62 protein-coding genes, 1 tRNA gene and 5 pseudogenes (2 of these 68 only partly in view) are annotated in these 55,705 nt (G+C 63.3%); 26 read left to right on the forward strand and 42 right to left on the reverse strand.

From position 1 onward, the window contains the following. From ssuD to AOT87_RS08350, 5 genes are all read right to left on the reverse strand, one after another. Positions 1–595: the 5' portion of an FMNH2-dependent alkanesulfonate monooxygenase gene (gene ssuD / locus AOT87_RS08330; RefSeq protein ID WP_023363445.1), read on the reverse strand. Its footprint begins 503 nt before the window's first position; only the first 595 of its 1,098 coding nucleotides appear in the window; it begins with the start codon at positions 593–595; its stop codon lies beyond the left edge, outside the window. After that, positions 519–1,358, reverse strand: a complete 840-nt coding sequence (locus AOT87_RS08335) for an ABC transporter ATP-binding protein (protein WP_063840604.1) — start codon at positions 1,356–1,358, stop codon at positions 519–521. The genes ssuD and AOT87_RS08335 overlap by 77 nt, the downstream gene beginning before the upstream one ends. 1 nt (position 1,359) lies before the next feature. Then, positions 1,360–2,160, reverse strand: coding sequence for an ABC transporter permease (locus tag AOT87_RS08340; protein WP_157859006.1), 801 nt, complete (start codon positions 2,158–2,160; stop codon positions 1,360–1,362). A gap of 20 nt (positions 2,161–2,180) precedes the next feature. After that, positions 2,181–3,149: an aliphatic sulfonate ABC transporter substrate-binding protein gene (locus AOT87_RS08345; protein ID WP_023363450.1), complete on the reverse strand. Its 969-nt coding sequence runs from the start codon at positions 3,147–3,149 to the stop codon at positions 2,181–2,183. 644 nt (positions 3,150–3,793) lie between these two features. Next, complete coding sequence (locus AOT87_RS08350) at positions 3,794–4,042, reverse strand: hypothetical protein (RefSeq protein WP_023363451.1); 249 nt, start codon at positions 4,040–4,042, stop codon at positions 3,794–3,796. 378 nt (positions 4,043–4,420) lie between these two features. Between AOT87_RS08350 and AOT87_RS29495 the strand changes: the two are divergent. After that, a pseudogene (locus AOT87_RS29495) lies at positions 4,421–4,768 on the forward strand (amidohydrolase family protein); the annotation flags it as partial. An 11-nt stretch (positions 4,769–4,779) separates the two neighbouring features. Continuing rightward, on the forward strand, positions 4,780–5,103 hold the full coding sequence (locus AOT87_RS29500; RefSeq protein ID WP_023363454.1) for an amidohydrolase family protein: 324 nt from the start codon (positions 4,780–4,782) through the stop codon (positions 5,101–5,103). A 155-nt stretch (positions 5,104–5,258) separates the two neighbouring features. Here the strand turns inward: AOT87_RS29500 and AOT87_RS08365 are convergent, their stop codons facing one another. Then, complete coding sequence (locus AOT87_RS08365) at positions 5,259–5,888, reverse strand: TetR/AcrR family transcriptional regulator (protein WP_023363456.1); 630 nt, start codon at positions 5,886–5,888, stop codon at positions 5,259–5,261. 91 nt (positions 5,889–5,979) lie between these two features. Here AOT87_RS08365 and AOT87_RS08370 point away from each other — a divergent pair, with 91 nt between their 5' ends. The 4 genes from AOT87_RS08370 (at position 5,980) to AOT87_RS08385 (ending at position 8,773) form a co-directional block, all read left to right on the forward strand. After that, positions 5,980–6,465 carry a peroxiredoxin family protein gene (locus AOT87_RS08370; RefSeq protein ID WP_033718792.1) on the forward strand — a complete coding sequence of 162 codons (486 nt, stop codon included), beginning with the start codon at positions 5,980–5,982 and terminating at the stop codon, positions 6,463–6,465. Between the two features lie 121 nt (positions 6,466–6,586). Beyond that, entirely contained in the window at positions 6,587–7,009 is a 423-nt protein-coding gene (locus AOT87_RS28800) for a pyridoxamine 5'-phosphate oxidase family protein (protein ID WP_023363460.1), read from the forward strand. 255 nt (positions 7,010–7,264) lie between these two features. Continuing rightward, the gene (locus AOT87_RS08380) at positions 7,265–7,846 is read left to right on the forward strand and encodes a peroxiredoxin-like family protein (RefSeq protein WP_023363462.1); all 582 of its coding nucleotides are present in this window, start codon (positions 7,265–7,267) and stop codon (positions 7,844–7,846) included. 60 nt (positions 7,847–7,906) lie between these two features. Next, positions 7,907–8,773, forward strand: a complete 867-nt coding sequence (locus AOT87_RS08385; RefSeq protein ID WP_023363464.1) for an enoyl-CoA hydratase/isomerase family protein — start codon at positions 7,907–7,909, stop codon at positions 8,771–8,773. A gap of 191 nt (positions 8,774–8,964) precedes the next feature. On the opposite strand, the gene AOT87_RS08395 is transcribed toward AOT87_RS08385, so the two are convergent. From AOT87_RS08395 to AOT87_RS08410, 4 genes and pseudogenes are all read right to left on the reverse strand, one after another. Further along, complete coding sequence (locus AOT87_RS08395) at positions 8,965–9,717, reverse strand: SDR family oxidoreductase (protein ID WP_023363468.1); 753 nt, start codon at positions 9,715–9,717, stop codon at positions 8,965–8,967. A gap of 261 nt (positions 9,718–9,978) precedes the next feature. Beyond that, a pseudogene (locus tag AOT87_RS08400) lies at positions 9,979–10,347 on the reverse strand (ATP-binding cassette domain-containing protein); the annotation flags it as partial. After that, positions 10,337–10,696, reverse strand: coding sequence for a hypothetical protein (locus AOT87_RS28660; protein ID WP_074323644.1), 360 nt, complete (start codon positions 10,694–10,696; stop codon positions 10,337–10,339). The pseudogene AOT87_RS08400 and the gene AOT87_RS28660, both read right to left, overlap by 11 nt. Next, positions 10,693–11,001 (reverse strand): annotated as a pseudogene (locus AOT87_RS08410) (alpha/beta hydrolase-fold protein); the annotation flags it as partial. The gene AOT87_RS28660 and the pseudogene AOT87_RS08410, both read right to left, overlap by 4 nt. 85 nt (positions 11,002–11,086) lie before the next feature. On the opposite strand from AOT87_RS08410, the pseudogene AOT87_RS08415 reads away from it, so the two are divergent. The 5 genes and pseudogenes from AOT87_RS08415 to AOT87_RS08435 all read left to right on the forward strand — a co-directional run. Continuing rightward, positions 11,087–11,671, forward strand: a pseudogene (locus AOT87_RS08415) (mammalian cell entry protein); the annotation flags it as partial. Beyond that, complete coding sequence (locus tag AOT87_RS08420) at positions 11,661–13,004, forward strand: MCE family protein (RefSeq protein ID WP_023363473.1); 1,344 nt, start codon at positions 11,661–11,663, stop codon at positions 13,002–13,004. The pseudogene AOT87_RS08415 and the gene AOT87_RS08420, both read left to right, overlap by 11 nt. A gap of 2 nt (positions 13,005–13,006) precedes the next feature. Next, complete coding sequence (locus AOT87_RS08425; RefSeq protein WP_079457956.1) at positions 13,007–14,164, forward strand: virulence factor Mce family protein; 1,158 nt, start codon at positions 13,007–13,009, stop codon at positions 14,162–14,164. A 2-nt stretch (positions 14,165–14,166) separates the two neighbouring features. Further along, the gene (locus tag AOT87_RS08430; protein WP_023363477.1) at positions 14,167–15,615 is read left to right on the forward strand and encodes an MlaD family protein; all 1,449 of its coding nucleotides are present in this window, start codon (positions 14,167–14,169) and stop codon (positions 15,613–15,615) included. A 232-nt stretch (positions 15,616–15,847) separates the two neighbouring features. Then, positions 15,848–16,852, forward strand: a complete 1,005-nt coding sequence (locus AOT87_RS08435) for a glutathione S-transferase C-terminal domain-containing protein (RefSeq protein ID WP_023363479.1) — start codon at positions 15,848–15,850, stop codon at positions 16,850–16,852. Between the two features lie 209 nt (positions 16,853–17,061). On the opposite strand, the pseudogene AOT87_RS08440 reads toward AOT87_RS08435, so the two are convergent. The 5 genes and pseudogenes from AOT87_RS08440 to AOT87_RS08460 form a co-directional block, all read right to left on the reverse strand. Further along, a pseudogene (locus AOT87_RS08440) lies at positions 17,062–17,456 on the reverse strand (sulfate ABC transporter substrate-binding protein); the annotation flags it as partial. Positions 17,457–17,521: 65 nt separating this feature from the next. Beyond that, entirely contained in the window at positions 17,522–18,508 is a 987-nt protein-coding gene (locus tag AOT87_RS08445; RefSeq protein ID WP_023363483.1) for a hypothetical protein, read from the reverse strand. After that, positions 18,505–19,023, reverse strand: a complete 519-nt coding sequence (locus AOT87_RS08450; protein WP_023363485.1) for a hypothetical protein — start codon at positions 19,021–19,023, stop codon at positions 18,505–18,507. The genes AOT87_RS08445 and AOT87_RS08450 overlap by 4 nt, the downstream gene beginning before the upstream one ends. 17 nt (positions 19,024–19,040) lie before the next feature. Continuing rightward, positions 19,041–19,706: a hypothetical protein gene (locus AOT87_RS29275; RefSeq protein WP_023363487.1), complete on the reverse strand. Its 666-nt coding sequence runs from the start codon at positions 19,704–19,706 to the stop codon at positions 19,041–19,043. A 151-nt stretch (positions 19,707–19,857) separates the two neighbouring features. After that, a complete protein-coding gene (locus AOT87_RS08460) occupies positions 19,858–20,214 on the reverse strand; it encodes a helix-turn-helix domain-containing protein (RefSeq protein WP_023363488.1) in 357 nt (118 codons plus the stop codon). A 131-nt stretch (positions 20,215–20,345) separates the two neighbouring features. Between AOT87_RS08460 and AOT87_RS08465 the strand changes: the two genes are divergently transcribed. From AOT87_RS08465 to AOT87_RS08480, 3 genes are all read left to right on the forward strand, one after another. Beyond that, positions 20,346–21,299, forward strand: coding sequence for a site-specific integrase (locus AOT87_RS08465; RefSeq protein WP_225332378.1), 954 nt, complete (start codon positions 20,346–20,348; stop codon positions 21,297–21,299). Further along, entirely contained in the window at positions 21,296–22,723 is a 1,428-nt protein-coding gene (locus tag AOT87_RS29280) for a hypothetical protein (RefSeq protein ID WP_023363492.1), read from the forward strand. The genes AOT87_RS08465 and AOT87_RS29280 overlap by 4 nt, the downstream gene beginning before the upstream one ends. 210 nt (positions 22,724–22,933) lie before the next feature. Continuing rightward, positions 22,934–23,006 (forward strand) — tRNA-Arg (locus tag AOT87_RS08480). A gap of 91 nt (positions 23,007–23,097) precedes the next feature. Here the strand turns inward: AOT87_RS08480 and AOT87_RS08485 are convergent. From AOT87_RS08485 to AOT87_RS08575, 20 genes are all read right to left on the reverse strand, one after another. Beyond that, positions 23,098–23,412, reverse strand: a complete 315-nt coding sequence (locus tag AOT87_RS08485) for a hypothetical protein (RefSeq protein ID WP_016886932.1) — start codon at positions 23,410–23,412, stop codon at positions 23,098–23,100. Positions 23,413–23,551: 139 nt separating this feature from the next. Then, positions 23,552–23,734, reverse strand: coding sequence for a hypothetical protein (locus AOT87_RS08490; RefSeq protein WP_005102468.1), 183 nt, complete (start codon positions 23,732–23,734; stop codon positions 23,552–23,554). Continuing rightward, positions 23,731–25,776 carry a hypothetical protein gene (locus AOT87_RS08495; protein WP_237085107.1) on the reverse strand — a complete coding sequence of 682 codons (2,046 nt, stop codon included), beginning with the start codon at positions 25,774–25,776 and terminating at the stop codon, positions 23,731–23,733. Before AOT87_RS08495 ends, AOT87_RS08490 begins: the two co-directional genes overlap by 4 nt. Positions 25,777–25,858: 82 nt before the next feature. Further along, positions 25,859–26,809, reverse strand: a complete 951-nt coding sequence (locus AOT87_RS08500) for an NlpC/P60 family protein (RefSeq protein ID WP_016886930.1) — start codon at positions 26,807–26,809, stop codon at positions 25,859–25,861. Positions 26,810–26,814: 5 nt separating this feature from the next. Continuing rightward, complete coding sequence (locus AOT87_RS08505; protein ID WP_052524979.1) at positions 26,815–27,177, reverse strand: hypothetical protein; 363 nt, start codon at positions 27,175–27,177, stop codon at positions 26,815–26,817. Positions 27,178–27,200: 23 nt separating this feature from the next. After that, the gene (locus tag AOT87_RS08510; RefSeq protein WP_016886928.1) at positions 27,201–27,536 is read right to left on the reverse strand and encodes a hypothetical protein; all 336 of its coding nucleotides are present in this window, start codon (positions 27,534–27,536) and stop codon (positions 27,201–27,203) included. Between the two features lie 232 nt (positions 27,537–27,768). Continuing rightward, positions 27,769–27,903, reverse strand: a complete 135-nt coding sequence (locus tag AOT87_RS29505) for a hypothetical protein (RefSeq protein ID WP_256364532.1) — start codon at positions 27,901–27,903, stop codon at positions 27,769–27,771. 370 nt (positions 27,904–28,273) lie between these two features. Then, the gene (locus tag AOT87_RS08515) at positions 28,274–28,609 is read right to left on the reverse strand and encodes a hypothetical protein (protein ID WP_237085108.1); all 336 of its coding nucleotides are present in this window, start codon (positions 28,607–28,609) and stop codon (positions 28,274–28,276) included. A 17-nt stretch (positions 28,610–28,626) separates the two neighbouring features. Beyond that, positions 28,627–28,812 (reverse strand): hypothetical protein, encoded by a 186-nt coding sequence (locus AOT87_RS08520; RefSeq protein WP_057969504.1) that lies wholly within the window; start codon positions 28,810–28,812, stop codon positions 28,627–28,629. Between the two features lie 80 nt (positions 28,813–28,892). Beyond that, positions 28,893–29,351 carry a tyrosine-type recombinase/integrase gene (locus AOT87_RS08525; protein WP_057969505.1) on the reverse strand — a complete coding sequence of 153 codons (459 nt, stop codon included), beginning with the start codon at positions 29,349–29,351 and terminating at the stop codon, positions 28,893–28,895. A gap of 36 nt (positions 29,352–29,387) precedes the next feature. Next, positions 29,388–29,711 (reverse strand): hypothetical protein, encoded by a 324-nt coding sequence (locus AOT87_RS08530; protein WP_052524971.1) that lies wholly within the window; start codon positions 29,709–29,711, stop codon positions 29,388–29,390. Next, on the reverse strand, positions 29,708–29,947 hold the full coding sequence (locus tag AOT87_RS08535) for a hypothetical protein (protein WP_016886917.1): 240 nt from the start codon (positions 29,945–29,947) through the stop codon (positions 29,708–29,710). The genes AOT87_RS08530 and AOT87_RS08535 overlap by 4 nt, the downstream gene beginning before the upstream one ends. Positions 29,948–29,979: 32 nt before the next feature. Beyond that, positions 29,980–30,201 carry a hypothetical protein gene (locus AOT87_RS08540; RefSeq protein WP_052524970.1) on the reverse strand — a complete coding sequence of 74 codons (222 nt, stop codon included), beginning with the start codon at positions 30,199–30,201 and terminating at the stop codon, positions 29,980–29,982. 73 nt (positions 30,202–30,274) lie between these two features. After that, on the reverse strand, positions 30,275–30,553 hold the full coding sequence (locus AOT87_RS28665; protein ID WP_052524969.1) for a hypothetical protein: 279 nt from the start codon (positions 30,551–30,553) through the stop codon (positions 30,275–30,277). A gap of 165 nt (positions 30,554–30,718) precedes the next feature. Next, positions 30,719–31,213 (reverse strand): hypothetical protein, encoded by a 495-nt coding sequence (locus tag AOT87_RS08550; RefSeq protein WP_057969506.1) that lies wholly within the window; start codon positions 31,211–31,213, stop codon positions 30,719–30,721. Further along, positions 31,206–31,493, reverse strand: a complete 288-nt coding sequence (locus AOT87_RS08555) for a hypothetical protein (RefSeq protein ID WP_237084565.1) — start codon at positions 31,491–31,493, stop codon at positions 31,206–31,208. The genes AOT87_RS08550 and AOT87_RS08555 overlap by 8 nt, the downstream gene beginning before the upstream one ends. Continuing rightward, entirely contained in the window at positions 31,490–32,659 is a 1,170-nt protein-coding gene (locus tag AOT87_RS28325; protein WP_057979864.1) for a hypothetical protein, read from the reverse strand. The genes AOT87_RS08555 and AOT87_RS28325 overlap by 4 nt, the downstream gene beginning before the upstream one ends. Positions 32,660–32,697: 38 nt before the next feature. Further along, positions 32,698–34,698 carry an ATP-binding protein gene (locus AOT87_RS08565; RefSeq protein WP_057969509.1) on the reverse strand — a complete coding sequence of 667 codons (2,001 nt, stop codon included), beginning with the start codon at positions 34,696–34,698 and terminating at the stop codon, positions 32,698–32,700. Positions 34,699–34,936: 238 nt separating this feature from the next. Beyond that, the gene (locus AOT87_RS08570) at positions 34,937–35,764 is read right to left on the reverse strand and encodes an ATP-grasp domain-containing protein (protein WP_237085109.1); all 828 of its coding nucleotides are present in this window, start codon (positions 35,762–35,764) and stop codon (positions 34,937–34,939) included. A gap of 48 nt (positions 35,765–35,812) precedes the next feature. Beyond that, the gene (locus AOT87_RS08575; protein ID WP_057969510.1) at positions 35,813–36,670 is read right to left on the reverse strand and encodes a hypothetical protein; all 858 of its coding nucleotides are present in this window, start codon (positions 36,668–36,670) and stop codon (positions 35,813–35,815) included. A 146-nt stretch (positions 36,671–36,816) separates the two neighbouring features. Between AOT87_RS08575 and AOT87_RS08580 the strand changes: the two genes are divergently transcribed. Both AOT87_RS08580 and AOT87_RS08585 read left to right on the forward strand, forming a co-directional pair. After that, a complete protein-coding gene (locus AOT87_RS08580) occupies positions 36,817–37,047 on the forward strand; it encodes a hypothetical protein (RefSeq protein WP_049234801.1) in 231 nt (76 codons plus the stop codon). Positions 37,048–37,166: 119 nt separating this feature from the next. Continuing rightward, positions 37,167–37,388, forward strand: a complete 222-nt coding sequence (locus AOT87_RS08585; RefSeq protein WP_057969511.1) for a hypothetical protein — start codon at positions 37,167–37,169, stop codon at positions 37,386–37,388. Between the two features lies 1 nt (position 37,389). Here the strand turns inward: AOT87_RS08585 and AOT87_RS08590 are convergent, their stop codons facing one another. Both AOT87_RS08590 and AOT87_RS08595 read right to left on the reverse strand, forming a co-directional pair. Continuing rightward, the gene (locus AOT87_RS08590; protein WP_131727998.1) at positions 37,390–37,887 is read right to left on the reverse strand and encodes a hypothetical protein; all 498 of its coding nucleotides are present in this window, start codon (positions 37,885–37,887) and stop codon (positions 37,390–37,392) included. 72 nt (positions 37,888–37,959) lie between these two features. Beyond that, the gene (locus tag AOT87_RS08595; protein ID WP_057969513.1) at positions 37,960–40,086 is read right to left on the reverse strand and encodes a helix-turn-helix domain-containing protein; all 2,127 of its coding nucleotides are present in this window, start codon (positions 40,084–40,086) and stop codon (positions 37,960–37,962) included. Between the two features lie 624 nt (positions 40,087–40,710). On the opposite strand from AOT87_RS08595, the gene AOT87_RS08600 reads away from it, so the two are divergent. Beyond that, positions 40,711–41,688, forward strand: a complete 978-nt coding sequence (locus tag AOT87_RS08600; protein WP_005102397.1) for a hypothetical protein — start codon at positions 40,711–40,713, stop codon at positions 41,686–41,688. A gap of 610 nt (positions 41,689–42,298) precedes the next feature. Here AOT87_RS08600 and AOT87_RS08610 read toward each other — a convergent pair. After that, positions 42,299–43,531, reverse strand: coding sequence for a PPE domain-containing protein (locus AOT87_RS08610; protein WP_057970185.1), 1,233 nt, complete (start codon positions 43,529–43,531; stop codon positions 42,299–42,301). Positions 43,532–43,636: 105 nt separating this feature from the next. Further along, complete coding sequence (locus AOT87_RS08615) at positions 43,637–45,175, reverse strand: hypothetical protein (RefSeq protein ID WP_234795450.1); 1,539 nt, start codon at positions 45,173–45,175, stop codon at positions 43,637–43,639. A gap of 78 nt (positions 45,176–45,253) precedes the next feature. On the opposite strand from AOT87_RS08615, the gene AOT87_RS08620 reads away from it, so the two are divergent. The 3 genes from AOT87_RS08620 (at position 45,254) to AOT87_RS08625 (ending at position 47,010) form a co-directional block, all read left to right on the forward strand. Next, positions 45,254–45,652, forward strand: coding sequence for a hypothetical protein (locus tag AOT87_RS08620; protein WP_005100780.1), 399 nt, complete (start codon positions 45,254–45,256; stop codon positions 45,650–45,652). A gap of 90 nt (positions 45,653–45,742) precedes the next feature. Next, positions 45,743–45,910, forward strand: coding sequence for a hypothetical protein (locus AOT87_RS29020; RefSeq protein ID WP_005102600.1), 168 nt, complete (start codon positions 45,743–45,745; stop codon positions 45,908–45,910). A gap of 2 nt (positions 45,911–45,912) precedes the next feature. Then, positions 45,913–47,010, forward strand: coding sequence for a hypothetical protein (locus AOT87_RS08625; RefSeq protein WP_057970186.1), 1,098 nt, complete (start codon positions 45,913–45,915; stop codon positions 47,008–47,010). Between the two features lie 122 nt (positions 47,011–47,132). Here the strand turns inward: AOT87_RS08625 and AOT87_RS08630 are convergent, their stop codons facing one another. After that, positions 47,133–49,304: a hypothetical protein gene (locus AOT87_RS08630; RefSeq protein ID WP_237085111.1), complete on the reverse strand. Its 2,172-nt coding sequence runs from the start codon at positions 49,302–49,304 to the stop codon at positions 47,133–47,135. A gap of 586 nt (positions 49,305–49,890) precedes the next feature. Here AOT87_RS08630 and AOT87_RS08635 point away from each other — a divergent pair. Further along, a complete protein-coding gene (locus tag AOT87_RS08635; protein WP_237085112.1) occupies positions 49,891–51,657 on the forward strand; it encodes a hypothetical protein in 1,767 nt (588 codons plus the stop codon). Between the two features lie 82 nt (positions 51,658–51,739). Here AOT87_RS08635 and AOT87_RS08640 read toward each other — a convergent pair whose 3' ends face one another. Further along, positions 51,740–51,937: a hypothetical protein gene (locus AOT87_RS08640; RefSeq protein WP_057970188.1), complete on the reverse strand. Its 198-nt coding sequence runs from the start codon at positions 51,935–51,937 to the stop codon at positions 51,740–51,742. Positions 51,938–51,939: 2 nt separating this feature from the next. Continuing rightward, positions 51,940–52,401 (reverse strand): hypothetical protein, encoded by a 462-nt coding sequence (locus AOT87_RS08645; protein ID WP_005100175.1) that lies wholly within the window; start codon positions 52,399–52,401, stop codon positions 51,940–51,942. A gap of 413 nt (positions 52,402–52,814) precedes the next feature. Here AOT87_RS08645 and AOT87_RS08650 point away from each other — a divergent pair, with 413 nt between their 5' ends. The 5 genes from AOT87_RS08650 to AOT87_RS08670 all read left to right on the forward strand — a co-directional run. Next, positions 52,815–53,300: a hypothetical protein gene (locus tag AOT87_RS08650; RefSeq protein ID WP_228842721.1), complete on the forward strand. Its 486-nt coding sequence runs from the start codon at positions 52,815–52,817 to the stop codon at positions 53,298–53,300. Next, positions 53,297–53,707: a hypothetical protein gene (locus tag AOT87_RS08655; protein WP_236739313.1), complete on the forward strand. Its 411-nt coding sequence runs from the start codon at positions 53,297–53,299 to the stop codon at positions 53,705–53,707. Before AOT87_RS08650 ends, AOT87_RS08655 begins: the two co-directional genes overlap by 4 nt. 2 nt (positions 53,708–53,709) lie before the next feature. Next, positions 53,710–54,315 carry a hypothetical protein gene (locus AOT87_RS08660; RefSeq protein ID WP_057970189.1) on the forward strand — a complete coding sequence of 202 codons (606 nt, stop codon included), beginning with the start codon at positions 53,710–53,712 and terminating at the stop codon, positions 54,313–54,315. A gap of 600 nt (positions 54,316–54,915) precedes the next feature. Beyond that, on the forward strand, positions 54,916–55,074 hold the full coding sequence (locus AOT87_RS29285; protein WP_228539344.1) for a hypothetical protein: 159 nt from the start codon (positions 54,916–54,918) through the stop codon (positions 55,072–55,074). Positions 55,075–55,170: 96 nt separating this feature from the next. Further along, positions 55,171–55,705: the start of a cytochrome P450 gene (locus AOT87_RS08670; RefSeq protein WP_057970190.1), read on the forward strand. The gene runs 710 nt beyond the window's last position; the window shows 535 of its 1,245 coding nt (coding positions 1–535); it begins with the start codon at positions 55,171–55,173; its stop codon lies off the right edge, out of view.

Raw genomic sequence — 55,705 nt, forward strand, 5'->3', positions numbered from 1 at the left:
GTGGTTCGCCCCACGTCAGCACGGTGTCGATCCATTTCGCGGCGAACGCTTGCCCAGCGCCAGAGGAGGCGCCGCACATCAGCGGAGGGTGCGGCTCCTGCAGGGGAAGGTAGTGAAGCTGCCCCCCTTCGATGCGGACATATCGGCCGTTCATGTCCACGGTCTTGCCCTGCAGCAGGTCGGTCCACGCCTGGATGTACTCGTCGGCCTGCTCATAGCGTTGGCCATGCGACAGGAAGACACCGTCGCCGGCCAGTTCGACCGGATCGCCTCCACAGACCACGTTGACGGTGAGCCGACCCCTGCTGTAGCGGTCGAAGGCCGAGGCCATTCGAGCCGTCATCGACGGGGTCGACTGCCCGGGCCTGACAGCGACGATGAATCGCAGGCTCGTGGTCTCGGGTGCCAGAAACGACGCGGTGATCCATGCGTCTTCACACACCGAGCCCGTCGGGACCAGCACTCCGACATAGCCCAGATCGTCTGCGGCCTGCGCGATTTGGGTGATGTAACGCAGGTTAGCCGCCCGCGCCCGGTGCATCGTCGACAGGTGTGGGCCGTCGGTGTGGGTGGGGATGTACCAGTAGATGTCCATTCCTGCCTCCTTGATGCAAAACAGTGAGGATCTGGGCGCGGAGGGCCTGAAGTGCTGGGTCCGCCACGTCCCGCGGGCGGGGCTGGGGGTGCGCCATGTCGGCGATGATCCGTCCGGGTGGACCAGCCATCACAATCACCCGGTCTGCCAGTAGCACGGCCTCGTCGACGTCGTGGGTCACCAGGATCGCGGTGAGCGCCTCGTCGAGGATGATCCGCTCGAGTTCGGTTTGCATTTGACTGCGCAGCAGGCTGTCCAGCGCGCCCAGCGGCTCGTCGAGCAGCAGGATCTCGGGAGTGGTGACCAAGGCGCGGGCCAAGGAGGCTCGCTGCGCCATGCCGCCGGAAAGCTGATTCGGCCACGCCTTGCCGAAACCGGCCAGCCCGACCAGGTCGAGCGCATGGACGACTTGCTTTTCGATTTGGGCGGCCGGTCTCCGGAACGGCAGCGCGTAGGCGACGTTGTCAGACAACGACATCCACGGCATCAGTCGGTGCTCCTGGAAGACCAGGCCCCGGTCCCGGCCGGGTCCCCGAACGAGTCGACCGAAGGCCCGGATTTCGCCAACGAACGTGGTGTCAAGGCCCGCGATCGCGCGCAGCAGCGACGTCTTGCCAGCTCCGCTGCCACCCACGATGCCGACAACCTCTTGACGGCGGACGTCGAAGTTGACCTCGCTCAGCACATCCAGGGGACGCTTGCCGACCGTGACCCGTTTCTCGCGAATTCGTACTTGCAGGGCCGGCACCTCCGCGCCATTCACGTCAGCCACGGTAGGAGCGGTCCCAGCGGGTGAGGTAGCGGCCGAAGCGGGCGAGAAGCCCATCGGTGGCCTTTCCGAGAATGCCGATTGCGAGCATTCCGGCGATCATGGCAGCGGGCCGTGCGAAGTTGCGCGAATCCCAGATGAGCCATCCCAACCCGTTAGCCGACGCGATGACCTCCGCCGCGACCAACAGTGTCCACGACAGCGCCATCGCAACGCGCGCCGATGCGACAATCGACGGAGCCGCCGACGGCAGCAACACCGTCCGCAGCACTGTCCAGCGCGACTTCTCGTAGAGCTGCGCGACCTCCACGAGATCTTGCGAGGCAGAACGAATCCCCGCAGCGGTCGCCAGGATCAGCGTGGTGGCGGACCCGATCGCCACCAAGGTCACCTTTGAGAGCTCTCCGATGCCAAACACGATGACCAGCACCGGAATCCACGCCACCGCCGGGACCGGAATCAACGTCAAGGCGGTGGGCTCCAGGATTTTGGCTGCCAACGGGCTGGTGCCGATCACCGCCCCTGCCAGAATGCCGACCGTGCTGCCGATGGCAAAGCCAATCGCTATGCGGCGCACACTGACCCACGCGTGCTCGATCAGCGTTCCATCCATCGCCAGCCTGACGAACGCTTCGAGTGAGTCGAGCGGTCCAGCAACGAGCGTGTGCGGCAGGACGCCGCTGACCACCGCGACGTGCCATGCCACGACCAGTCCGATCGGTACGGCCAGCGCAAGTACGCAGCTTGTCAGACGATCGAAGAACCGCCGGCGTCGACGGGGCGCATTTGTCGCCACGGGCGCAGTCACCATCATCGTCATCGCGGAGGTCCGACCAGGTCCTTGACATCGACCTTCTGCTGAATGAAGCCAGCATCGGCCAGGAAATCGGCCTTCGCCTGGATGTCGGCAATGACCTCCTGAGTCAGCGTGGCGGTGAAGTCGTGGCGCGGCCAGGCCAATTCGACCACCTCCGGATCGACCCGAACTTCAGTGGCCACAATCGATTTCGCTTCTGCCGGTGATGCGCGGATGAACTCCTTTGCTTTGCCGATGGCAGCGACCAAAGCGGAGTAAACGGCCAGTGCATCTTCGGCCAGCCCGGGCCGTGCAACCGCGATGGACTGGATCGCAGCATCGCCTGCCGGTAGCAGCCTGGCGGTCTTCTGGACAAGCTGCTGCTGCACGAACGGCGGCCACACCGCCCACGCATCCAGGTGACCTGATTCGAACGCCGCCTTCGCGTCCGGCGGGGCCATATCGATCACTTGAATTAACTTGGGATCGACGCCGGCATCCTTGGCGATCTTGATCAAGGCGTAATGCGACGACGTACCCGCTAACACACCGACGCGCGCTCCGCCCAAATCGGCAGCGCTCGCGATCTTGCTGTCGATCGGTACGAGGATGTCCTGGACCAGGCTCGCGCCCAGAGCCACAATCCTGCAATGAACTCCCGCCGCCGCGGCGATTAGAGCCGGCGGCTCGGCCATGAAGACCATGTCGACCCGGTTTGTCGCCAACGCTTCTGTGACGGCTGGCGCCGAGTCGAATTCCACGTAGTCGACTTTCGTGCCGGCGCCGACGGCGGATTCGAACAACCGTTGCTTGCGCGCGATATAGAACGGTGCGTAATCGACTGCGCTGGCGAAAGTCCCAATCCGGACTGTATCCGGGGCACCACCGCCCCCGCCACAGCCACCTACGAAGAGCACGAGTGCCACAACAAATCCAATGCGGCCGACCAACCGGGCTAGCCGGCCGCCGCGAACTCGGAGCGTCGACATTCTGCAGACTCCCTTGCTACCAATCTGTCGCACGATAGATATTCCTGGTTATGGATCCATTACGTAGCTGTAGCGCACTCGTATCGCTGAACCGGATCAACAAGCCCGGCTCCAAGGACTTCAACCCTCCGAGGCAGACGGGTCTGCGCAATCGGGTCTGCGCAATGAACTGCGCCTGCTGGCACCGCATTCCCGTCCCGCACAGCGCTCGATGACCTGATAGACGATCCGGCCACGCGGACGTCGCAGTGCGGTGGGTATCGATGTTCTCCTGCATCGTCAGAGTCCATGCGCCCACCCGACAACAAACCGTGGCGCCCGCACAATAAGTTTGCAGTTCCTGTTGCGAGCGGCCACCGTTATGATCACCGCGAGTCGAAACCCGGCCTCGTCCACCGCCCTGCACTGCCCTAGAAATCTGCGGGGTTCGCCACCACAAGCAACACAGACGCCCCTCCCGCAAGCTTGAACAATGTCTTACCGCGGGCCTACGGAGAAGCGGAAGTAGTCGGGCTGGTATCGACGTTCACCGAGTCGCCCCCAGACACGCCACCACGGCCAGCCCGGCCTGGCTTGCCGGGCGAACGACAGCAACAAAAGCGCCAACACCGAGGACAGCATCGGAATCCCGACCGCCGCCTCCTTCAGCTGAGCGCGAACGTCCGCCGTCCGCTGACCATCATCACAGTGGCTTCGAGTGGGATGCGGTGTGAACAGAACGCCTGTGCCAGTTCGATATCCGAATCGGACGTGCACATCGTGACGGTGACGCCGATGACACGGTGGATACTGGACTTCGCGGCAGCCGCGGTATGGTCTAGCGGCACAAGGAGATTGGTCTCGGAATCGGGATGCCGCGGCGTTGCCCCGTGCAGGGGGGAATAGGCGACCACGTTAAAGTCCTTCGCGCCGCGCTCCTGCAGCTGGCCGTCGCCGTTTGCGAACCCGGACGCTCTGTCGCCGTCTTCGACTGCCGAAAAGCCATGCTGTCTGCAAGATCGGCCTGTCGGCCGCGACCAAACATGCTTACGCCCGCTTGGACACCAGCCCCCTGTGCGACCTCATCCGCTGTTCGTTCAAAAATGTGCACGCCGCCAACTCGCCAGCGCCGACGGCACAATCAGCGCATCGCGCCCGACCGCTAAGGATTTTAGGAGCGCCAGTACTTTCGGCCCCAGCAGTCACCACCACGGCGGCGACACAGCCGTTGGGCGTGAGGACTTCAGACGGAATCGGCGCCGAAACGATGAAATTACACCCTTGGGTTCCGCGGTTTTGCGGCCTTGCCGCTGCAGGACCCGGCCGGGGCGGCGGTCGAGCTGGAACGCTGCGTGCGACAGCTCGGGTTGTCCGGGGCGCTGGTCAATGACTGCATCCACAGACCGGGCGGACACTGCCTGGATGCACCCGAGTACGACGAGGTTTGGGCCGCCTTGGAAGCGCTGGGCGTAGCGCTGTATCTGCACCCGGGCGCCCCGCCGGCCGATCGGTGGCATGCCCTGGACGGTCGGCGCGAACTGTATGGCCCGACGGGGAGTTGGGGCGCCGCGGTCAGCGGCCACGCCCTGCGGATACTCTTCGCCGGAGTTTTCCGACCGCCATCCCTTCGGCCACCCTGATCTTGGGCCACATGGGCGCGTTCTTGCCGTTGCAGCGCAGCAGGCTCGACTCGCGTGTCCGCACCATCCAACCCGGCACACCGCTCAAGCAACCACCATCGGCCTACATCGGCACCAACATCGTGTTCACCACCAGCGGGGTGTTCTCGCCGGCGACCCTGACCGGGGCGGTGCTGGAGGTGGGCGCCGATGCTGTCATGTTTTCCGTGGACTACCCGTATGAGTCCTCGCAAGAGGCCGTCGCCCGGCTGCAGCGAACAACGCTCAGTGCCGGTGACCGGGCAAAGATCGCCCACGCCAACGCCGAACGCATCCTCGCGATCTCAGCCCGTTGAGCCGCACCTATCCATCCAAGACGGTCGCGGCACAACAGCGTCGGGTTGGCCGTGGCGTCGCTGCCGATCCGAACCAGCCTCTCGGGTGGGGCCGCCCTGCCGGCGAGCTGACGTCGACTGAGTCGCAGGCTGCTGGCTGATCAGCGCCGTCGCGCCTATGGGTTGCGCCGGTAAGCACTGACGTGCCCGAGCGCCATGTTCAGGGCGAGTTCGACGGGGCGGGCGCTGCGCATGGTCTGCGCCATCAGCAGACCGCCTTGCAGCGCGCTCATCATTGTCAACGCGAGCTCGGCCGGGTCGGCCTCGGCGGCCAGTTCGCCGTTGTCGCGCATGGCCACAAAGCCCGCGGACAGATACGATTCCCATTCGGCAAAGCACTGCGCGAGCACGTGTCGCGCAGTCTCGGATCGCTCAGCGAGTTCACCGACCAGCGAGCCAAGGGGGCAGCCGCCGACACCCTGCCTCGCGCGGGTCATGGCAACGAGGTGATCACACCAGCGCTGCAGACCCTCCCACGACGAGACCTCGCGAAGGTCGGGCTCCTGGGCGGCGATCACGCGGCCGAGCTGGATGGTGATCACCTCGCGAATGAGCGCGTCCTTGTTGGCGAAGTAGTGATACAGCTGCGACTTGCTGGTGGCGGTGACGGCCATGACATCGTCCAGGCTGGTTCCGGCCACCCCGTGCTCCTGCACCAGCGACGCCGCCGCCGCGACGATGCGGGCTCTAGTCGCCGCGCCGCGAGCCGTCAGCCGCGAACCAGCAGGGCCCTCCGTTGACACCATGACCGCAGCCTACCGACACTGGACTTGCCAGTCCACTCCTATGTCATCATGATGGACCGAGTAGTCCACCCAACCCCTCGGAAGGATGCCGATGTCCCGACTCGATTATGGTCAGCTGTTTCCCCGGATCGAGGTTCCCGCCGTCGGCGGCGCCACGATCTCCCTGCCCGGCGATCTCGCCGGGTCCTACGGCGTCATCTTGATCTACCGCGGGTCGTGGTGCCCATACTGCAATGCCCAGCTGGCCGGGTTCTCCCGCGCGCTCGACACGCTCAGTGAACTCAACGTCAAGGTGATCGCCTTGTCGGTGGATGATGAGCAGACCTCGGCTGCGCTGGTCGCCAAGCACAAGCTGCGTTTCCCGGTTGGCCATAGCGCCGACGCCGACGCGATCGCTGCGGCGACGGGTGCCTACGTCAACGACCATCCCCGTTATCTGCAATCGACGGGCTTCGTGCTGGCACCTGATGGGACGGTGCGGCTCGCGGTGTACTCGAGCGGGGCCATCGGGCGGCTGGTTGCCGACGACGTCATCGGTTTCGTCCGGTACCTGTCCGAGCACCCCGACGCGCGATGAGCAACGCCGCACACCGCTGCAGGCCGCTGCCGTGCCGCCAGACCAGCCCGACGGAACACATGCAGCCGAGCCGCCTGGTGCCCGCCGCCTCTTCCCCGGCCAAGCGGCGCGGGCGGTGAGGATGTCGAGCCCGATCCCGGCCAGCATCCGGGTGCTTATTGACGGACCGAATTACGCGCACCTGTCCACAGTTTCGGCCGGCGGTCATCCCCGCAATTGGGTGGTGTGGGTCGCGCGCGAGGACGACAACGTCCTGATCTGCACCCATGCCAAGGCCCCGAAGGCCAAGGACATGCGCCGCGACCCTCGCGTCGGCCTGTCGATCACCGCGTTCGACAACCCCTACCGGATGGCCGCCCTGCAGGGCAGGGTCATCGCAGTCCGCGACGACGCCGCCTGCCACTACATGGACCCGATCTCAATCAAATACACCGGCGCCGCCTTCCCGAGCCGCGGCCCCGGACGCGTGTGCTTTGTCATCGCGATCGACAACGCCAACCAGCACACGCTGGACTTCACCCACAACCCAACGGAAGCCGGATGAGCACCGCAACCAAAGCAACACATCGGGGCAAGACACATCGAAGTGCGGTGTGGCCCTAGCGGAAAGGGGCCGGGTCCGAACGTGGTCGACGACGACGACGCGGGCGTGGACCCTCCGGCCCCCCAACGAACTCCCCGCCCGGCACACTACGAGCCGACGAGGCGAGTGAACGCCCGCCGGCACCGAATTGATCGTCGACGGTGGGCATCTGCTCGCCCGACCTGACCATCGGCCCATCAGTAGAAGGAGATCATCATGGCCCGCACGGCCCCAGCACGATCCAAGCGCGTCACTGTCGGCGAGCAGTTCCCCACCCTGCTGCTTAGGGGACTCAACGACGAACCCGTACAGATTCCCGACCCCACGGGCGCGCTAACGCACCTGCAGTTCCGGCGTTTCGCAGGCTGCCCGGTATGCAATCTGCACCTGCGCTCGATCAGCGGACGAATCGAGGAGATCAACACCGCAGGCATCCGCGAAGTGGTGGTGTTCCACTCCACCGCCGCCGAGCTGCGCAAATACCAAGACGATATGCCCTTTGCGGTGGTCGGCGACCCCGACAAGGATCTCTACCGCCGATTCGGGGTGGAAGCCTCGACAAAAGCCCTCAGACTCGCGGCCTGGCGCGCGCTGCCCGGCGGATACTGGCACGCCATCAAGACCGCGATCGCCAAACGCCGCTCACCACTGCCCGCCTCACCGACCAACGGCAACCTCGGACTGCCCGCCGATCTGCTCATCGGGCCCGATGGACGAATCCTCGCCGCCAAGTACGGCAGCCACGCCTACGACCAATGGACGGTGGACGAAATACTCGCCACCGCACGCCAACAGTGATCGCCATCAACAACGCCCACCGGGCGCGCAGGACTTCACCCACAACCCCAAGGAAACGCGATGAGCACCCAAGCCGACACTTCGCCACGCTTCAGCGTCACACGCACCACCCCTGCACTGTGGCGGGTCACGTTCGACAACCCGCCCATCAACCTCGTCGACCCGCTGATGGTCGTCGAACTTCACCAACTCCTCACCGAAATCGAACAAGACCACCACGTTGCCGTCATCGTGTTCGAAAGCGCCAACCCCGACTTCTTCCTTAACCACGTTGACGTCGCAGCCGACCCCTCACCACTCACGGCGCTGCCCACCGCGCCCTCGCCGTTTCATCACTGGACCAATCTGCTGATCCGGATCAGCAAATTGCCAGCCGTGACGATCAGCGCCATCCGCGGCCGAGCGCGTGCCGCCGGCAGCGAGCTAGCGCTGGCCACCGACATCCGCTTCGCCAGCCGCGAACGGGCGATCCTCGGACAATTCGAAGTCGGCTTCGCCGCCATCCCAGGCGGTGGTCCATCCAGCCGGCTACCCACGATAGTCGGCCGCGGACGGGCCCTGGAGATCCTCCTCGGCGGCCACGATTTCACCGGTGAGCTGGCCGAGCGCTACGGATACGTCAACAGGGCCATCCCCGATGCCGAATTCGACGCATTCGTCGACGCATTCGCACATCGGGTGTCACGCTTCGACCTGCTCGCCCTCGCCGACATCAAACGGTTCGTGAACAACGCGTCACTACCTGCCGACGCGACCCTGCTCTCCGAAATGGACACACTCATCGGGGCCTTTGCGCGCCCCGCCGCCGCATCGATCATCGCCCAAGCACTCAAAGACGGCTTCCAACAGCCCGGCCCACTCGAGCTCACACTCGGCGACTACATCAACGACGTCCGCGCCGCGCCGGGCACACTGCCAACCCGGTGACCTGTAAGCTCCCAGCGGAGATCGAGCATCGCGGCGGGCAGCTTGGGGCTGAGGGTGAAGTCGAAGTCTTCGAAGGTGTTGTGCTGTTCGAAGCGAGCGCGACCGACTCGCCGTGCCAGGGCCGCGGTCATAGGACTCGGGTGCAAAGGTTTAATCAATAGTGGAGTACGAAAAGGAGCCGTGACGAGGAGCTATGTGACGGCGAGGCCGCCGTCCACGGCGAGAACTTGACCGGTGACCCAGTCCGAACCGGGATCGGTCAGCTTGATGATCCAGGCTGCGACGTCGTCGGGGACGCCGCGCCGCCCCAGCGGAATGGTTGCCGTCTCCAGGGCTTTGACTTCCTTTATCGCGTCCTCGCTGAGTCCCATCCTTTCCTTTAGAAATGCCGTTTCGACAGGCCCCGATGCGATCGCATTCACCCGGATGCCTGTGGAGGCCAGTTCAAGCGCCCAGCAGCGCGTGAGATGCTCGACCGCGGCTTTACTTGCCGCATAGTGAGACAAGCCAGCAGCAGGTTTCGACCCGTATGTACTGGACACATTGATGATGCTGCCGTGTGATCGGGCCAGATGCGGAAGGGCCGCCTTAGCCATGAGAGTAGGGCCGATCACGTTGATTCGGAATGTGTTGAATATTGCTTCGATCGAAACGTCGGCGAGCGCGGCGAGGACGCCCGCTCCGGCGTTGTTCACGATGACGTCTAGGCGCCCCCACCGCGCCATCGCGAAATCGATGGTCCGATAAACGTCGTCAGCATCGCCAGCATCGGCGACGAGCCCCACGATGGCTCGGTCATCGCGTGCGATGTCGTCGAGTCTGTCCTGTCGGCGGCCGGTGATAAGAACGTTGGCCCCCTGGGCGGCGTATAGTTTAGCAGCGGCGAGACCGATGCCCGCGGCGCCACCCGTGATGATCACAGTCTTCTCGGAGAATTTCGGCATAATACTTTCCCATACTTTCGAAAGTGCAAGTCCAACAACAGACCAAGCGCTGACCCCATGGTCGCGACCCGCGCGGTCGACGAGGTGATGAATGATTCAGTGACCGCAACGTTCTCGCCAGGGGTCGGCACATGCCTAACCGACCATCGGTTCCTCCATTCCGCACCGTCGACGGATCACGCATTAAGTCGAGCGTCCATGGCTCGAGATATCTGATCGACATCGAGTTCCCCGGGTTGGGAAGGATCCTGGTGGTTCATGCTCCTCCATGACGATGTTGCGGAGCTCGCTTTCCTTCTTCTTGGTGTGCTCACGCAACGGGAACGCGGTGTTGTCATACAGGCTCATCGAACCGAACAGCGCGCCGTCCTGGAACATGACGCCGAACAGTGTGCGGATGTCGTAGAGCTCCTTGGCCGAGCACTCGATGATGTTGGTGCCGTCGACGATGATCTTGCCGCGCTCGGGGCGCAGCAGACCGATCAAAGACTTCAAGTACACCGATTTACCGGTACCCGAGCCCAGCAGGACGCTGACCTCACCGGCGGGGATCTCCATCGTGACGTCTTCCCAAATTCGCTGGGCCCCAAACGACTTCGTCAACCCCTCAACCGAAACATCAATACCCACCGGACATCCCTTCGTGCATGGCGCCTATCCTCAACCGCCTTACCACCAGTTGCCTTGTGTGCTCACCCGTGAGCCACATCGGCGATGCCGATGGTGTCGCCGATCCGGGGACGACCACCGGCATATGTGGCTCTTCCTGAGTCAGATCCACGTCGTCCTCCAGTTCCGGAACGATTGGTATGAACTGGCACAAGAACGTCGCCGCCAACGAACACGGATTATCGGTGTCGGCGCGTGCCGTAGACGGCGCCGCGCATGTGAGAATCGTGGCGAGCGCACCTGCGGTAGTGGCGGCCGGAGTTCGTCCGCGCCGGAGTACTTGGGCCGCCCGGTTGCGATCGATGGTCATCGGATGGTAGCGGTCATGTCGGGGGCCATGGCTGCCAGCTGGGGAGCCCAGCTGTTCCAGTCGTGTTGCCCACCCTGGGCAATGTCAAAGTGCCCGTTGCGTCCGCCTGCGCTGCGGTAGTGGTTATAAAAGGATCGATTCGAGCCCTGCGCCTGATCGCAATGGCCGATCATCGCCGCCGGATCACTGCATGTCAGAGTGGATGGGCTGTAGACCCACAACCGGGTGTCATTGTCGACAAGCAGCGGTACGTGCACGTCAGGGTCATGCCACTTCCAACGACCTAACTGCGCGGCCCCCCACATGGCCTGGTGTTGGACGTCTCGTCAGGTGATGACGGTGGAGGGGTTTCTCGTCACTTGTGCTGAGGATGTGGTGGGAGAGGGGGCGACCCTCAAACCCGCGTTGGACAAACTCAACGGCGTACTGGCGACGCTGGACAACCGAAAAGCTGAGATCCAGCAGTCGATCAAGGGACTGAACTCCTATGCGATGAGTTTCGGCGAGGTGTTGTCCGGGGGGCCCTTCTTCAAGGCCTACATCGCCAATCTCATTCCAGGCCAATTCATTCAGCCATTTGTCGACTCCGCATTCTCCGACCTCGGGTTGGACCCCAACGTCCTGCTGCCGTCGCAACGCACCGACCCGCAGACGGGTCAGCCGGGAACCCCGGCTCTTCCGGCGCCCTACCCGCGCACCGGGCAGGCTGGCGAACCGCGGATGACGCTGCCCGACGCGATCACCGGAAACCCCGGCGACCAGGCATGTGGTCCGCCCGCAATTGCGCTACCTGGTCCCGGCTGCTATCCCTACCGGGAGCCGTCACCCGCGCCTGCGCCTGGCGGTCCACCTCCCGGTCCACCGGCGAAGCAGGTACCCGATCCCAACGCATCAACGCCGCCGACGCCAAGCCCGGTGTTCGTACCCGCACCCGGCGAACCGACGGCCTCCAGTGAGGCGGGCAATGATCAATAACCGCAGAGTCAAGGCAGCGCTGACGGCGGCGCTGGTCGTCCTCGTCGTGGTCGGGGGATACGTTGTCGTGCAATTCATTCGAGCTTCGAATCGCACGCATGTCGTTGCCTATTTCGACAACAGCAACGGCATCTTCCCCGGTGACGATGTCCGCATCCGTGGTGTCAACGTCGGCAAGATCGACAAGATCGAGCCAGAACCCACCCGGGTGAAAATCAGCTTCTGGCTGGACAGCGAGTACGCGGTTCCCGCCGACGCCAAGGCCGTGATCGTATCGCCGACGTTGGTGACCGCACGTGCCGTCCAACTCACCCCGCCCTACACCGGCGGCGCCACCCTGCAGAACGACGCGGTCATCCCCCAGGAGCGCACCGCGGTTCCGGTGGAATGGGACGACGTCCGCGTTCAGCTTGAACGCCTCACCCAGGCGTTGCAGCCCACCGAGCCTGGCGGCAGCAGCACCTTGGGAGCGTTGGTTCACACCGCCGCGGACAATCTCCGCGGTCAGGGCCCAGCGATCCGGGACGCGGTCATCAAACTGTCCCAGGCACTTTCGGCGCTCGGCGATCACAGCGGCGACATCTTCACCAGCGTCAAGAACATCGCAACGCTGGTGACCGCGCTGAAGGACAGCGCCGGACTGCTCGAGACCCTCAACGGAAACCTCGCTTCGGTCACCGGACTGCTCGCGGACGAGCCCGGCGAGGTCGCCGGCGCCGTCAAAGACCTCAATGATGTGGTCGGCAAGGTCAGCAGTTTCGTTGCAGACAACCGCGAAGCGCTGGGCACCACCTCCGACAAACTCGCATCGGTTTCGACTGCTCTGAACGAGAGCCTGGACGACATCAAACAGCTCCTGCATATCCTGCCGACGACGGCGGCCAACGCCGCCAACCTCTATCAGCCCGCACAAGGCAGCCTCACCGGCATCGCCGCGGTCAACAACTTCGCCGACCCCATCAATTTCCTGTGCGGCGCCATTCAGGCGGCATCACGCCTGGGTGCCGAACAGTCGGCGAAGCTGTGCGTGCAGTACCTGGCGCCGATCGTGAAAAACCGCCAGTACAACTTCCCGCCGCTTGGCTTCAACCCGTTCGTCGGCGCCACGGCACGCCCGAACGAGATCTCCTACAGCGAGGACTGGATGCGCCCGGATTACGTTCCGCCGCAACCGGCTCCAGCTGCGCCGCCCGCCCCACCCGGCCCCCCGTTGGCCGCCGAACAGGCAGCACCCACAGATGCGGCGGCCATAGTCGGCGGGCCGGCGCCGCAGACCACCGACCCGGCAGCCGGGCTGGCGGGAATGATGCTGCCTGCGGGGACGGGGTCATGACGATGCGCAGCTGGCGACGGATACCGGCCGCTGTCCTGACGTGCATCCTGGCGGCCACCGCGGTCGCAGGCTGTGGGTGGCGAGGGCTGAATTCCCTGCCACTCCCCGGAACCGAAGGCGGTGGGCCCGGGGCTTACACCATCCAGGCGCAGATGCCTGATGTGAACAACATCCAGCCCAATTCACGCGTGCGCGTCGGTGACGTCACGGTGGGCACAGTCACCAAAATCGAGCGCCAGGATTGGCACGCGCTGGTGACCATGAAGCTCAACGGCGATGTCACGCTACCCGCCAATTCGACAGTGACACTGGGCCAGACGGCATTGCTGGGATCGCTGCACATCGAGCTGGCGCCGCCGACCGACGAAGCGCCTGAGGGCAGGCTTCATCAGGGCTCGCTGATACCGCTGTCATCGGGAAAGGCCTACCCATCGACCGAGCAGACACTGGCGACCGCCTCGTTGCTGCTCAATGGCGGAGGTATCGCCAAGGTACAGGACATCACCACCGCGCTGAGCACCGCGTTATCCGGGCGGGAGGGAGACCTCCGCAGCCTGATGGATCAGTTGAACACATTCGTCACCCGGGTCAACGATCAAACCGGCGACATCATCGCGGCCAGCGACAGTCTCAACCGCCTGCTGGGCCAATTCGCCGAGCAGAAGCCGGTTCTCGACAAGGGCCTTGACACAATCCCCGACGCCCTGGCGGTGGTCAATCGAGAACGGGAGAATCTCATCGACGCGGTCGACCAGTTGGGCAAATTCAGCGCGCTGGCTGCCGATTCGGTCAACAAGACCAAAGCACCGTTGGTCCAGGAACTCAAAGACCTTGGGCCGGTGCTGGAATCACTGGCCAACGCCGGCCCGGCGCTGACACATGCGTTGGACCTGATACCCACGTTCCCGTTCCCGAAATCCACCTTGACCAAGTGGTTCCGCGGCGACTACGCCAACGTGAGTCTGGTCGTCGACCTGACGCTGAGCCGGATCGACAGCTCCATCTTCACCGGAACCAGATGGGAATGCGATCTGACATGGCTGGAGATGCAGTGGGGCCGAACCATTGGCCAGCTGCCCAGTCCGTGCACCAACAGTGCGCCGCCCAACGGCGCCGGTAACCCCCTACTGGCGCCCTACCGCTACAACCAGGGACCGTAACCGTGTATCTCAGCAAGCTGGTCAGACGCCAACTGTCGGTCTTCTCCGTCGTCGCAGTCGTCGCCGGAGGCACGATGGCCATCGGATACCTCGACCTGCCCAAGGCGCTGTTCGGAATCGGCCACTACCAGGTGACGGTGAACCTGCCATCGTCTGGGGGGCTGTACAAAGACGGCAACGTCACCTACCGCGGGGTTGAAGTCGGCCGCGTTGAGGACGTTCGGCTCAACGGCGGCGGAGTCGACGCGGTGCTGTCATTGAAGTCTGACACCAAGATTCCCGCCAACGTCGACGCCAATGTGCACAGTCAGACAGCTGTCGGCGAGTTGTTCATCGAGCTCGTCCCCCGCTCCGGCGACGGCCCCAAGCTCAAGGACGGTGACGTCATACCTGCCGACCACGCAACGCTGCCCCCCGATATCAACACCCTGCTGGCTCAGACCAACGCCGGACTGCAAGCCATCCCCCACGGCGATCTCAAGACTGTGATCGACGAGTCCTACACGGCGATAGGAGGATTAGGGCCAGAACTGGCGCGCATCGTCAAGGGGGCAACTACCCTTGCCGCCGATGCGCGCGCAAACCTCGACTCGCTGACCACCGTGATCGATCAATCCAAGCCCGTGCTGGACAGTCAGATCAACTCCTCGGACTCGATCCGGGCCTGGGCGGCCAACGTCGCTGAGGTCACCCGCCAACTGCAAGAACAGGATCCCGCGCTGAAAGGCGTGCTGGACAGAGGGCCTGCCGCAACAACCGAAGCACGCCAGCTGATTGACCGGCTCAAACCCACGCTGCCCGTGGTCCTGGCCAACCTCGTCAACCTCGAACAGGTGGCAGTCACCTACCAACCCAGTCTCGAACAGATCCTTGTCCTGTTCCCCAAGGACATCGAAATGCTCCAGGCGGCCCAACTCGCCAACCGCGATACCAAGCAGGACTACAAGGGACTGTTCCTGTCGTTCAACCTCAACGCCAACCTCCCTCCGCCGTGCACCACCGGTTTCCTCCCCGCTCAACAGGTACGCTCGCCCAGCGAAGTGGACTATCCCGAACGGCCGGCGGGCGACATGTACTGCCGGGTGCCGCAAGACTCGGCGTTGGACGTGCGCGGTGCGCGTAACGCCCCATGCATCACACGCCCAGGCAAGCGTGCACCCACCGTCAAGTTGTGCGAGAGCGACGAGGACTATGTGCCTCTCAACGACGGCTACAACTGGAAGGGCGACCCGAATGCCACGCTGTCCGGCCAGTCGGTACCCCAGCAGCCGCCGGGGACGCCGCCACCAGCCGGTCCCCCCGCACCGCCACCCATCGCGGTCGCCCAGTATGACCCCGCAACCGGCACGTACACCGGGCCCGACGGTAAGCAGTACACGCAGACCGATCTCGCTCGGGACGGGCGGCCGCGCGCGTGGCAGGACTTGCTCATCCCACGCGGTGGTGACTGATCGATCCGACGTGGAGCGCAGCGCATGCGAGCTACACCAATGTTCTAGGTAAAAACGTGAGATGTGTTGATGGGCATTAATACCCAATCGGTCGAAGACGCTCTTTGGACGCCGGAGGTGGCTAACCGATTGCAGGTCGAAACCCTGACCGGCACCCCTCGTCTAAACCTACGGCCACATCAATCCCACACGATTCCAGATCGGGTAACCCCTTGAAAAGGACGAGTAAACCATGAGCTATGTCGCCGCGGCCGGCGAATTCAATCGCGACACCAACTACATCAGCAGCCGCATCACCGCTGACGGCCGCGACGGCTATCCCGTCGAACCAGGCCGCTACCGCCTGATCGTCGCGCGGGCCTGTCCGTGGGCCAACCGCACGATCATTGTGCGACGACTGCTCGGCCTGGAAAAGGTTCTGTCTATTGGCTTTTGCGGACCAACGCACGATACACGCAGCTGGACCTTCGACCTCGACCCAGGTGGCCTCGACCCAGTGCTGAAGATCCATTTCTTACGCGACGCATACAACAAGCGCATACCGGACTATCCGAAGGGAGTCACGGTGCCCGCGATCGTGGACGCGCCGACGGGCGCAGTGGTCACCAACGACTTCGCCCAAATGACCGTGGACTTCTCGACGCAGTGGACCCATTTCCATCGCGAGGGCGCCCCCCAGCTCTATCCCGAGCGACGGCGCGACGAGATCGACGACGTCGCTCAGCGCATCTACACCGAGGTCAACGACGGCGTCTACCAATGCGGGTTCGCGAGCTCACAGGATGCATACGACAGAGCCTACGACCGATTATTCAGCGCACTCGATTGGCTTTCTGAGCGCCTACAGACCCAACGCTATCTCGTAGGCGACACCATCACCGAGGCAGACATCCGGCTGTTCACCACACTGGCCCGATTTGACTCCGTATATCACGGCCACTTCAAATGCAATCGGTCGAAACTCACAGAGATGCCGACGCTGTGGGCCTACGCGCGGGATCTGTTCCAGACACCGGGCTTTGGCGACACCATCGACTTCGTGCAGACCAAGCAGCACTACTACATCGTGCACACGGATATCAATCCGACACAAGTCGTGCCGAAGGGTCCTGACCTGTCAAACTGGCTCACGCCGCACGGCCGGGAAGAGTTAGGCGGTAGGCCGTTTGGAGACGGCACACCACCTGAGTCGACTCCCGAGGGGGAACACATGCCCGACGGGCCCGAAGCCCGATAGTGTCAGACGGTCTCGACACACCAGACAGCACGGCGTACCTGCTCCAGCTCACAGACCTCGTCCTCGCACATACAGTCCTCGCGGCCGCGCATTCGAGCTGTCTGAGTCGCGGTCATAGCGCTTCACTGCCACCACACACTCCTCGGGCGTGGTATGCCAGCCACCGTAAAGCGTTAAATCCCAGAGCCCACCCGCGAATGGGATGCTCTTGATCCGAATGGGATGCTCTTGATGTTGTCGGCGTTCCAGTCCTTGGCTACCTCATCGGCCCTGACCAGTCGGGTGACACCGGGCTCCACCGAGAAGTTGACGATGTCGGCGGGCTTGCGGTCGACAACGGCGCGCGGCTGATCACCCGAGGCGCCGTAGTAGAACGTGGTCACGGCCACTCCCCTGCCCTCCGGCGTGGCGGCGAAGGCGTGGATGGTCTTGCTCCAGCCGGGCTTCGGCGCGGCGTGGGCACCACGCGTAGCGTCGTCTCACCGGTCGGCCGCTTGTCGCCACCGGCGACATCACCTGGCGGCCCCCCGCCGTATCCCGCGAGCAGGGTTGCGGTAACGGCCAATGCGGCTGCGCTGCCCCATGACTTGCTGATGTGCCTCATGAACCGCTCGATGTGGTTTAACGGCAGCGGCCGCCCGCCGCGTCGCGTGCCCGACAGCAGCAAGGTTATTCGGGGTAGGGCAGTGATTCGGCGGCACGTTCGATCTGCAGCAGGCTGCGGCTGGTTGTCATGCGAGTCGATTCCTCACTGCTGAGCGCGCGCACGGTTTCGATCTGCACCTGCACGACCACTCCCTCCTCGGCGGCCAGCCGCGCGGCGGCGGCGAGGGTGTCGGGGTCGCTGACGTTGACCGCCAGAGGGGTTTTGGTGCCTGACGGGGTGAGGTATAGGCTGCCGAGGCTGCGGCGGAAACCGTCGATGGTGCCGATCGCCCATCCGCGTTCGCTGTCGTAGTTGTAGTTTTTCAGTTCGCTGCCAAGCAGCGCGGCTCCGGCCTGGGTGAAGGCGACTTCGGTAGATCCGAGGCCGCGCTGGCGTATCTGTCCGGCGATGTCCCATCCAGCTGTTCTCATTGCGGATGTGGAGCGCAGCAGGCCTCGTCGCGCTTTGATCGGTAGGTCACGCACGTCGCTGCCGACTCCGGCGGCACTGGAGCTAGCGTTGGTGAACAGCCGGGCGATTGTGCGCAGCGCCTCCGAATCGGGGCTTGAGGCGAATTGGCTTGTGCCGCCGAGTGGTACATGCTTCGCATCTCCGTCAAGTGGGGCGTCGGCGCGCAGCACAACCCGCACCGAGCCGGGACCGAGCCCGTGTATGAGAAGGTTTCGATTCAGCGCGTTCAGTTGAAGTCTCTCTCGAACGATCGCTTTGGTGGCGTCGTTGACTCCGGCGACGAAGGTTGCGAGTTTGTCCGCGCGGGTGGCATGGCCCCGCACCCCGGCGCCCTCCAAGTGCAGGTCGAGCTCGACTTGTTCAGGCGCGGTTTCTTCGGCCCAGACGCGTTCTGCGGCCGGATCACCTTGTACCGTGCCCGAATACAGCTGGCCGAGTGCGAAATCCGCGGTGTCGGGGAAATGCTCGTATTCATAGCGGATGGCGGCTCGAAGCAGGTCGTCGTCGCTGAGGCCGGAGAGGTGGCCGAGACCGGTCATTGATCGATCACCTCCACGAAGCCCTTTGTCGCACTGTCGATTATCTCACCATCGGGGCCGATCACCCGTGACCACCACCGGCGTTGCCGCTCAACGGCATATGGGTTGTCGCGGTTCACCACCAGGGCGTCGGTGAGCCCGCCCATGCAATGCAGCTTGTCTGTCTGCACAACCAGGTCACTGTGCCCGAGGGTGCCGGTGACCGAGCCGAGAGTCCACAGCGGCAGTGCGGCATCACCGTGTACCTGCTCCAACGCGTGAGCTGGCACCAGACAGGCGAAATCGCCGTCGCCGGGCGTGTCGTCTTTATAGGTGCAGAAGCCGCCGCTGAGCCAAATCGTGATCTCGTGACGATAGAACAACTGTCTGACAAGGGTGATGTGAATCCGGATCGCATCCAGAATCAAGCCACGCCGCTCGCGCGTGTGATCGGCAGCGTCATCGACGAATCGAGAGCGTACCTCGTCCAACGTCGCCCGATGGATGCCCGGCGGTAGTGTTCCGTGCTCGCCCATGCAGCGCGGAAGCATGTCTACCCCCCGTCGACGTCGATCCGCTCCTTCGTCCTGGTGCGAATGTACGCAGGCCAGGGGTCCCCGGCCGCGGCGGCCTCGTCCAGTTCGGCGTCGGTCATCTCCTCCGGCGGCTTGCCGTGCCAGGACGGAGGCATCGCGCTGGTGTTGCTCAAAATGTCCAGCGTCTCGTCGATGCAGCGCATCGCATCCTGTGCGGCGGCCACGAGTTGGCCCGTCGCGGGCTGAGCAACGTCGACCGCGCTCAACGCGGCCCCAAGCCGTTGCCGCGCATCGACGAGGTTGGTCAGGTCGCTGCGGGTCGCCACCGCGCCGGTGTCGTCGGCGATGAATGCCCGAATCAGCTCGTCGATCGCCTTGCACTGGCGGGTGTTCATGCGCTGGGCCTCAGACGGCGGCTCATACCCCACCGCACCCGGCGCCCTCACCCCAGCCGCCGCGAACGCGGTATTCTCCGACACGTCGGCCAGGTAGGCGATCGCCCGAATCGACGCATCCGAGGGCCGGGTGGCATACGTGCCCTGCCGCAGCCGGTTCAGCGTCGCGTGCGAAATGTCATGCCCGCCGTGTTGCGCCAGCTCGGCTAGCCTGCGCCCGGACGCCCCACCGTAACGTTGCGCGGCGACGTCGATCAAATCGATCAGCGATCTGCTGGTCTTACCCATAGTCAGCCCACCGCCCATTAGCTCGGTCTGTTGACGCGTCTGTATGTTCGCGCGACACCTAGTGTTCTGCCACTTGTAACGTGAGTCAAGCGCAACACACCGCATCGGCGGGCCTGCAATCGAACTACAACCCTGTAACCTGCCTCACGTGTCAGACGCCACTCGCCTTTCGGGTGGTCGCTCGGTGCTTGGAGCGGGGGCGGCTTTGCACGTCGTCACGTTCGGGCCACAGCCGTCGGCCCAGGGCCTGTTCCAGGCGGGCCAGGGAGCCGATGTCGCAGAGCACGGTGCCGGCCAGGATCCGTCCGATGGTGGTGTGGGCCACTCCGCTGGTCGCCGCGAGTGCTCGCTGGCCGGTGGCGGTCTCGGTCATGGCTGCGCGCAATGCACGCGCGAGCTGCTGCGCGGCAGGTGCCGACGGTGGCGCGTCGGGGTCCAGGTCGGCGTCCGGCCAGAACCCCCGCAAGACGTATGCGCTCGGTGGGCGGTCACCATTGCTGCGCGACACAGGCCCACGATATCCCGCCCCACCGTCGCCGCAGGCCGACGTGTCGGACCCCTCTGCTCCAATGGTGCATACACGCACCACTTGGGAAGGGGTCACCATGATGATCCAGCTGTCATCAACGGCGGCGCCGCATGCTGAGGCCCGGGGTGCAGCTGCTGCTGCCGCTGCAGTGGGGGCCGGCCATGGCTGACGGGAGCCTGGCCGCGGCGGTGCAGGCGGTGACCGGTGCGTGGATCGCCGATGGGGTGCTGGCCGCGCAGACGCTGGACAAGTTCGGTCTGCTGATCCGCCGATTCAGCCGATTCGCCGCAGTGCACGACGTCACCACCCTCGCCGCAGTCGATCACGCGCTGGTCGCGAAATTCGTTGCGGCCAAAGGCCGTACCCGCCACGGTGTCGTATCGGACGCGGCGGTGGCGACCATGCACAACCGCCGTGCGGCGCTGCGCGCGTTCTTTCGCACCGCGCGCCGGCTGCGGCTGACGCTGGACGACCCGACTATCGACATCGCCGTCCCCGCCCGACAGTCGTCCTGCCAGCGCCCACTGTCCGAGGATGAGGCCGCGCTGGTGCGGTTGTTTTCCGAACGCACCGCCCCGACTCGGCACGCCGCGACCGCGGCGTTGCTACTCGCCGGCGCGCACACCTCCGAGCTGGGACACATCACCGCCGCCGATCTGGATCCACAGGCCGCAACCGTGTGGATGCACGGCTCGAGCAAGTATCGCCCCCGCACACTGACGCTGGACCGCTGGTCGATGCGAGTGCTTTCCGAGCGCGCCGCCCACCTCACCCGCCCGCTACCCAGCCCCAAACCCTCGCCGGTGTTGTGCACCGGCGCCGGCGGAAGCGACGCACATAAGCAGGCCCGGGTGTGCGTGACCGTGCGCGAAATCCTCTCCCGCGCCGAGCTATCCGACGACTCCGGGGTGCGGCCGGCATCGCTGACCGCCTTCGCGGCGCGCCGCGAGTTCGACCGCACCGGCCGCATCGAAGACGCCGCGCGTCTCATCGGCTCACCCTCGCTGGACACCACCGCCGCCCTCATCGGCTACCACTGGCATGACCGGGCGGGCCCGTTATGAACCCCAAAGACCGGTCCCGTAAAAAGGCCGGCGCCTACGGCGCCGAACGCATCAAGCAACGCGAGCTGCGCCGGGTCGAAACGCCAATGGATCTCACGCTGCTGGAGATCGACACCATCGAGGCGATCGCCTCCCACGAGGTCATCTATCAACTCGCCGCGGTCCTGCCCGTCCACGAGCCGGGAACCCCGGGCCGGCGTCCGCACTACCCCCCATGGGTGCACGTGCTGCACAAGGCCCTAGCCGGGGTGCTGGGCTCGCACAGCAAGGCCGCCCGCGCGATGGCCCACCCCACCTACTGGCGCACCATCCGCCACCGGGCCGCCAAACATCAGCCACCAAGGGCGCCGCGGCGCCCACCACAGCGCTGGCACCACAACTACGCCCAACGGCTACTCGACGAGTACACCGACAAGCTGCTTGACACGTTTCGCCTGCTCGCGCGGCGGCTCGCGCGCGAACTCGGTTGTCTCGACCCAGACGCTGGGGTGTCCCACACCAGCCCGGCGCGCGGGCAGTACGTCGTCGGCGATGGCACCGTTGTCGCCGCACCAGTGCGCAAGGCCACCGCCGACCACTGGGCCGAACAAGGCGGACGCCACGTGCACGCCGGCATCGAAGCCCAAAACGGCGACAGCGACACCGAATTCCGCTACGGCACCAAGTTCGCCATGCTCAGTACCCGCCCCGACACCATCCGCAACAACAGGGTCATCCTCGACGTCGACGCCGTGCCAGCGGGCAAGGGCTACGGCGGTGAAGCTCGTGTCGCTCTCGACATGATCGACCGCGTCGTCGCCGACGCCGACGTACGGTGTGACGGCGTCTGCTACGACGGAGCGTTCCGCGGCAAGCACATCGACCGCGCCATGAAGCTCGGGTTGACCGTGCTCTCACCGATGCACGACAGCACCCGCGTACCCACCGCATTCGCCCGACTCGAGTGCTCGTGCGGCGACGTTCATGACCTGTGGACCGAAGATGGACGGATCTGCGAACGCCAGATCCTCGACGCCGGCGACAGACACATGCAGCCCTGCCCGGTGGCCAAGATCTACCCGCGCGGCAACGCCGACGACAGCCACCGCTGGTACATCGAGTTCGCCACCCCATCCTGCGGCACGGTGCATCGTACGCGTATCGACACCACCGACGCCGACCGCAGCTGCGGCTACAACCGCGCCGAGCACCTACGCCAGCACGTCAAGACCGACGACCGCGGCAGCGTCTACGACCGTTGCTATGGCTGGCGCGAAGACAGCGAAAGCCTCAACAACACCCTCGACCGCACCCTCTATGGCGGGCGGATGATCGCTTTTGCTGCGGTTCGCCAGTTGACCGTGATGCTCGGATTCGCTTTGGGCCGAAACGCAATAGCGGCTTACCTGCACCGCCGACGACACCCCGAAGAGCGAACCGCCTAACGCCGCCACCACGACAGCGAGGCTCACTCAGGCCGGCCACGGACGCCAGCGCGTCGCGTGGCTATCGTCGCGCCCGCTACACTCACACCCGCTACTCCCCGACGACCAGCTAATTCGCCGGGAACAACACCAGGACGCCACGAACACCGCCGAAAACCACCCCGCGCTCCCACCGGCTAGGTTTTAGTCAGGTATCCAAAGACGTCCCACGCCCTCGTAGCTCAGGGGATAGAGCACGGCTCTCCTAAAGCCGGTGTCGCAGGTTCGAATCCTGCCGAGGGCACAAGACTTTTCAGGACACCAAAAGAACCACCCCGCAGCGCGGCAGCGCATACGGGGCGGTACCTGTGGAGAGGCGCTGGCGCGCCGGGTGTCTAGATGGCTGCGATGGCCGCGGAACCGGCTGTGCCGAGCGCCTCGAAGGCGACGTTCTCGGTGGTGGTCTCCGCTGCCCGTTCGCCGAGCTGCTCGATGCCGGCGCCAAGCATGGCGATGAATTCCGCTGTGGTGGCCGCGTTCTGCGCGGTGGCTTGCACAGAGTCGGCGTCATTGCCCGGCGGCGTGCAGGCCGCGGCGATTGCCGTTGCGGATGACGACGCAGCGGTGAATCCGGTGGTTTCGGCGACCAGGCCGCCGACCTGGCCGACCACGTCGGCGAAGCTGCTCACTCCGGTGATTGCACTGGTCATGGTTGGTATCTCCTGCTGTCGGCGAATAGATGCTTGCTGTCATTCTGGCACGGTGAAACCGGCATGACTACCGGCAACACATGGCTTCTGGAGCAAGTGGTCTTACTTTCTGTGCTGAAAACGTGTATGCCACAGACATTCAATTGGCTCGAATTCGCGGTGCTTCCAGGCTCAACGGCTTACCGGACTCACCATCTTCGGTCATGAAATAGATCGAGGACATGATGTTTGCTGCTAGCTCCGCACCGGTGCGTTCAACCACTGGGCCACTCAAACGCACCAGCGGCCGGCCACCGATGACGTGGACGTTGACCTGCGTCATCGCTGCACCTGCGCAGGCACAGGTACGCGCAGCGCATTGCGCAGTATGTACCGGGCGCTGTCGATATCTCCGACTTCCTTGTCGGCGATCGCCGCCGCCAGCAAGAAATGCACCCAGACTTCTGACCGTTCGGGGTTCCCGAACTCCCCTGACCAGCGCTGCTGCCAGACGTGATCCTCGAGCCAGGTAGCGGTTGCCCGTGGAGCACCCCACAGCCTGAGCAGGTACTCGATTACCGCGTCGACGTCTTCGGTATCGATTGCGTCGACCTCTGTGCGCGCTTGCGAACCGGGAATAACGTTCACCTCGGCCAGCTCTTGAGCGCCCAATACCAGCACGTCAGGCTGCTGCGACGCGGACGGGTCCGAGCTGACTACCGAGTCGAATGGTGCCACCAGACCCAGCGCGACCGCATCGAGCAATGGGCGCCACGGTTGATCGCAACCCAGCCAGCGCTGCACGAAAGAGTCGGGAACCACGGTGATCAGTGGAGTCAGATTCGGCTGCGCTTTGATGCCTCGGGACAGGAAGCCCAAACCGTCGCTGGTGACGAACACAGCTTGTGAGGCGCTGATCCCGACGGCGATGTTCGTCAGCACACCGGCTCGCTGATGCATGCGGATCAAACCCGCGGTGATGGATGCGGCGACGTGCTGTAGGTCTGTCGCATGCGCCAGTCCGCGGGCCTCGGTGCCGAAGTCGCGCAGCTCGTCGTCGGGGGCGCTCAAGTCGGGCCGGAATGCCTTCCCTTTGGACCGCTCGGCGACCGCCGCGGCCCAAGACCCGCCCGCACCTGCGGATGGTGCAGCACCGGCGGGCGGCATCCCGACCATGGGCATCATCGGCGTGCCCGGTCCGGCGGCGGCCGCGACCGGGGTATGTCCATTCGGTGTGAGCGTCGAGCTGGCGGCTCCGGCATCACCCGATGAGGCGTGCGTCTGCGCGGATGGAGTCAGCGTGTCGGGCCCCGTAGCCGCTTCCCCAGATGAGGCCGTGGTGGTAGGAGATACCGCGGCCGGAGCCGCGGTCGTCGCGGGAGTGGTCGGCGGGTTGTGCGGCTTGCCGTCGGGCCCGGTCTCTGACTCCGGGGCGCTCGGCGCCAAGTGGCGGCCAGTTTCGTTGGCCGCGCTCTTGGCTCCGAGACCGGCTGGGCCACCTAGGTGCGCACCCGATCCCGATTCTGTCCCTGGCAGGTCGGCGCGGCGGGCGTTGGACAGCGAAGCGCCCTGGCCAGCCAGCCCAGCGTTTGTCGTGAGCTTCTTGAGAGCGTCCTCGGTGATCGGGACTCCCTGACCCTTGCCCTTCATCAGTTCCTGGATCGCCTGCTGCGCCGACTGCACTGCGGGCTGCGCCATCTGGCCGATGTTGGGCATCTGCATGTTCGGCGGCTTCATCATCTGGCCGGCCACGTTCTGCAGCATTGACCCCAGAGCACCGTCGGGCATACCGGGAACGCTGGGATTCGAGCTCGATGTTGGCGCCATCGTCGACGGAATCTCCGGCGCCGCGCCTTTCTGCACACCGGCCACCAGTTGATCCTGGGTCGACTTGTGGTTCTTACCCAGGGTGTTGGCCTGATCCTTGGCTTGCTGCAGCAGCTCGTCGTACTTCTGCTGGAACTCGGCCTGGTTCTTGGGCGAGGTGGGCCCACCCGAGCTTGCGTAGGAGGCAATCAGCTCCTCTACTGCGGCTTCGAAGTTGACCACCGTGCCGTTGAGCTGCACCTTGGTGTTCAAGATGTCCTGGGCCATGACGCTGACGCCTTGGCCCATGTTCAGCTGCTTGAGCGCACGGTCGAAGTTCGCGCGCTGGTCCTCGGTGAAGTCTTCCAGCAGTGCTGTGGGCGTCTCACCGGTGGCGTTGGCCTCGATGAGCGCGAACATCGTGGAGGCTGTGTCCGAGGTACCCACCGACTTGGCCGACTCCTGAAACAGCTCGAGCACCTTCTGCGCCGTCATGGACTCCGAGGTGACCGGGTAGTTGGACCCGATAATCTCCGCTGCGTGCGGAGTGGTTACCGGTGGCATGTCAGGCGTTGTCACGAGAAGGTCCTTTCGCTGGTGCGGTGGCGACGATGATCACCGGAAGACAACGTGATAGCCCGCGCAGGCGCGAGAACACGGATCATGCTGCGTTGACGACTCGGACGAACTGAGATCCGGGCGTGACGTTGGAGAACATGACGTTGGTGCCTGACTGTTGCGCCTCGACGACCATGCCGTCGCCGACATAGACCTGTACGTGCTTGCTCGGGTCGGTAGGAAACGCAAGGTCGCCAACTTCCGGCTCGCTTACCAGCTGACCAGCCGCGTACTGGTTCCCGGAACCGTGAGGAATGCTCACACCGGACGCCTGCGCGATCAGATACTTGGCCAGCCCCTGGCAGTCGTATCCGATCTTGTTGTAGTCCCCGGCTGCGTCGGCGGCACCACCGTCATGAATGCCCTGTGTGGGGCCGTTGTCGTCACCCCCACCCCACGCATACGGGATCCCAGCGGCCACCACCTGCTTGGCGTTGTCGATGATGCGCTGCTGGAACTCATTCTTGCCGACGCTGGTCGGTCCGGCCTTGCCTGCGCCTCCTGGCACCGATAGACCCTTGCCCGCACCCGAACCAACCGCGCTGTCTCCGTTGCCGTTGAGCACATTCGAGATCGCGTTTTTGAGCGTGGGATCGGACAGCGATGACGGAAGTCCCTGCCCAGCTGAGGCAGCAGGAACCTGCGGCATCTGGGGCATGCCCTGCCCCATCTGACCAGCGGAGCCGAGTAGTCCAGAAGCCATCTGCCCCAGCGCCGGCAGCACACTGGCACCCATGCCGGAGATCTCGGAGGACCCGTTCTTGTCGATCGCGGTCTTACCCGCCGAATCCTTCTTGGTCTTCCCGATTCCGTCGCCGACCTTATGCACGCCGCGCTTGGTCTGTTCGGAAGTGTCGTCGACGGCGGTGGACAGGCGGGGATCAACCATTCCCGGCATCGGTTTGCCGTCAAGGCCTGTCGGCAACCCTTGCTGTGCTTGATCGCTCGCTGACTGAATGAGTCCGTCGTCGGTGCTAATCGATGGTGTGGTCACGGCCGCTAGGCCTCCTTCACCTTCGCAGCGCCGTGGCTGTCGATCGCAGAAAGCCCAGAAACGAGGGACTCAAGATCGCTGATCACGTTGCCCAGCGAGGTATTGGCGGCGCCGATCTGTTCGTCGGCCTTCGAAACCGTCGTTCCCACCGTGCTGAGTGTGTCGTTGTAGACGGGGGCGATGAGTGTGCCGGTCGTGGTCCCAGAGGAAGTCACGCCCTTACTCGCTTCGGCATGGAGTGCCTCTGTGGCCCTCTTTCCCTCGGCGCTCTTGGCGTCGATCTCGCTGCGGATCGAAGCCAGCTTGTCGAGCATCTGGCGGAATCTGTCGGTGTCCTTGATCGAGACCGAGGCGTTGGTGGGTGTCATGGGTGGTGTTCCTCTCCTGCGGCCTAGGCCTTGGCGATGTCTTTGGCTGCTGCGGCGTCTGCGCCGGTGATCTTGGTGAACTTTTCGGTCATGGTTTTCGCGCATCCGTCCGCGGAGCCACAGACAGCGGTAATTGCCGACGACGCCGCGGTATGCCAGGAACCCAACGCATCGAGCAGCGCGTGATAGATCGGCGCCGGCTCTCCGTTGGTGGTCAGCGATTTAGCCTCTTCACGAGCCTTGGTGACGATGGCCTCAAGCTTGGGACCGAACGTACGCAGATTAGCCACCTCCTGCTCGATCGCCTCAACCTTCTTCGGAAAAGCGTCGCGGTCCGCGATGGTGATGTTGTCGCTCACTTCTCTCCTTAAGCCGGGCGTATCACTTCGATGCACTATTTGTTGCCTGCCCTACCTAACATGCCGGTTGATGAGCAACATGTGCCCGCAGTTTAGGGCCAATTAGCGCATCAACCAGGGCCCGAACACGATGAAGCGCAGATTTGCCACTCCGGGGATCAACAACTGTTCGGAGGAGATCGGCCTGTAGCCAGCCAATGTCACGTCCCCGCTAGCCCGGAAGCCGGCAGGATCACCAGCCGATGCAGACACGCTCATCGGTTTCCGGCGACTCTGCGCTTCCCTGTTCCGGCGCGCGGTGGCGACCGGTGTACTCCTCGACTTCAGGGGCAGCTTCTACGTCCAGCGGTGCATTCAGGTCAAACATGGGGCCTCCTGGGGAGTTGTCGGCGCAACTGGAGCAGCGTGCGCCGCGGAGCAGCTACATGGCGTGCCGGACACGTCTATCGACGAGGCGACCGCGCACCCTCGTTGTACGAAGGCAGGCACAGGGCTTCGGACTTCACGAGATACACAAGCCCCAACGGACATTCAGCGAACGCGGTGTTCGTGAAAAAGGTCATCCGACACAGGCAGTGGCGACAGGAGCACTCCGACAACGCCTGAGCACACGAGCGATCAGCGTCGAACCAAATGCTGACCAATGCCCCAGCCTCGTAGGCTGGAACCGACTCGGTGGCGCGGGGTTCCCGGGCGGGTCGCATCGCGCCACCGAGTCGGAGATCACAGAAGGCGATCTACTCGCATTCATTTTCTCCAATCGGTTGAATCAATGCCTCTCGCACCGCTCGTTCGATTCGCCTGTGCTGCAAGACATCCTCGGCGTCCCCGCTGTTGAACAGAGTTGTTCGGCATATCACGACATGCCACCCCGGAATCCACAGGTAATGAGCTGATTTAGCTCGCATCATCACCGCGGCCAGCACTGGACGATTCGACAGGTAGTCAGCGCCCTTGGGCCATAACTTCCACGTCGAGAGATCGACCTTGGCTGATACATAGATCAGTATCAGTACAGCCGCGGCGGCAACAGCCAATCCCCCGATCAACACGGGGATGACCAGCAATCCCATCCAAAAGTCGTGTGACATCACTGGCCCACCAGAGTCAGCAGATGCCGTGCCTTGCGCCCTTGGCGGTAATCGAAGTAGAGCACAGGTTCGGAGATCAATTCGCAGACGAATTTCCGCGGGGCCTGCCCACGGAGCGCTGCATGATGCTCGAAACGGTCTCCCCTGCCGATATAGCTGGCGAAGACCTTCTGAGTCCCACTCACAGCCCCTCCCAATTTCTCTATTTTAGAGAATAGCAACCAGCCGTCGGAGTTACAAGCAGATCTGGGATTCCGCGGCTAGATCATCCCAACCGGACGTGACGGAGCCTGTGCAGCGGTGGTGGTACAGGTACGCCAGCAGCGGACAGTGCCGCCCGGAAGGACCGACTGAATTCCACAGTCGACCAAGGCTCTCCGGTTGAGTTGAGGAACAAGAGGCTGTCCGGCTCCGGTTCGCACCCAGCCAAATGCTCTCGAATCTGCTCAACAAGCACCTCGGGCAGCTGAATCTCGGCACTTGGATGCTTGGACGGCTCGAAACCAGTTCCAGACGCATCCACGACAACGCGCCACCGCACACACAGAGTCATCCCCGCTGCGCCATCGATGATGTCCTCGCGCGAAAGTGCCAGCACCTCGCCAACGCGCAGCTGGCAGCACGCGATGAGAAGGACCGGCAAGCGCATGCCCTCCGGCAGGTGATTGGCAATCTCGACGACCTCTTGGAATCTGAGGTTCCCTCCGCGGGCGCTGTCAATCACCGGCCAAGCCTATCCCGCCGCCAGTGGCGCCCACGTCTATCGAAGCAATGACGCACTGATGCCATGCTCCCGATCCAAATGTCGCTGATGGAGCAGTGTGAGCTCCCCGGAAGCTTGAACGACCAGCAGTTCACCGCATTCGCCGCAGAGAGTGGCGCTTGGACCGCTCCCGTCGAACCCTTCTCCGAACTTGCCTACGAGGACGCTCCGATACCCAGACCGGACGCCACGCAGCACCGGGTTGCCACTCCAGTCCGCACCCCACACCGCGACAACGCCGGCGGGAACGGGCTCATCCAAGTCGGCGATCTCCGCGTCTGTGAGCCGCTGCCCTGGCTGAAATTTATCGGGAGGCATCATGCGTCTTTCGGTGCCTCGGCTAGGACGACGATCTCGTCGTCGGCATAGTCCCAGTCACCTGTCGTGCCGCCTTCGAGCGCACTGAAGAACCATCGGCCACCCTGGCGCCAACCCAGATACGTCGAGGCCTCATCGAGAGTGTTCCAACAGTCCCAGTCGTCGTCGTTGAAGGCGATTACATACTGGGCGCCGGCTACCGCGGCGCAAGGTTCGATGATCGAATTCGGTATCTGCACAGAGAAACTCCTGAGTCGTCTTGGCTTTCAGATCACTCCGACGCTGATCTCTCGGTTATGCGCACCGGCAGCGTGATCGCCGAGTACGCAACCGCTGCGGCGGATAAGTAGCTTGCTATCGTCCAATACCCAAGAGGGTGCGATGTAGGTGTTAAGGCCCACATGATGAACGCCGCGGCGGCAAGAATCTGCAGCAGTGCTAGCGCCCACTTGGTCAGAAATCCGCCCCACTTGATCTCGATGTTCAGGTCCATTTGTACTTCTCCATTCTCGGGTTGTGTGTTCAATGATGTTGAGACGCTTCCGATATGAGTTTTTGCGCCGCGCTCATGGCTCCAGCTCCTCTGTTCTGAACACCAAGAGTGAGAGGTCACTGATTGCCTTCTCGAACAACTGAATACGCGTGGCAGGACCGCAGGGTGGCTCAGTATCAGCGGCCAGCTTGTCGAGTACGGCCCGTATCGGCTTCAACGCCTCACAGGCAGCGGCCTCCATTGCCTCAGGTGTCCAGATCCCGTGATCGCCAGGTACGTAGGCGATTCCATCTAGTGGGTCTTTCGCATCCCATGCCCGTTGCGCGGCGCGGACGACCGGATCAGTAGTCATCGCTCAGTTTCCTCATTGAAATAGTTGGTTCAGAGCTTCGGGAGGCCGCGGGTCCAGTCACGCCGGCCTCGATCCGCTTGGCAAGCTCCACCTCTTGCTCCGCCGTCAGCAAGTCAGGCAAGTCCTCGAGGATCTCTATCTGCTTCACCAGGTGCATGGCCGCACTCACTTCTTCCGGGGTCTCTTGATCAGCGCCGGGCGCGCATGTGGAGGAACTGATTCCGAGCGCTTCCGCGCACGCTCAAACTCTCGCCGCAACCACCCCTTTTCCGGCTTCTGTTGTTCGGACTCCAGGTTCTGCATGACCTCCTCAGCGGAGTAGAGCACGGAAATGGGTTGCGCCGAGCCGAGAAGATCGGCCCTGTCCGAATCGTCGAAGGTGGGAGAATCGGCGTCAGCATCGTTGATTCCGGTCGGATTCGACATCGCGTTCACCGGCATCAATTCCGTGCTCGGATAGATGAGAACAACGAGCTCATCCCATGCCTGCGGAGACAGCAGGTGCCACTGACGCGATGCGCACCACCGCGCATGCCACGCCTTTACCGGCTCCAATGCTTCACCCGCAGCGGCAATCTCACTGGTTGAAGGCTCAATATCGGCAGCACCACGCTTGCCCCATGCCCGCCGCACGGCTGAAATCGCAGGATCGCTAGTCATTGTTCAAATTCCCTTCCGGATACCGAACTTGCGCGATGCGCGACACAACTGCATGCGGACCGTAGATGACGTATCCCTCCCGGACTCCTCCGGTTGCGGGATCGTCTACGCGGCAGTAGAACTTGAGCAGTTCCTGTCCGAATCGATCTTGATGTGGTTCAGCGTCACGAAGTACCTCTGTGGTGAACATGCGAGATTCGTCTTCGCCCTGGGGCCGCGCCCAATGCTCGAAGAAGTCTCCAGCCCGAAGCTGATCTGCGCGGATCTCCGAAGTGCTCATCGCTGCCACTGACCTGACACGCACGGGGTCTCCCCCAACGGCACGGCGATTTCATCCTCGTGGCCTTCGCCGTGCGCATCACGGCGCTGATCATCGTCATCGTCATCGTCATCGTCATCGTCATCGTCATCGTCATCGTCATCGTCATCGTCATCGTCATCGTCATCGTCATCGTCATCGTCATCGTCATCGTCATCGTCATCGTCATCGTCATCGTCATCGTCATCGTCATCGTCATCGTCATCGTCCTGCTCTCCGAACGACAACGTGACGCTGAAGGTCGGACGCGGCTTGTTCTCCGGGCGCTTGCCGTACTCCTCGACCGCCTCGAAGTCAGGAATAGTCCGAATGTGCTCGATCACCGTGCCGGCGATCTGCTCACCGTCATGCAGCGCCGCGACGTGCAGGCGGCACACGCGCATCTTCTGCGCGTTGTGGTCCACAGGCACCGAGACCACGTCGGCAGGATCGACGAGCACCACAAGCATCTGCTCAGAGAACTTCTCCGCATAACTGAATGTGCCCACGTGCAGGCCGACCGAGCACGCTGAGTGGCGGTCGCTATCCACCAGGTTGCGGTCCATCCACACCGTCGCACCGACCGGATACGGGATATTTCCGGTGACAATCTCCGTTGATCCATCCTGGCGCTGGACGGTTACCGACTCGCGTCCGCTGTGGGCTGATAGGCCGTCGGCGCGAACCGACTTGTACCCCACGATCAACCCGTCCGTGGTGATGGTGAATCCCCCGGCCTTGAGCCACCCGAACAGTTGTGAGCGCGACGCCTCGGAAGGGTTACGCTCCAAGCGGGTTAGGAACTTGCCAAGCGGGGCCAGGTCCGCGTTCTCACGCGTAAGCCGCAACACCGTGGTGAAGACGGTCTCCTCTACAGGATCGCCGTGGACGATGCGGTAAGACGGCTCACCGGGGCCTCGATCCGTATCTTCCGAGTCCCCGTCCACAACCGAGAATGCTTCAGCCACAACGGCCTTCACCGCGTCACGTGCATCGGCTGTCAACTGCCGGACCGCCGTGAAGTCCTTACCGTGCTCGTCTACCAGATACCTGCGCACAGGCTCGTAGGCGAGGTCAGAGACCGCCACGACGATGGTGGACTCCCCTTCGCTGACGACGATTGACTGACTGTCGATGAGTGCGTACATGGGTTGATTCCTGTTCTGTTGATGTGGTTTTCGTGCCGCTACGCGGCTGCTGCTTCGGCCTTCTGGGGGAGCCGGGGCGGGGTGTGTGCTATGTACTCGGCGTATTCCGGTCCGGGTTCGCGGCGTCCGTAGTAGCTCTGAAAATGGGCAAGCAGCGGGTATGCGCGCATCAGATCGCGGCGTAGTTCACCCAGTTCGGCACGCAACGCTCCCGCCGAAGCGCTCCCCCAGACCGAGAGCATGACGGCTCGCTGAACAGCGGTGGTCTGGCGCATGTCGCTGACCAATGCGTCGATGCGTGTGAGAATTTCGGGCGTCGTCCGACCCGCTGGCATCAATTCCAGCGCCGTGGGGACCACACCGAAAAACTGTGACTCGTCTGCGTGTGCCACTAGAACGTCAAGCGCAACGGCCAGAAGCTGCTCGCGTGTCCACCCGGAGGTCTCGGCGCGAAAACGCCGATCCATCCATTTCTCGCGGGTCATCGCCTCTGGCACGGCGGCGATCAGTGGCCTGGTCTGACGTTTTCCCAAGTAGACCCCCAGTGACGCGGGTCCGCTTTCGAGATGCCGGGGCCGATCTCCATGGACGTACCAGACCGGTAGCCCCGATGCCTTGATCTCGTCCGCGGTCATGTCAACGGCCTCCGGATTCGCGCCGTCGCAACCGATCAATGCACACTGATAGGCATTTGAGGCCACTCGCTCCGTCTTGGTCTTCGCTATCTCTTCGTTCCACTCCGTGAAGGTGTAGTGCGAGACACCTTCGGTTGCCGCTCCGACGGACCAAGTCTGTGAGACCGTGCGCTTTTCGGCGTCGATAATCGGAAGTTCGACGGCTCCTTGGCCTTTCGGTACTGGAATGATCCGCCGAGCGCCCGGCTGTACGTCTTCCAGGAACCTTGCAAATCCCCGCAACACGCGACCGGCTGGAACCTCGGTGACAACCACGGTGTCGCCCATGACTTCACAGCCGCGCGCCGCGCTGAAAGAGTCGGCCTCGCAGCGACCGCCGACGCGGTCCCATCGTGCACGCCCAGATTGGCTGAACACCAGCTTCCAAGCGCCAATGCCAGCGGGCACCTGCACACGGAACTTGATCGGAAGGTGCTCGGGCTTAGCGACCTTCCCTAGAGTCTGAGCGCGCAGAGTCACCGCAGCAGCGATGTCCTTTTCCGCCAGCTCATTGAGACGCGTTTCCAGTGCCTCATAGGCTGATTGGTACCCAGCCAGGGCAGTGTCCACAGCGGCGAGCGTGCGAGCTGTCGCGACCACATTCTCTCGGCTGGGAGTGTGATCGAACGACCCCACGGGAAGCTCAATCACGCACGAAATCAGTTTTGTAGTTTCAAGGACACGTCTGGTGACCTCGGGCACCGAGGCGAACAAGGTGCCGCCGCTGCGAACCATCACGGCACCTTTGCTGTCACCGATCTGCCGGCAAGAGACAGGACCGATCCAGCTCGGGCCTCCCTCAAGACTGGGCACCTTCTTGCCGTCCACGAGGACGGCTCCCGCCGCGTGTGCGGAGGCAACCTGCTGCACCACACTCGCCCATTCCTGAACTTGTCCTTCCACTTCCACAGGCACAGTGATGCAGGTTCCGTCCGGGGAATCGCTGTCCACGCCAGCCGCGAGAACCTGGTGGGACAGGTCACGGGCAGCGCGCACGAGCGTGCGTTTTCCGCCCTTGACGGTGTCCACCAAGAACGACTCCGTCAGCGCCCATGCGGATTTCGCGCCGACCCCGAGTCCACCGATCAGGTCATTGCTATGCCGTTTAGTAGAGGCAGCGAAAGCCAAGAAGGTGGCTTCGACTTCATCGGTGGACATCCCGGTACCGCTGTCGGTCACCGTCAGGTGAGGATCAACCAGTGTCGGCGTAGTCACGCGCACTGGTTCGGCAGAACCCGCCACACGACTGGCGTCCACTGCGTTCGACACATACTCACGCACTACAGCGAGTCGGCGGTCGGCGTACAGATTGACCAGCATTTCCATCATGCGTCGCGCGCCCTCTGGGTCGACCCGGCTGGTCATTGTTGGCAAGCTGTCACTATCTCCAACGCTGATCAGTGTCGAAGCCGGAGCTGATGGCCGCATGTCATTCTCCTGTCGTTTGTATTCTCTATTTTAGAGAATAGCGGGAGGGTCTGACAAGCGGTTGGAATCCACCGGCTGAGGCCATTCAAGGTGGTAGGGCGCCCGGGAAAGTCGCATGGGCCGACGGTGCCACGGGACAATGGCGCTGTCGCCTGCCAGTAGGCGACACGCCGAATTATCGCGCGATCAGTCCCACCGACAGGCGCTTCAGGAGCGGGCTCGGCTGCCAACGCCACTTGGCGGGCACGTCGCGTTGACTAGCGACGATCGTTTCGACGACGGCAGACATGTCGTCGGGGTCGTACCAGTCGGCAGACCACGGCGCGTTGGCTTCGACGACTCGCCAACCGGCTGGACCGACCACAGGGGCAACGCACCAGCCGACATCGACAACGACCGCAGGCGGTACCGACAGGTAGTGCGGTACGAGCTGTACCAGCCACGCTGCGGCCTCGGCTGAACGACACGGATCATCCAATGCCGGCCACTGCTCGCGCGGCACGTCGGGGAAGTAGGCGGCACGCGCGACCACCTGTCCGCCCAGAAGCCAGCAGCGGACCTCGTAGTCGAAGTGCGCCGGGGTCTGGAGTTGAACCGGCTCATCTGGCGGTAGTCGGTACAACGCCGCGAGCAGCTCGCCGACTTCGCGCATACGCGCGCTGAAACTGTCGTGCTTGGTCTCGGGCAGCTTGGCGAAGACAGGGTCCATGCGCTCCCCGCTTGCTTCCCTGATCAGGTCCGCCGCGGTGCTGGTCCGGATGTCACGTCCCGCCAACAGCTGATAAACGTGGTCAAGCCACGCCGGGCCGGCGGACGACAGAAGCAGATGAGGGTGGCGGGCGATGGCAGCGGCAGCCCACGCCCCCGGGCACCAAAACACGACGTCATGGTCACCGGCCACCGACGTGTCCAGACCGTGGTCCAGGCGCACATCGGCGTACGGGCGGAGATCGTCAGCACGCCAGCGTTGATGGGTGATAACGGTCAGGCGGGGACGTGACAACTAGCCGACCTCACTTTCACAGCTATGCACAGGGACCCGCCACTGCGTTCACGGGCGGCGACCGGTACGCGTAGAAGCCATGGGCGGCATGGCGTCCCCGTTGTCATCGGGGTATTGGCCGGCCGCCATCTCGTTGGCGACTTCGTCGACGTAGCGCTCATAGAACTCGCCGGTGAACACAACGAATGCACTCGAGGGGCAATGTTCAACAGAGACTCCGATCGGCTGCGCATCGCGCGCAGGTGTCATCCGATCGGCCAAGTCCTTGGGCGTCCACTCGGTTCCGTCACTCGGGAATCGCATATCCGCGAAGAAGCTTCGCGCAGCTCGGGCAGGGCTCATCCGCATGTCCACCGGCCCATCAGACGGTGTCTGTCCAAAGATGCCTAGCTCGTGACGTACCCGGCTGATCTCATCGTGCGGTAGCGCCATCGAAGCCGGAACTGCCGTGTTGGCAAGATTGCGCATCTCGGTCTGCCGCATGGAAACCGCCAAGGCAGCGACGATTCCAGAACGATGGGTCCGTGTACGCAGTCCTTCGGCGATGATGGTCTTGCCGTTGGCCACCTGGCGGGCGGTGAGGCTTGAAACCAACTCTGCAGACACCCGCGGCACGCAGGGTGTGATTACGATATTCGAGATGGTGGCGGGCGTCGCGAACGGGATTTCCAGTTGCCCTGGTGTGGGCTGTTGACGCTCAATGCCCGCCCTCTCGTGTTCCATCCAAACCAACAACACAGACACGAGGGGCGCGAGGGCGATCGCCAACGCAGCTATGGCCTTCTTGGGTATGGAATCCCAGAGACGCCGCTGCTTTGTCCCTCCATCTACAACAGCCTCAACGGGCTCTGTCGGGTCGGCTCCGGCCTGCTCATTGATCGGTTGTTCACTCGGGCTTGTGCTCATCTGTAGGTTCCTTCGAGATGCGGTTCAGCGGCGGGCGCCGGTCACCGGACCGTACGAGCGAGCGTCACGACGAATCGAAGGTGGCGCGAACCGGCAGCGTCGCGCCGCAGCGCTGTGATCTGAACTGCAGCTGCCACTGTGCGGCCATGCAGCTGACAGTGAAGTACACCGACGTCTACGACGGCGCAGAGTATCCGCGAACCGAAACTTTCGATGTCCCTGCCCCAGTTGGAGATATCGAGGACTGGGCCTACGACCATCTCTACTCGAGATCCGGGGACGGGCGCGGACACGGCGAGGCAGGGTACTTCGCCGAGATCATCGCATGTGCCGAGCGCCCCGAACTCGAAAAGCGCCAGTTTTCGTGGGGCGTCTGATGCGGACAGAAGTCACCGCTGGTTCCATCCCTATCCTCGACTGCTATCCGGCTGAGGCTGAACAACTTCACGCTGCTGCGGATCGGGCCGAGCGTCCGGCGTACGAGAACGGATGAGCAATGAGCCTGTACCCCAACGATGTTCACCCGGACTTTCCGGTGGCCACTGTGTACTCCAGGACCGGGGATCCGGTCGACTATCTCGGGCACTGGCAGACCGTTGTGTCCTACGCCGCGCAGGGATACCGCGTCACGGTCCACGCCGGCGACGGGCCCTACTCGAAAGATGAGCTGCAAGCGGCCGCAGACCGCGAGCTGGCAGACGCAGAGGTTCGCAGATAACTCATCCGGGCATGCCTTTTCGATCGCCACTGATGGTGTACACACCGACATCATTCGCATGATCCAGCCGATTGACCTGAGCTGTCGCCCAATCCGTCAACGGGCCAATGAAATCCCTCCGGAATATTTCACACAGGTACTCATCGTCTCCCGTGAATAGCCGATACTTACTTGCCCATGTCGAGTACCGGTCGTTCATGAGGTTTTTCTTGGTGCCTCCCGCTGAGTCTCCAGTGTTCAACTTGACGATGCCAACGTGGAGAAAAGGTGTTCCGCCGCCGTCATGCTGCACAGAGATCTCCCACGCGTGACCGTTGGGCGGGTCCGGGAGCGCCCCACGCAGGGTCGAAACGGGTGGTAACGGGTGGCCGTAGGTGTCTTCAAGCACGGCGGAAGGAGGCATCGCTTTGCTCGCGCGGAGGCGCAATCGGTGAAAGGCCAGCAGTGTCAGCACGCCTGCAGGGAAGCCAACGCAGAAGCCAAACAGCGCAGTGAGCATGCCCGCGGTCTCAGGCATCCAGCCCAGTCGAGGAAGGGAACGCGGGCGACACGCCGATCTATGCCGCCTAACCTATGCAACGCTCAAATCGTCCACCAACATGAACTCCTGCCACGGCTTGAGCTCCGGATAATTCCCAGCTGACAGCTGACCTCTGGTCACCTCGATCAGATCGCGCGGCTGCAAGCCCCGCACCTGGCGCAAACGGCGGGCCGCGATGACCGTGCGCGCGGACAGCAAGGCGCCGCCACGGTTGGTCGGGACATCGACCTTGACCGGGACACCATAGGAGTTCCACCGCCACTTCTTTCGCGAGGCGTATGCACCCAGCAGCGCGCCGGAACGCACCCAGCGCAACACTGTCCGTTCGCTCAGGCCCAGTTCATCGGCGGCTTCGTTGACGGTCATCTGGCTGAACGAGCGATGGTACTTCAACGGCGGGTACGGCTCGGCGATCTTCTTGAACCGCACCAGTCCAGGGCCTTCAATCTCACTCACGTGCAGGCGATGAACTTGCCCGAACCGCACCGTCAACAGCGCCTTGTCGGCCACCAGCCGGCGGACCTCCGAAACCGGTCGCTTCAGGCGCGCCGCAGCTTGCTCGAAACTCAGGTACTCACCTACCACGCTATGCCGCTCCCGCACGTCCTTCGGTTTGAGCTTGGGACACATTCGAGCGACTTTCGCCGAGAACACCGCGGCGGCATACAGGTCCATGGTCCGGATACGCAGCTCGCGTCCGTAACGCTGCGCTGGGATAAGCCCTTCGCGCACCAGGTTCTCGATTACGACGGGTCTGCAGCCACCCAGCTCCGCTGCGCTGCTCCTGGTGTGCAGGGCGTCGTGCAGATCGACCTCCGGAGAGGTGTATCGCAACCAGTGCAGGAACGATGCGAAGTGTCCACTGGTGAGTGTGGCGCCGCGGGCCACGGTCTCAGATGCCTGGGCTCGCCGGCGATCGCGCCTTGCCGATAGCTCGTCACGTTCACCATGAGCCTGGAGGTCGGCGACACGGATCCACAGGGCCTCATCGCGAATCACCCCGACGATCTTCTTGGCCGCAATCCAGCGTCGCACGGTGCGTACGGTTACCCCCATCCGATTCGCCGCGTCCGCGATCGGGATCAGTTGCGGGCTTTCGGGTTTGACCGCTGGCATCCACGGCTGGTTCTTGCGCAGCGCTTTGTTGTGGCGCGTTAGCATCAGGTGGACCATGTCGTCATACCGCACCCGTGCCACTCCCCCGAGGATCTGCACAGGAATGCCGGCACTCATGATCGCTTTGCGGGCACCCGACGGGGTGAGATGCAAGAACGCCGCGACTTCAGGGTATGTGAACAGACGCTGACCTGTAGCCGCGTCGGACAGACGCTGATTGCGCCGCACCTGATCCGGGCGCACGGGCGCGCGATCGATCCTCCGCAGGGCATCTGCGATGGTGCGCTTCACTTCGGGAGATGCACCGTGCATATCCAGGCGGGAGACGAACCTCAGCTGCGACTTCTCAAACGGAATATGGTGCAACGAAAGCGTTTTTGACATCACAGCCGCTTCTTCACCGCGTCCGGCATGTGACCACATTTTGATCTCGTTATCGCGGTAGTGGCGATCCCAACGACGCAGTGTCTGCGGATGAACACGCAGTTGAGCCGCGACTTGTTCAACGGGCACCCCTTTGAAGGGGTCCATCGCGCAGTGATTGGGCCGGTACGCTGGACCGTCACCTATCAGTCCGGGGGTTAGATCCGGCCGGTTCCGCAATGCCCAGACGAGATCGGAACGTACGCGCACCGTCTTGAACATTGTGAACGCGGGCAGTCGTCGAGACTTGATCAGCCTGCGAACGCCGGTGGAGCTTATGCCTAGAGCTTGTGCTACCTCGCCCACCGTCAGCATCTTGACTGGCTGGTTGTAAACACCTGGCGCTGCGGTGGACTCGCCGCCAGGTGTCGAGACCAGCGCATCGAACTCGGCTTGTTCGCGCGCGCTGAGGGGCTCATCTGCCAGATCGCGGCGTGGATACAGGGCCTGCCGGAGAAGATCGCGGTCGTCAACGCTCGGAGGCTCAGGAAGCTTCGGCTCTACCGGCGCTTTGAACACGGCAGCCATCCCTCGCAGCATGATCTCCTGCTGCTCAACGGGCAGGGAGGCGATGCGCTCCCGCCACTGAGGTGGCACGCCTTCCAGATCAAGGGCCATGGTCTAAGAGATTAACCGATGCCGCCCACGATGCCGGATTGAAACGCACGGCACGCCGATAGGCACCTTTTCAGCGACTGGCGTGAATCTGTTCGTCGTGGTGTGTAACTTTCCCTGTTGACCTGCGGTTTCTGTCAACAGGGCGTGTACTTGTTGGCCTACCTGCGTGTTTGTGTTGATGCCTTGTAAGTGGGGGTGCCTCGGAGACCCCCTCGGCGTGCACATATACACACGCGTTCTGACCGGCTTTGCCTCACGTAACGGGTAAAACAAATAATTAGCTAAACTAATTACATATATCTACCTGGGGTTTCTTTATAGACCTACCGTGTGGGCAATTTTATGAAGCCAGAGCCGCGCCGAGGCACCCCCCACTTACAAGGCATCTCCGTAAAACCGCTGGTAGGCCGAGAAGTGCACGCCTTGTTGACCATTTACGCAGGTCAACGCGGCGAGAAACCGTGCACACCGAACGATTCGCGCCGCGAAAAGGTGTGCACATCGCAGAGGCGGAAATGTGCAGATGAGTGTGGAGTTACCCGGTAATCAAGGGGCGTGGAGGACCGTTGCTCGATACGCTTGGCGCGCTTTCACGCAAGCACTGGGTGCAAAAGGAGGTTTGCTGTGACCGAAAGACTGTTCGGCGACCGGGGTTGGCGAAGGTCGGCATTTGAACAGGTCGTCGACGAACCATCAGGTCCCACCCAGACCGAAGCGGTAACTGCTTTCGTTGCCGCTGGCGAAGCGCTACTACATGCCGAAGCCGAAGCACTCCAACGCAAATGGTGGTGGTCGGGACGCAGGAAAGCCGCGGTCGCGGATGCACATCAGTCTGCCGACCGCCTGTTCCGCCAAGCCCATGAAAGTATTTCCGGTGCATACGTCGGGTCTATCCCCGGCCGGTGGGGTCTGCTGTCCAGCGACATCGAATCCACCATTGAGCGCTACTTGCGAGGCCCTGTAGAAAGCGAGCTACGTGATCGGCTGCGCGCCATAAAGCCTCGCCTGTTCGAAGCTCGGATCCAGGCCCACGAAGGCGATCGCACGCTTGAAAGCGAGCTCACCCGAGAGCTGGTGCGGTGCGTGGACCTTGAGCCGGACAACGTCCGCGCACGAAGGCTGATCCACCACCTGCCGTCCCGGGAGCGCCGAATTCCCGATGTGGACTTCGTATCCGTCGCAGAGCGATTAGACGCCGGCGTGCATCCGCCCTTCAACGAGCGCTACTTTCACTACCGCGACGTGGTGAATTCCTTGTCACGTCCCCGATTCCCGCTAGCCACGATCTGGGTTTCGTTCTGGTCCATGCAGGAGTTGAAGCTGCACGACATCGTTGTCGAGGCCGGCGACACCGGTCGTCGACGAGAACGTCGCAAACGTCCAATAGGGCTGGGCACAGCCGTGTTGTCGCATCTGTGCCGCAGCGCGGATCGGCATGGACTGGCGATCTTCGGGGAGATCATGCCCGGTGACCGAACTGAGGAGAGCTCCGCGCGGCTGGCTCGCTGGTACGAGCGCCACGGATTCGTGATCACCCAGAAATCCCCGGGGGTGTACTTGTGGGCGAAGATCCGGCGCGAGCCCAAACCGTTGGACTCCTGATCGTCACGCCTCCGAACCCAACCCCGTGGCGGTAGGTGCTTGCCATGACGCACTCACCTGAGCGGACGCCGGCACTCACCATGCATCAGCTGCGCGAGATAGCGTCCAGGATGCCGGCGGGCGACGCTGGCCGATGAACTCAGCGTCGCGCTGCCGATACTCGACGACGCATTAACCTCGATCACGGCCAGCGTCGCCACAGCCGGAGCGAAGAGCCGCAGGCCCGACTAGAAGCGCCGCGTGGCTAGTTGATTCCCGCGGCACGTAGTCTGGCGACTATCGCATCAGCGTCGGCCGCAATCGACCTACCAGCTGGGATGTTAGGTCCGGGGAAGTCTCGTCCTACATTCGTGAAGAGCTCCTTAGTCACGCCCCATGTGGTCGGACCGGTGAGATAGCAATATTCCGAATCCACCATGCCGAGCCTGAATTCCACCGCCACGCGCCCGACGGCCGCTCCATCCGTCCGAGCTAGCGAATCCTCAGGGACGAACACCAGCGTGCCGCGGCGGTCGCCGGACGCGAAGACGTCAATAGAAGCTGCGTAGTCCCAAGAAGCCATGGCTTCAGCTTCTCAGAAGAACGCGCGACCGTGCGCGTCAACCTCTCCTTAGTTGAACAGGTCGCGCTCAGAGCCTTCGGCACCGCGCCGGACAACTTCATCTTCCTTGGGGCCGAAGGTAAGCACCGCACTTGAGGAGTCCGACCGGCGGCCCTGATCGCCGCGCGCAGCAGCGCTAGGCGGGATGCCGCCTCCCCCGAACCCTGCCGTTGGCGCTCCGGCGAAACGTTCCTGGGTCATGGTCGACACACCGGAGAGCACAGAGGTGCGGGCCATGGTGGACGTCCCGGACTTGTTCGCCCCCGACAGTCCTCCGCCATATGCGCCCAGGCCGCCTCCTCCCAAACCGACACCGCCACCCCCACCAAGGCCATTGGTGCCCAACGGAAGACCGCCGGCCTTGGCCATTGACGTCGGGCTAAACGAGTTCCCAGTGCTCCCCCCGCCGAGCAGGTTGCCCATGCCGGATGCCGATCCGAACATGGACATCGGTGCGCTGAACAACTGCGTCAACGATTGAAACGGGCTGGTGAGCGATGACCCCGCGCTCTGCAGCGCCTGCATGGGCGCCTGGAACATCTGGCCCATCTGCCCCATCGAGCTGAGCATGTCGCCGGAAGAGCCGGCGCCCTGGCCAGCCTGTGCTGCGGATTGGCTCGCCGCCTGCGAGAGCGCCCCGTTGCCTGCTTGCGCGACCAGCTGAGCGGACTGCTGAGCGGCCTGGCCGGCGTCTGCTGCGGCCTGGGCCGCGCTGCCCAGCGGCGGCGGAGGCGGAATCGGCACCGGCAACGTCGCAGCAGCGATCACTTCGCCGTACGTGTTGCCGATCGTGGCGTTGTCGACGGTATATACCCCGTATTCGGCGTTGAGCGCCATGATCAGCGGGGTGTTCTGCCCGAAGATGTTAGATGCCTCAGCGGCGTGCTCACGCACCCGGTTGTTGATCGACTGGACGGACGGGATCATCGTCGTGCGCGCCAGGCCATAGCTTTCGGCGACAACGGCGTTGACCGCCGCGCGCTGAAACGCGATGCCAGCCATTCCGGCCAGCCAGGCCAGGAAGGGTGGTGTGGCCGCCGCGTGGGTGGCCGACCGGACACCAGACATGGTCGACAACGTGGCGCCCATCTGTTGGGCGACGATCCCCATGGTGGCCATGGCCGCCGTAGCCAGGCCCATCCACGCCGCCGAACCCGCGGCCCAAGTTGCTGAGGTTGAACCGGTCTCGAGAACTCCGGCATTCATTTCCGGGGTGGATGCACCCCACGGGTGTGCTGGCATTGATCAGGCCCTTCTGCTGGTGTCAGCGCGACCGAATCTGGTCGGCGCAGACTCCAGTACCACCGCGAACGGTGTTTGCCAGCCTGGGGCGCGAGCGGGTAGCTGCTAGGCGACGTTCAAGTGCCGAGCCTGGGTGCAGATCGCTGAGAGGTCCTCGGATTGCGGCACGGTCTCGATGTCCTCCTGCTCGAGGTACACCGTGACGTGGTTCTTCGCCGTGTCGGTGCCCAGAACGCAGAATCGCGTGCCGGCGGCCAGGAACACCGCGAACCCACCACGGGTGCGCAGCGGGAGACCGCGGTGGGCCCGAATACGCAAACTCAGACGTTGCCCGTCACCGCCGATGATGTCCTGATCAGCCAGTCCGATCAGCGGGGCAGACAGCTGAGCCGATGCGCCCGGGCGCAGGGCTTGGACGAGGACCGACATGTCGTGCCAGTCCGGCACCGCGATGTTGGCCGTCACTTCGAGGCTTTCGCTCAGGGGCTCGCATGTGGTGGCGGACAGGAGCACGAGCTCTTCGCGATGAACTTCGGCGATCGCCGCGGCGTCGGCGAGCTCGGTGTCCGGCGCCAGCTCTTGGCCGTCGTGATCCAGGTAGCGCATCGCCTTGAGCAGGTCGGCGCGCAGCTGTTTGCTCATGGGATGAGGTTCGGTGTCCACTGCCAGAATCGGCGCGGAATCGATTGCCGCGGCTGAGGCGGGACCGCCGTACCGGGCGAGGCAGGTGGCAGCTTCTGCGCAACGCGCGATGGCCTCGACAGCCGGGCTGGTGAGAAATCGGCGCAATGGTGGACCCACCAGCAGAACCAGGTCCTCATCGTTGGATCCACTGAGCTGACGGGTCATCGCCCCGGCCCACTCTCGTACGGCGTCTTGGCACAACCACAGCGCGTCCCGAACTATCTGCGCCGGCCAGCGCCCGCTGCGGGCAGTGATGGTGATGGGGGCCGCGATGCGTGCTGACCATGCCGCTGGTAGCAGCGGTGGGCCGGCATCGACGACCGCGGTTCCGCTGTAACCCTCGATCACCACGGTGGATGTGGCATGCAGCCATCCGGGATCGGCAGAGTTGCGTGGACTGTGGTCGGCCAGCAGCAGTGTGGTGTCGGTGATGCGTCCGCCCGACGAGAGCATCGAGGCCGCAGTGACTGGGGCCACGGTCGCCGGAACCTGCAGGTGGTTGGCGGTCAATTCGATCTGCTCGCAGACCTGTTCGAGGAAGCGAATTTGCATCCTGCCCACCAATGCCGCGGCCTCCAGCCACGTACGCCGGTCCCCGGTGATGATCGAGCGCAGTGACGAGGGGTCCCCATCTGCGTCGGCGGCCAGTGCCAGTGCCAGGTAGTAGGCGTCGCGGACCGCGTGCACATCGGCGTCCCCGGAGCGCCGCCGGGTGCGTCCACGCACGCCCGACGAGGGACGTGACATCAATGCCTGTCGCAGTGCAGCCGCAGTCGACATGTGCAACAGCCGCTCACTGATGTGAACGTTCTGCATGGCCTCCATGTCCGCAGGTTCGGGTGCCAGGCCATTCATCACCGCGGCGATCGTGCGCTGAGGCGCTGTAATGCGCAGTGCGTTGCCTGCGCTCTTGCGCGCCGGCACAAGCTGCATGTGTGCGTCGTTGGTGAGGGGCAACATGCCAACAACGGTATGAGGCACTTTCTGTTGCATGCGCCCCAGCGCGACGACACGCCGGGATCTGCTTACGGTTCGCCGATGACAAAGATCAACAATGCGAGCCGCGAGACGCAGCTGTATCTGCACACTCTCGCCTCGTCGCTCGCCTGCGCGACGCAGACTCCGATGCCGGTTTTCCAGATCAGCGGTCCTCGCGAGGACTCACCGTCAGCGCAGCGGGTGCGGGTGCTGGAGCAGCTGGACGAAACCCTGACAGGCCTAGACACGGTAATCCGGTCCAAAAAGGTTCCGCCGGTTGGCGAACCGGTGGCCACGCTGGGGCGCCGGCTGATCGAGCGGGGCGAGGTATATGACGCGGTCAACAAGACCTATGCTCCGGGCCCCGGGTTCGCAGCCCTATTGGATTCACTGACAGTCGATGCGGTCGCCAAGCTGGCCGATCAAGCAATCGCTGACGGCACCTTCTCGGTCGACTGACGAGCCACCGGACACCGGGACCCGCTCTCGCGCACGAAAGTCACGCGCCGCTGGCACCTCAATGCGGTTGTCGGTGCTCAGAATCTCCGCATGTCCGACATCACCACATACCAAGTCAGTCATCCGGCCACAGCGGGGTTCACTGTCACCACAAACCTGGGCAGCGCCGCTGCCCATCAGCTTGCCGCCGCTGAATTGCGCCGACGGGCTGGCGCTGACGTCGACACCGCTGGTCTGACTGTGAACTGGAGTAATTGAGCGTGCAGATCCGTGCGGTGAATCTCCTCAAGCGTTTTCGGCCTGCCACGTCGCGAGCTGCGCATGTCCGACCTGCGGTGTCACTGCCCTCCTTGGCACTGCCACCGATCCACGAACCTGTCCAGTCACTCGAGATATTCACCGATCCTTCTCGGGAACTGGATCCCATACCGCTGGGGGTCGACGACGAAGGCACCGCGTTCTGGCGATCAGATCACGGTGGTGCCGGACTGCTCCTGCTTGGCGAGACTGGCGCCGGGGCAACTGTGTTGGCCAAAGCCGTGACAGAACAGTGCCGCACCCGCGGCTGGCAGGTGATCATTGCGGATGGCAGAGGAACTGATTTTGTCGGTTACAGGGATTGCGCCAACGTCTCCTACCTCGGTCTCCCCCGCGTTGGTATAGGTGCCCCCGAAGAGCACCGGCGCTTAGAAGCATTGGTGATTGCACACCGAATCCTCACCACCCGCATGGACCAGAGAGCGACGGGAACATCCGGTCACCACGTCGGCTTCACACCAATGCTCTTGGTTCTCAACGAATTCGCGGGGCTGATGACGCAGTGGGCCTCGCAGCTATCGCCCGAGCAACTGCGTCAAGTACTGAGAATGGTCGAAGATCTGCTGCACGCTGGGGCATCTGTGCGCTGCCACGTACTCATCGTTCCTGCGAGTGGATGGCACTGGCAAGTACCAAGCGCGTGGAACACACTGTGTACCGCGGTTTTTCTGGGCCCGCCGAACACGCGCGACGCGGCGCGGTTCGCGAACACTGACGCGATACTCCACGTCGGAGACCAGATGTCACGCGAACACAAGGGGCTCGGGATGCTTGTCGCCCCGGGCGCTCCGAACGTCGGAATCAAATTGTTCCAGACGTTCTGGACGTACAGCCCGGGCGAGGAGATCAGACGCCCACGGTTGCCTGATGGTGTGAAAGACCATTGGCAGCAGTTCAAAGATCAGGTCTGCGACCGCATCCCGGCGTTGTACCCCAAGCTCTGCCTCGATAGGCGGAAAATGACGCAGAGCGGCACCGCTGAATTCGACATTGCAGAACTCCTATCGCTGCCGCTGGTCGTCGAAGATCAACCAGGGTGACAGGCGGCCCGCCAGAACGTGTTTCGCGAGTTCGCTGGCCTTCCACAAACGCCACAGCGCCCTGACAAGACCTTGGGCTCCAAGCCAAGGAGCAATCGGGGCGCTGTGGCGTCTCGTGTTTGTCAGAGCGCAAGCAGGGCCTTGACCAGCTCACGGTCAACCGCACCTGCGTCCGTCTTCACCCCGAACGCCTCAGCAGCCATCTCCGCCATGTCGCCGTAGGTCATTCGGTCGACGCCGATCTCCGCGGCGATCGCCTCTGCCAGGGTGCCTCCCCGCGAGATCGAATACCCCGCGGTGCGCGATCCGTTCGAGGTGTCGACCCAGATCGCTTCGCAGGTCACCAAATCCACCACCATCGGGCTCACCAGGGTGGACTCGCTACTCGACCGGAACGCCGTGGTGACCGTGCGCGGGTCGAAGTGCTTCCCGGCGTCGCCATCGGAGCGCAGCATCGCGCCGGCCAGGTGATCCACCGCCGATAGGTGCTGCCCGGTGTACGAGTTCACCGTCATCGCCACGTACCGCGCACCCGGATGCGCCCGGAGCACAGCCTTGAGATCGACGTCGATGAATTCTGCTGCGCCATCGGGCATTGGAGCATCGGTGATGTCACCGGAGTATGTCGCGAAGCCCCGGTTGTCGTGGTACGAGCTGTAGTCGACAGTCGTGACCTGGCGGAAGTCGGCATCCAGCAGCAGTGCCCCGAGATCGAGATCCACCCGCCAGGGCCCGTTGAACCAGTGCACGAACAGCCGCAGTACACCGTGCTCTCCACGGACCGTGAACTTCTCACCCCGCTCGAGGGCGCGGTCGGTCGAGGAGGCATCGCGGTTGATCGTCGAGACCACAGCCGTATCAGCTGTGCCGAGCATGAGACCGGGCGTGATCAGATCGCCACCGAGACGACGTATGCGCTCGACCAGTGCGGCGCGGACCGCCTGCTGCAACCCACATGCATCGGTGGCCGGCAGCGTGCTGGTCTGCTCTCGAACGAAGTTCGCGCGGCCGGTGACACGCTGCACGGTCGAGCGACCTGCCGCCACTGCTGCCAGACCGTTGTACGCCGCCACCAGCTGCGTCGCCCGAGCTCGGCTGCCGGCATCGGCCACCGCCTGGCGCAGGTAGTTCAGATCGCCGTCGAGGCTCGCCAAGTGCACGATGCGCGCGACGAGCTGGCCAGGCCGCTGCGAGAGCAGGTCCACCGCGGCGGTGAGCTGGTCCGCCTCGAATGCGGCCTCCACCAGCGAGGCGAAGGTCTTGTACTCGATGTTCGAGTGCACGATGTCCAGGGCCCGCTTCTCGGCGTCTGTACGGGCGAACTGGTACGGGTGCGCGTACCGCATGATGCGCCGCCACAGATTGCTGCGCGTGAATAGCGTATCCGCGCGGTACCCGTCGGTGAGCTCGCCGAGGCGCCGGACCAGCAGCTTGCGGATCGGCTTGGGCACCGAGCGCACGCCCACCGCCCAGTGCCCCGAGTCGGACAAGCTCCGCAGGACGCGGGCGTGTTCCGCGTCGCTGCCATCGCGCAGCGGGTCGGTGTACAGCGTTAGAACCGCACGAAGAAGATCGTCGGGGCCCTCAGCGGTACGCAGCGCAGCTGAGGCCACAGTTTCATTGGGCACGCTGGCGCTGTTGTTCAGCGCCTCGATCACGGTCTGCCAGTTCTCCCGGTTGCGTACGCCCGTAAGCAGATCGTCCAGATCGCTGTCAACGACCGGAGCTGAGTGATGCGCCACCGCGTACGCAAGGACCGCCATGACGAACTCACGATCGTCGGGTGACAGCGCGACCGGACGACGGATCAAGGACTTCGCCAGATCCAGCAGGCCGTCAGCGTCCGCGACACGCAGCGGCTTGGCCGCGATCAGCAGGTCCGCCACGGGCAATGAAGGGCGGATGTCGACAGACCGGTCCACCGTGGCGTAACGGTCGAGCTCCTTGCCATCCGGGTCGAAGGCCACCGAAAAGTAATAGACGATCTGGTCAATGATCAGCCCCAGCGTCGACAGGTTGCGGACCTGCGCGGGAAACCCCGGATACACCGGCACGTACGTCCGGTCTGCTCCGGAGATCTTGCGCGCAGCGGCGAGGATGCCCTGCAAGTCCAACTCAGACAGGTCCCGCAGTTCAGCGGGGTGAACGAGGTACCCGAGGTCCAGGAGTTCAACGGCGACAACGTCACCACCGTGCTCGATCGGGTCGTCGGTGCCATGCAGGCGAGCCGCGACGCCCTTGCGCAGCGCTGCCTCGGTGAGAGCGCGAGTGTCGGTCGCGTAGGTCGTCGTCATGGTGACAAATCTCCGTTCGTGGAACATGTGCACACCACGGAGACCAGCGTGCAGAGCAGATACCTCGACAGGTCCCGCTCCGCACGCGGAGAAAGTGTGCACGGTGGAAAGGTGTGACAGCGGATTTCATTAGGAGTGAAGAGCTACCACTATGGCCCCCGTGCAGACGTAACCGTAACATGCACCTCTGCGCTTTGCAGCAAATACTTCCCGCGACTTGCCTCGGGCACATATCGCCCGGTACATCACATGCTTGATCCAGTGCGCCAACGGGTTATTGTCACGTCCCCCAAGTCTCGAGCACGTCACGGCGAGAGCTTGGAGTGCTGTGGCTAATACGTCAGGGCGTGGTCAGAAATGGAGAATCTGCGATCGCCCCGGAGAACCCGGCATTAGCCCGTCGGGGGCTTGACATGTGTCGACCGGCTCCGCTGCGGAGCACAGTTCACCTCTGACAGACTGATTCACCTACTCGACTGGCCAAGGGGTGTCTGTGAAATCAGCGTTAGCCGGTGTTTCATCCGTGGTGCTGCTACTCGTGGGTGCGTGCGGACACCCCACGGATCCTCGTCCATCCGATCCACTCGTGCAGATCCCCTCAAACGAGGAACTGGCCCAGTCTCTACCCACACTCGCCGACTACCCAGGTGCACCGTGGGACGTCACGTTGGCGATCGGTTCACCGGAATATCCAGCCGGTCCGCAGATCTACCCGGCCGATGCTCCCGTTGAGCCCACCGGGTGTGGGGATATCCCCTTCCAGCGCAAGGATCAGATCGCGGCCGCCTCGGAAGGGTCCGTCCCGAACGGTATCGCCGGCGATAGCGGCCGGGCATCGGTGCGCATCATGCGTGAGCGTCCTGGAACCGACTTGATCGCTGAATCCGTGGACTGGGCCAAACGGTGTCACGAGTACCGAGTGATCTACCCGGGTTCCGGTCCGCCTGACCCCGAGACCGTCTACCCGACGGCTGTCAGCGTGATGCCGCCCAAGCAGGTAGACGGCGTTGAACTCACACGAATCCACTTGACCGACAACCGAGCACACCGCTTTCAGCCCGAGGGATCCAGGGAGAGCATGGTCCTGCTGGCACGAGCGCAGGGGCTTGTGCTCGTCGGGGTGCGACACGACAGCGGCCAAACAGTCGAAGACCTCCTGGCGCTGACGCTCAAGCGCCTTGAATCCAACAAGCCGGCACCTAAACCGCTGCCCGACAGGATAGATACATCTGAACTGCGCGAACGGACGGACAAAGAGTTGCAGCAGTTGTTACCGTCTGCACTTGATGCGCCGCGCGAGTGGTCAGTGCGTCAAAGCTCACCGATCATTCGCGATGGCGAGGAAGACGGCGAGGGCGCATCTGGCTGCAGCCGAGTTCCGTTTGAAGACAGTGTCGGCTGGCGTACTGATCTGCACCGCAATTTCCGGGAGATCGCTGCCGTATCCGCACTCCGGACGGTTGACCAGCACAACGAAACAGAAACTGCCAGGTTCGGGGTCGAGCATTCGGGAGCCTCGGTCATTGACGAAACAACCATGTGGGCGAAGGGATGTGGGTATCCGATCACGCCCACTGAGTCCCTCGGCGATGTCACCGGGATCAGTGTCCACGTCAAGGGCGAAGCCAACAGCAGAATCGACTACACCGCGTCTCTAATGCGCGTACGCGGGCTCCTGGTGATCACTAAACCCGCGCTAGGTCAGCAGAGCAGCCAAATAGCGCGCCATCTCGTGACCAAACTGCAGCACGCCCAGTTCGACACAGCGCCCAACGGTCCAGAGCCCACGTTGCCGCTGCCAGATCCGTCAACCCGCCCACCAGGCGATGTTGCGTTTCCCACGCCTTCCGCCGAAGCCACCACGAAGTTGGCGCGTATCGGACAGGGAACTTTGGTGGACACCGCCTCGTTTCACGTCGGCGGATACCTGCCCACCGACACCCCAACGCGCAGTTCCGACGACTACCTGCACTTCAGCTCCCCCACCGGCTCCATCGCCTGCACCTGGCGCAAGTACTCCCTGTTCTGCGACGTTCCCCAAGGAACATATGCGCGCACGCCCAAACCCGCTGCGATAGCCGAACGTTGGCAAGATTCGGTGACCAGTTTCGGATGGGGTGGGCTACAAAACGGAGTCGCCGCAGAAGATCCCGTCGTCTATGCAGTCTCAAACGAGCTGCCCTACGGCAGCACGATCAGGCTCCAGGACAACATAGAGTGCCTAATGGAGAACGACGGTTTGACTTGCGTCGACTACGCCAGACGCAAGGGCTTCCACCTCAGCCGCGACGACCTAACACCGTTGTCAGGTACCGGGGCCCTCGCGAATGACACGCGACCACAACCGAAGTGAGCCTTGGCAGGTTGCGTTGAAATCGGGGCGGTTCACAGGTCCGCGGTAGCCCCAATAGCCGCTACGGTTTGAAACGTCTTGGCTACTTCGTCTCGTTCGGGTGGCTGGTGTGCACCTGCTCCAGGTAAACCGTGCGGTCCTCCACGTAGAACCAGATGCGCGCCGTGCCCTGCTTCGTGGGCTTGTGCTGCCACCCCTTCTTCGCGTTGGCCGTCGCGAAGCGGATCTCGTACTCGACCTTCTTCGGCGGTCGCGGGACCAGCTCCCCCTTGCCCGCCACCGCTACGGACGCTCCACGACCGTGTCGTCATCGTCGTCCAACCAGTCCAGGTCGGCCTGGCCGAGGCCGGCGGCGATCGCGGTCGCGGTCTCCCGCCACGAGGTCAGCTCCGAAAGCACCCGGTGTGGCTGATCGGTGGAGAACGACGCCCGCGCGGCGTCGACGAGATCCTGAGCGCAGGTAGCGCGGTCCTGCGCGGACAACGCGAGCATCCAGGGGAAGGCTCTGGACATGCGGTCAGCGAGAGGGCCGTCGTCACTCACCGCGGCGCCGATGAGCTGGGCGGCGAACTGGAGCATGCGATTGCGGCTGTCGGCCTCACGCTGCGACATGAGCACGAGGTCCTCGCCGTCACGGCGGGTCACCGTCACCGGGTGGTCCTCAGCCTCGGCGAACACCTCGGCCGAGTGCTTGCTCAGGTCCGAGGAGCGGCGCGTTGAGGTGCGAAGAGTTGTCGCGGTCATGGCGCCATGCTATTCGGAACGTGTTCGGAAGTCCAAGTTAGTTTCGTCACCCCCGTCTCTGTGACTGCGGCTTGTTCGCGACGCGGCGCCCTCAGCCTTCTTGGGGACTTTCATGGGGTGGCCATCGTGGGTGATTGGCCCGTGTTCGCCACGTCACAGCTAGCTCGTCAGCACGTTTGCCAAGCGGCCCACACCCTCCATCAGCGGGTACGGATCGCAGCGGCGAGATCCTGGCGCCTTTTTCGCGTTGGTAACTGGGCGATCCGTTGTCACGTCCCCACCTCAGAAGGCTATCCACACCTCGCGACCGCACTGTCTCGTGCCATGCTCAGCGCATGAACTCCCGATTCGACCCGGCCGACGGAGTACGCCGGTGGCGCAGGCTGTCAGCCGTGGCAGTAACGACACCGTTGATGGCACTGCTGGCTGGCTGCGAGACTGCAGAAGACAAGCGCTACAAAGAGCAACTGGCCACGGTGACGAGGCAACGCGAACAGTGCGAAGCGCAGGTACCAGCTGGACGCGGCCTCGACAGTTTCAACCGGATGACTGACTGCTGGGACCGGTATCCGTGGCCGGAACCCCCGAAAAGCGCGCTCGGACAGTTCGGGGATTTTCTCCGTGAGCACCCCGTAATCACTGTGGTCGTTGGTTTCGTGATTTTCGCCTGGATCTGCACCGCGATCGCAAACGCAGATGCCAAGCGAAAGGCACAGCAAGCAGCGATTGACGCCGAGCAGGAACGAGTTCGAGCCGAGGCCGAGGCCATCGAATCGGAACGTTTGCGGCAAGAGGAGGAAGCTCGCGCCGCTGCCGAGCAGCAGGAACGCGCGGCTGCCGCGGAGCACAATAGGCGTGTTCAGGAGGAAGTGGCGCGAATCCAAAGAGACGAGCTGTGACCACCTCGGCGGGCGACGATGTGGTCCGGGCCGAAGCCGTTGTACTTGCGGTCACCAACAAGCTTCGCGAGTCGTTCGGCCGCACTTTCGAAGTTCTCCGCGATCAGGAGGCGTTCACGGCGTTAATGGTCGGCGCAAAGCTGGCGATTCAAAGCTGCGAAACGCGAATCAATCCCAACGGGACAACGACCGAACTCACAACGCTAACCGTTCCGAATTTGGTTGCCGTCAACTGCGAGCGGGAATCGATGGTGCTCAGTTTCAAGATGCCGGTGGGTTCGTCGATCGCGAGCTGGTTGGATGCCGAAGCAACCCTCCGTAGCGGCCTGCGAGCCTCTTCACTTGCGATATCTGAACCAGTTGGTGGGTTCATCGAAATCGAGATCACCGTGGCAGAAGGGAGCTGAAGATGGCATATGTGTCACGTCCCCCTAGTGGATTCTTCGGTGGCTACGACGTCGGTTACTACACGCCGGATGGCAACTGGCAGAGCCATACCGCAGGGCTATCTCAGAGCGCGGCTGACGAGTTGGTCAACACGTTGAACGGAGGGAACGTTGCCTCTTCCCGCATCGAGGCCGAGCGTCGAGAAGAGGCCGAACGGCAACGCCGGCGTGATGAAGCCAATGAACGCCGCATACAGGAGAAGGCTGCGCTGAAATTGGAGCGCGAGCGTAGGTCTGCTGCTGAGCAAGAGGCAGCCAACCTCGCCAAGCGCGAGCGTATGAACGCCGAAACCGCTGTTACAAATGAGCGGCAACGGGCCGAATGGGAACAGGCCCAAGAGCGCGATCGCGCAGCCTGGATCGCGGCCAGAGACGCTGAACGAGATAAGTGGCTTGCGACGCAAGCCGAAGACCGCCGTAGAGCCGAGGCGGAAGTCGCCGAGCAACTGAGAAGATTCCCTCCCAAACAAACGGTCACTATCGGTGGTCTAGACGGATGGCATGGGAACATCGCGTACCGCCTGAGAACGGGTGAAGTGGTCACTGTTCCGGTAACCGACATCATCTGAATAAGTCGAGCGTCCTCGTTGAAAACAGGCTGTGCCCCGCACATGCCCCTCTTCAATGCAGCTCGGCGTGCGATCGCACGGGCTCAGTCTCGCCGGGTTTTTGTAGACACCTTGTGACCGTTACACCGGTTCGAGCAGCTGTTCACAAGGCCGTACACGTTCGTTGCTGGGATGTTTGCCTAGCGGTTGCGGCACTGCTCGCGTAGTTGGTACTGTCACGGTCACCAGAATTCTGGTGACTGAGAGCGACCCTTTCCAATTGGGGCGGATCTCCTTACTACCGACACAGGTGAAGTGTGTGTGCACTGCGCCCGGATGCAAGGAGATTGGGTCTTCATGATCGGCCACCTTTCGGATTCAACAAAGCGACCTCACGCCCAGCAGCGCTGCCCAGGCGTGCAGCTTTCGGTCTCTCACGTCATCCGCAACGCCACCGAACCAGATGTTCAAATAGTCGCTCACCCCGGCGACCCGAGGTCAAACGATGATCCGGTTGCTTCCGAAATTTATGACCATCGGCGCCGTAGCGCGATAGGCACGTTTCAGCGTCATTACCGCCTTCGCCCCGAAATCACCTCAGCTCGTGGGGTATTCAACAGCGTGATCGTGGTTTCCGGCGAGAAAGGGACCTACGTCTTTCCCGCGGACGAAGACGGCGATATCGCCGACTACTGCCCCATCGTCGACCCGGTGACTGGAGTCCATGATCCGGAAACCGCTCTCTTGCATCTGGGGTACACCGTGCAGGCCTCGCGATGAACTGGTCTCACTGTTCCAATCAAAAGCCATCGGCCGAGCCAGTGAATGCTGCGCTACTACGCTCGGCACCAGTCGAATTGAAGGGCAGGTACACCAATGGCGGAGCATGACGCGCTGACGGTTCTGGACGATGTTTTTTTCGACAACCCGTGGCCGGTCTACAACCAACTGCGCGCGGTTGGCCCGATCCATCGGATCCGTTTGCCCAACGGCTTGTTGGCGTGGCTGGTTATTGACTACCACCTGGGAAAGCAGGTCCTGGCCGATCATCGGCTGAGCAAGGACGAGACGTCGTCGTCGCGCGCCGCACGGTCTCAGGGCATCGACACCGGGTGGCAAGACGCTGCTGGGCCTCGCCCGTTGCGCATGAACCTGCTCAACACCGATCCGCCCGAACACACCCGACTACGCGCCTTGGTGAACAAAGCGTTTACACCGGCAGCAAGCGCTCGAATGCGTCCAGCTATCGAGGACGTCGCCAAGGAGCTGGTGCAGTCCCTCGTTGATGGACCCAAGACCGTCGACCTACTTGCGAATTACGCAACCCCTCTACCTATTACGGTGATCTGCCGGCTACTCGGTGTGCCGGAGAAGGACCAAGAAACATTCGGCTCGCTGATTGTGACGATCA

Origin of the sequence: Mycobacteroides sp. H003, assembly GCF_001440135.1 — a bacterium.
Lineage (GTDB): Bacteria > Actinomycetota > Actinomycetes > Mycobacteriales > Mycobacteriaceae > Mycobacterium > Mycobacterium gwanakae.

Excerpts from the sequence above, each read along its gene's own strand:
- AOT87_RS08345 (WP_023363450.1), bottom strand. The coding sequence starts at position 3,149 with ATGTCGACGCTCCGAGTTCGCGGCGGCCGGCTAGCCCGGTTGGTCGGC.
- AOT87_RS29500 (WP_023363454.1), top strand. The coding sequence starts at position 4,780 with ATGGGCGCGTTCTTGCCGTTGCAGCGCAGCAGGCTCGACTCGCGTGTC.
- AOT87_RS08365 (WP_023363456.1), bottom strand. The coding sequence starts at position 5,888 with ATGGTGTCAACGGAGGGCCCTGCTGGTTCGCGGCTGACGGCTCGCGGC.
- AOT87_RS08370 (WP_033718792.1), top strand. The coding sequence starts at position 5,980 with ATGTCCCGACTCGATTATGGTCAGCTGTTTCCCCGGATCGAGGTTCCC.
- AOT87_RS28800 (WP_023363460.1), top strand. The coding sequence starts at position 6,587 with ATGTCGAGCCCGATCCCGGCCAGCATCCGGGTGCTTATTGACGGACCG.
- AOT87_RS08380 (WP_023363462.1), top strand. The coding sequence starts at position 7,265 with ATGGCCCGCACGGCCCCAGCACGATCCAAGCGCGTCACTGTCGGCGAG.
- AOT87_RS08385 (WP_023363464.1), top strand. The coding sequence starts at position 7,907 with ATGAGCACCCAAGCCGACACTTCGCCACGCTTCAGCGTCACACGCACC.
- AOT87_RS08395 (WP_023363468.1), bottom strand. The coding sequence starts at position 9,717 with ATGCCGAAATTCTCCGAGAAGACTGTGATCATCACGGGTGGCGCCGCG.
- AOT87_RS28660 (WP_074323644.1), bottom strand. The coding sequence starts at position 10,696 with ATGACCATCGATCGCAACCGGGCGGCCCAAGTACTCCGGCGCGGACGA.
- AOT87_RS08420 (WP_023363473.1), top strand. The coding sequence starts at position 11,661 with ATGATCAATAACCGCAGAGTCAAGGCAGCGCTGACGGCGGCGCTGGTC.
- AOT87_RS08425 (WP_079457956.1), top strand. The coding sequence starts at position 13,007 with ATGCGCAGCTGGCGACGGATACCGGCCGCTGTCCTGACGTGCATCCTG.
- AOT87_RS08435 (WP_023363479.1), top strand. The coding sequence starts at position 15,848 with ATGAGCTATGTCGCCGCGGCCGGCGAATTCAATCGCGACACCAACTAC.
- AOT87_RS08445 (WP_023363483.1), bottom strand. The coding sequence starts at position 18,508 with ATGACCGGTCTCGGCCACCTCTCCGGCCTCAGCGACGACGACCTGCTT.
- AOT87_RS08450 (WP_023363485.1), bottom strand. The coding sequence starts at position 19,023 with ATGGGCGAGCACGGAACACTACCGCCGGGCATCCATCGGGCGACGTTG.
- AOT87_RS29275 (WP_023363487.1), bottom strand. The coding sequence starts at position 19,706 with ATGGGTAAGACCAGCAGATCGCTGATCGATTTGATCGACGTCGCCGCG.
- AOT87_RS08465 (WP_225332378.1), top strand. The coding sequence starts at position 20,346 with ATGCTGAGGCCCGGGGTGCAGCTGCTGCTGCCGCTGCAGTGGGGGCCG.
- AOT87_RS29280 (WP_023363492.1), top strand. The coding sequence starts at position 21,296 with ATGAACCCCAAAGACCGGTCCCGTAAAAAGGCCGGCGCCTACGGCGCC.
- AOT87_RS08485 (WP_016886932.1), bottom strand. The coding sequence starts at position 23,412 with ATGACCAGTGCAATCACCGGAGTGAGCAGCTTCGCCGACGTGGTCGGC.
- AOT87_RS08490 (WP_005102468.1), bottom strand. The coding sequence starts at position 23,734 with ATGACGCAGGTCAACGTCCACGTCATCGGTGGCCGGCCGCTGGTGCGT.
- AOT87_RS08505 (WP_052524979.1), bottom strand. The coding sequence starts at position 27,177 with ATGACACCCACCAACGCCTCGGTCTCGATCAAGGACACCGACAGATTC.
- AOT87_RS29505 (WP_256364532.1), bottom strand. The coding sequence starts at position 27,903 with ATGTTTGACCTGAATGCACCGCTGGACGTAGAAGCTGCCCCTGAAGTC.
- AOT87_RS08515 (WP_237085108.1), bottom strand. The coding sequence starts at position 28,609 with ATGGGATTGCTGGTCATCCCCGTGTTGATCGGGGGATTGGCTGTTGCC.
- AOT87_RS08530 (WP_052524971.1), bottom strand. The coding sequence starts at position 29,711 with ATGATGCCTCCCGATAAATTTCAGCCAGGGCAGCGGCTCACAGACGCG.
- AOT87_RS08540 (WP_052524970.1), bottom strand. The coding sequence starts at position 30,201 with ATGGACCTGAACATCGAGATCAAGTGGGGCGGATTTCTGACCAAGTGG.
- AOT87_RS28665 (WP_052524969.1), bottom strand. The coding sequence starts at position 30,553 with ATGACTACTGATCCGGTCGTCCGCGCCGCGCAACGGGCATGGGATGCG.
- AOT87_RS08550 (WP_057969506.1), bottom strand. The coding sequence starts at position 31,213 with ATGACTAGCGATCCTGCGATTTCAGCCGTGCGGCGGGCATGGGGCAAG.
- AOT87_RS08555 (WP_237084565.1), bottom strand. The coding sequence starts at position 31,493 with ATGAGCACTTCGGAGATCCGCGCAGATCAGCTTCGGGCTGGAGACTTC.
- AOT87_RS28325 (WP_057979864.1), bottom strand. The coding sequence starts at position 32,659 with ATGTACGCACTCATCGACAGTCAGTCAATCGTCGTCAGCGAAGGGGAG.
- AOT87_RS08565 (WP_057969509.1), bottom strand. The coding sequence starts at position 34,698 with ATGACCAGCCGGGTCGACCCAGAGGGCGCGCGACGCATGATGGAAATG.
- AOT87_RS08575 (WP_057969510.1), bottom strand. The coding sequence starts at position 36,670 with ATGAGCACAAGCCCGAGTGAACAACCGATCAATGAGCAGGCCGGAGCC.
- AOT87_RS08580 (WP_049234801.1), top strand. The coding sequence starts at position 36,817 with ATGCAGCTGACAGTGAAGTACACCGACGTCTACGACGGCGCAGAGTAT.
- AOT87_RS08585 (WP_057969511.1), top strand. The coding sequence starts at position 37,167 with ATGAGCCTGTACCCCAACGATGTTCACCCGGACTTTCCGGTGGCCACT.
- AOT87_RS08590 (WP_131727998.1), bottom strand. The coding sequence starts at position 37,887 with ATGCTCACTGCGCTGTTTGGCTTCTGCGTTGGCTTCCCTGCAGGCGTG.
- AOT87_RS08595 (WP_057969513.1), bottom strand. The coding sequence starts at position 40,086 with ATGGCCCTTGATCTGGAAGGCGTGCCACCTCAGTGGCGGGAGCGCATC.
- AOT87_RS08610 (WP_057970185.1), bottom strand. The coding sequence starts at position 43,531 with ATGCCAGCACACCCGTGGGGTGCATCCACCCCGGAAATGAATGCCGGA.
- AOT87_RS08615 (WP_234795450.1), bottom strand. The coding sequence starts at position 45,175 with ATGTTGCCCCTCACCAACGACGCACACATGCAGCTTGTGCCGGCGCGC.
- AOT87_RS08620 (WP_005100780.1), top strand. The coding sequence starts at position 45,254 with ATGACAAAGATCAACAATGCGAGCCGCGAGACGCAGCTGTATCTGCAC.
- AOT87_RS29020 (WP_005102600.1), top strand. The coding sequence starts at position 45,743 with ATGTCCGACATCACCACATACCAAGTCAGTCATCCGGCCACAGCGGGG.
- AOT87_RS08630 (WP_237085111.1), bottom strand. The coding sequence starts at position 49,304 with ATGACGACGACCTACGCGACCGACACTCGCGCTCTCACCGAGGCAGCG.
- AOT87_RS08645 (WP_005100175.1), bottom strand. The coding sequence starts at position 52,401 with ATGACCGCGACAACTCTTCGCACCTCAACGCGCCGCTCCTCGGACCTG.
- AOT87_RS08650 (WP_228842721.1), top strand. The coding sequence starts at position 52,815 with ATGGCACTGCTGGCTGGCTGCGAGACTGCAGAAGACAAGCGCTACAAA.
- AOT87_RS08660 (WP_057970189.1), top strand. The coding sequence starts at position 53,710 with ATGGCATATGTGTCACGTCCCCCTAGTGGATTCTTCGGTGGCTACGAC.